Source organism: Roseateles aquae, from assembly GCF_032337115.1.
GTDB lineage: Bacteria > Pseudomonadota > Gammaproteobacteria > Burkholderiales > Burkholderiaceae_C > Roseateles_C > Roseateles_C aquae.
Window position 1 is genome coordinate 1 of the sequence record NZ_JAVXZY010000010.1, and the last position, 55734, is coordinate 55734.

Below are 55734 nucleotides of genomic sequence, written 5' to 3' on the forward strand. Positions count from 1 at the left end.
GGGGCCGCTCGATCACGTCCCGCCTGCCGAGTTCGAAGCCAATTACCATCGTCAACGCGCTGGTCAGGCCGCGACCGTCTGACTTAAACCAACTGGCCTCCGCGGAACCCGGGGCGTTTCACCCGTGACAAGCAGATCAAGGCTGAGATTTCCCGTTCTACCCATTAGGCACGTCTCAAGGCATACTAGGTTTTTCGACGTCACCCCATCGACGGGGACCGTTCGAGGCGGTGGTGCGTTATAACGAATCAAGCCAAGAGGATCGACAAACGCGATTGGATTCCCGCCAACATACGCATACGTGTTGATACCGCCCTGCAGTCCGATGGGGTCACTTTGAACATACCTCCCCGTCCCCGCATCGTAGTCTCTGAACCCATTGAAATGCAGCCCCAGAAACCCGTCGTACTGCTGGCCTGGCAGGCGCAGGCTGATGTTGAGATCACCCAAGCCTGAAGGGTCGGTCTCTGCAGGCGCGCTGCCAAAGGGCTCAGCCAGCCAGCGCCAGCGGGGGCGGCCCCGATCATCCACCGCAACCCGTGGCGCACCCAGGTGGTCGCTGTAGAGGTAGAACACCTCGACGCCCGCGTTGGCACTGGATGGCCCCGCAGCCCCCGCCTTGGGCCGCATCGCCGCCACCGGCATGCCATCCAGCCAGACGTACTCGATCTGCGTGATCAACTGGCCCGTTGCATCCTGCCGATACTCGCCCAGCAACTGGCCTTCCTGGTCGTAGGCATAGAAGGTATTGCCGGCATTGGGGTTGCCGCCGGCCCCGCTGATGCTGCGCCGCACGCGCTGGCCTTGTGCGTCGTAGGCCAGTGCCAGCTTTGCGCTGCCCACCTCCAGCTGCGCCAGCCGGCCGTCCAGGCCGTAGATGGCGTTGCTGTAAGGCGCGCTGTCAGTGGTGGTGTTGCCGGCGGGGTCGTAACTGAGGGTGCAGGCCGGGTTGCTGGAGCGTTTGCAAGGCGCTTGAGCGAAGGAGCGCGTTGGTCTTGCCCTTGTTGGACGGCACGGACGCGCAGCTGATAGGTCAGCGCGGGTCATCGACCCGCCCTATGAAACTTGAAATTTGAGACCTGACCCCGTGCCAAGGCCATAGACGGCGTTGCTGTACAGCGCGCTGTCGGTGGTGGTGTTGCCAGCGGGGCACCCATGTTGGCATGGCCGGGACGCGCAATTAATGAGTCAGCGCGGGTCGTTGACACGCCCTAAAAACACCTCGCCGAGCGCGCCCGCGCCCGCGGCATCGAGATCAATCAGCTCGTCAATGAATTGCTCAAAAAGGATATCGAGCTGATCGAGGCGGCCAGGTAGGCAGCGCTGCAGCAGCTCGATTTGCTCGCAAGGGTCAGGCTTGCTTGCAGGCTAAAGAGCTGCCCCCGGGCTTAAGACTTTGCTCTTTCAAGACCTGACCCTCAGTCGCTTTCCTCAGCCGCTTTCGAGTTGACGGGCTTCGCACGGCCGACTACTCCCGCCGTCGGTTCCTATCGTTCCTTCTAGCGGCCAACCAGCTAACGCCCGTTGCTAGGCAGAGCATGACACCCGTCACCGTTACCAGTTCGGCTGCATATCTGCCACCAATGACCGTCAGCAGTCCTTGAATTAGGCGAGGACCAGCAGCCTTGACACCATCAGCTTTTGTTGGCGCCACCTCAGGCATTCCTAAGCCTAGCCCCACAAGGCAAAGACCAAGCCAGAACAGCAGGGATCGCATCAGTACCGCCTAAATATTGAGGTTCCTCGCTTCCAGTTGCTCATCACGTCTCTTGCATTGGCGTAGGGGTCGATGTTTGGGTCGAATGGACGCTGCCATGCAGGATCACGGCCAGGCCTGACACATCGGCATCCATCCGGAGCGTCTGCCGTAGATGTCGCCGGAGGTAAGAAGTCACTTGATTTCATGTAGTCTCTACGACTGCACATTGAAGCGGACTGCGGGCAGTACCACTCAAGGCAAGGCATATCAAGGGGGTCACCAGGAAACGATGGGTTGGGTGTCGCGCCCATCGACGCAGCAGCTTCCTGCGCAGTCCTGCCAGGCAAATCACTTCGCGAAGGTGGTCTGGGCATTGAACCACGTGGGTAATAGGTACCCGGCGCCGCCGGACCTTTCTGTAGGCCCTCCGGATCAACGTAACTAACGGGATTCCCCTCAACGTACGCATACGTATTGACGCCGCCCGCGAGCCCAATCGGATCCGATTGCACATACCTCCCCGTGCCCGCATCGTAGTCCCTGAACCCATTGAAATGCAGCCCCAGAAACCCGTCGTACTGCTGGCCTGGCAGGCGCAGGCTGATGTTGAGATCACCCAAGCCTGAAGGGTCGGTCTCTGCAGGCGCGCTGCCAAAGGGCTCGGCCAGCCAGCGCCAGCGGGTGCGGCCCTGATCATCCACCGCGACCCTTGGCGCACCCAGGTGGTCGCTGTAGAGGTAGAACACCTCGACACCCGCGTTGGCACTGGATGCCCCCGCAGCCACGGCCATGGGCCGCATCGCCGCCACCGGCTGTCCATCCAGCCAGACGTACTCGATCAGCGTGATCAGCTGGCCCGCTGCATCCTGCCGGTACTCGCCCAGCAACTGCCCTTCCTGGTCGTAGGCATAGAAGGTATTGCCGGCATTGGGGTTGCCGCCGGCCCCGCTGATGCTGCGCCGCACGCGCTGGCCTTGTGCGTCGTAGGCCAGTGCCAGCTTTGCGCTGCCCACCTCCAGCTGCGCCAGCCGGCCGTCCAGGCCGTAGATGGCGTTGCTGTACAGCGCGCTGTCGGTGGTGGTGTTGCCGGCAGGGTCGTGGTTGAAGCTGCGGGCCGGGTTGCTCAGGGCCAGCAGGCGGTTGCTGGTGGCGGCGGTGGTGTAGTTGCGGGTCTGGCCGTTGAGCGTGACGCTGCTGCGGTTGCCATTGGCGTCGTAGGCGATGCTCCAACTGCTGTTGCTGCCGCTGAGGAAGACGCTGGCCAGGCGGCCCAAGGCATCGTAGGCAAAGCTCTGGTCCAGCGCCGGCTGCGCGGCACCGCTGGCGATGGCGTAGTGCTTGTAGCTGATCAGGCGGTCGGCGGCGTCGTAGTCGAGATCGCGCATCAGATCGCCGAGCCGGTAGCGCAGCAGCCGGCCGCTGCTGTCGAACCACCGTTCATTGAGTTGCGCGCCGGTGCTGAAGGGCCAGACCCAGCTTTGCAGCGGGCCAAACGGAGCGTAGCGAATCTGACTGAGCAGGGGCTGGGTCGCACCGAGCTGGATGGACGTCAGCAGGCCGTCCTGGTAGCTGAGCGTGAGTTGCGCGCCGCTGGGGTAGCTGATGCTGCTGATGTGGCCGGCGGCGTCGTAGCCATAGCCGCTCACCAGCACGACGTCGGGCGCGCCGGTGCTGGCGCCTGTACTGGCGCCTGTGGTGATGCGCTGCGTTTGCTGGGTGATGCGGCCCCAGGGGTCGTGGCGGTATTGGCTGCTGCCAGCGGGCGAGCGGGCCGTGGTCAGGCGGCCAATGCCGTTGCTGAAATTGCTACCGGTTTCGTCGTAGGTCCAGCTGTAGCTTTGGCTCGCTTGGCCGGCCTGGCTGTAGACGACGCTGTTGGTCCGCCCGAGGGCGTCGTATTGGTAGCTGGCTTGCACACCACGGCTGTCGGTGCGGCTGCTGAGCCGCCCGGCTGCATCCAGGACCTGCTGGCTGGTGCCGGTATCGGGGCTGTCGAGCTGGCGCAGCCCGCCCAGGCCATCGCGGCTGTAGCGGGTGACGAGGCGGCGTGGGTCGGTGACTTGGGTGAGTTGATCCTGGCCGTCGTAGGCAAAGGCGGTCTGGCCGTTCAAGGGATCGGTGCTGTTGATGCGCCGGCTCAGCGCGTCATAGCGGTGTTGCGTCGAGAAGGCGGCCGACTCTGGCGCCAGCGTTGTGCGGGTGGGATTACCCAGGGCGTCGTATTCAAAGGCCTGGACGGGTGCGGCCGGCGCGGGCAACGGCGGCAGCGCGGCCGAGGCCTGCACCTGCTCGACGAGGTAGGGTGATTGGCTGGCCTGGTGGGCGGCATCACCCGCGTAGCTGGCCATCAGATTGTGCTGGCCCAGGGTGCCCAGAGTGCGGATGACGCTGGCCTGGCCGGCGCTCAGGGGCGCCGTGCCCAGTGATTGGGCGCCATCCCAAAAGCTCACGTTGCCGCTGGCCGTGGCCGGGCTGACCCGGGCCGTCAGCGTCAGGGGCTGGAAGAGCCCGACGGGGTTGGCCGAGCTGCTGAGCGCGGTGCTCGTAGCCTGCGGGGCAGCCAGCACCACAAGCGTTGGTAAGACGCCAGAAAGGCTGGCGGCACCATAAACGCCTTCTGGATCGAGAAACGAAGCCGACAGCGTGTACCTGCCTGGTGACAAGCTGCCTGCAGCGATGGTGAGCTGGGCCTGGGCCCTGGACGGCGTGCAGCCGGCCTGCGACAGTTGTGCTTGAATGCCACCAACCGGGCTGCTGGCCGCTTGGGCCAACGAGGCCGTGGACATGGGATCCACACAGGGTCGAGCCACCATTTGCGCTAGGCTGACAGCCACCACGCCCAAGACATCGGCTCCGGCCTTGAAGGTGACATTGCCGCTGGCCACGGGCGTCACCGTTGCCGTCAGCGTTACGGCCTGGCTCACATTCACCGGACTGGCCGGTTGCGCGAGGGTAATGCTGGTGCGGTAGACGGCCTGCGCCGAGGCTGACAACGCGTTGAGCAGGCACAGCGGCAGCAGGAGTTGACGGGCATAGCGTCCTTCGAAGAGATGACGCATGTTTAGTCCCTCCCGATCTGCTGTTGCACTCGGTTCAGCGCATCAAAGCTGCGCGTCAGCTGGCGAGCCAGCTGACCCTTGGGGTCAGTCACTTTTTCTGCGGTTAGATTGCCGGCACTGTCCAGGATGTACTCGATGCGGTTGCCGAGACTGTCGGCGACGGCGGTTAGGCGGTGGGCGTCGTCGTACTCGTAGCTAACGCTGCTGGCATCGGGCAAGGTGGTGCGCTTGAGCAGGCCAGTGGGCCAGTAGGCGTAGCCGATTGTGGCACCGCCGGTGCTGGTGCTGATGAGCCGTTGGCGGGCGTCGAAGGTGCGGGTGGTTGCCGTGCCGTTGGGGTCGGTCATGCTCAACCAGTTGCCCAGGGGCTCATACTGGGCGAAGCTAGTGACCTGCCCCAAGCTATTGGTAACGGTGGCGAGGTCACCCGCGGTGTGGTCGGCTGTGGTGCTGGGGTAATAGGTATATGTGGTCTTGTTGTTCAGCGTGTCAGTGGCGGTGAGCACCTGGCCGTGTTGGTTGTATGTCCATTGCTGGACACGCGCCGGGACGGTAGCGTCCAGCGGGGCGGCAAAGCCCTTGGAGCCGTCGGCATCCAACGTGGCTTGGTCTACTTGCTTGCACAGCACAACGATGGGGCTGGCATTCAGCAGTGTGGCGCTGCCCGGGGCGCAATACAAAGTCGCGCCGCTGTTGAAGGGGTCAGGCTGGCCGTTATAAACGCTGGTGGTAAGCCGGCGGGGTTCGGCGAGTCTTACGACGTCGTTCCAGTCCGGGTGGTACCGGGTGCTGATTTTGCGGCTGCCAGAAGGCAAGGTAGCGCCGGCGCTCAATGGAATCCCACATGCTGAGTCAGCTGGCAGGCCTTCAACACGGGCAATCTCCAGCTTACGGTTCTGGTCATATGCAAAGCAGCGCCTGTAGCCGTTGAAGTCCTGCTGCCAACTCAAGTTGCCATTGATGTCGTATTCTTGAGCGCTTGTACTCGCCGAGCATCCAGAACCGGCTGGCTGAGATTTGCCAGTCGGCATCGGTTGATTGGCGACCATTTTTGCCGCAAGCGATATCGATGCCCCAGAGGGGGCTGTGACCATTGGCGCTTCTGGCTCAATCCAGGAAAGCGATATATAAGTGATCGCCCATTCCAAGTCTTCATCAATATCGGCGAGGATACCGGGTTCCTTTTGGTATGCAACCGTAAACCTATTTACTCCCCCAGCGAGCTCAGTACCGGTGGCCAACCCGTTTGAGCTGTAACTGTACGTGGCGTATCGCGCATTATTCTGATCCCTGTAGCCAGTGAGGGCCCAAGGAAGATCTTCGCGCTCATATAGCAGCTTGGTATTTGTCGAGTCCGGCCAATCTATTTTTATCAAGTTATCAGAAGCCCCCCATGAGAAAGTTATTTCGGATTCGGGAGTCGATCTTATAGCCTTCAAACGAAGGCCTACCTGATCGGACGTCACGCCCTCGTAGCTGAAATCTACGCCGCGCCCAAAGCTGTCTGTCAATCGCTGTATATATTGAGCAGACTTGCCATTGTAAAGTCCGGTCTCGGTCCCGTAGTGGAATAATAATGATTGGCCTGTTTTCTGGTCGATCCTGATTATTCTGCCCGTAGAATCGTATAACTCCAGATTGCCGCTGTTCTGATCTTTAAGTATGTAGCCGCCCTCAACCGGAGACAATATCTCATGCACATCGACATCTGGTTCAAAATTGTTGAACATCAAGACGCTACCGTCGCCGCGCATCGCCAAAACTTTAGCGTCGCTGGAAAATAGCAGAGCCTTGTGAGTTGAAAGAAACCAAGGCGGACTCACCCCTGAGATAGTGAGCGTTGGTAGGGCTATTGACGAAGTGGTTGCCTGCCTATGAGCGCTGTCAAATGTCAAAGTCAATAGATTTGCGAAGCCATTCACACCCAGTTCAAATCTTGATGTTTTTGATCCCGTTAACGCATGAATGGGATTTCCAAACTGGCCGCCACATGGTTTCTTTTTTTTGGTTTTGTCGTCTATAAAATATAACTTTTCACACAAATCAGTATATTGCTGCTGCCCTAGGCTATATTGCAAGATCTGGCCAGAATCGCAGTAGACCCCGATGGCGGCAGCATCAGGCTCGGGGCCAGTAGTTGTCCAAAATCTAATGAATGGCCTGACGCAGATTCCAAATCCTCTCTGAACTCGAATGCATTGGGTCGGGCCAGTGAAGTCGGAGCACAAAAAACCCTCACAATAGCCCTCCTTATTTTCAATGATTGCCGCCTCAATACTTTCGCTTGATGCAACAGGGGCACCGGGAAAATCAAGTTTTGATGAGGTCAGGATTGATATTGCAGAGGAGGCATTTACGCATGCAAGTAGGGCTCCAATAATTAGCGCACCCTTAAAAGGCATTAGAAGATCCGTGCAAATAAAAATAGACTTCATAAACACATCGCTCCACAAGTTTCCTTGAAAATTATTGTGTGCTCTTCGAAATCGGCATCGATGAAAATCGACCTTGAGATGGGCAAAATGCAATCAGAGATATAGATATTTCCGGGTCTTCTATCGGAGCCGTATTTTTTGGGAAGACCGGTCTGAAATCTGCCTGATCAGCCTGTGTGTCGGCCAGCGCCCTCTTCCTCAGTGAAGCACCCCGTCACGCGTCGTTGTGGGTGACATAGCCCAGCGAGCAAAGTGCCCCGAATACGCACAGCACAGGACGCACGGTCACTCATTTGCTTTGAGCACCTGCGTTCATAGGATCCCGCCAGTCGACAAAGTCTTTTTTGCATTCGCGTCCGCTGCGGCCTGACCAAATCGGTCGCTCACGTCTTGCTTCTAAAGCGAGCCGCACTCCACCCGAAATGTGTTTAATACGGCGCTCATCTAGCACATTAGTTGTTGCTTCATGATTCGCCTGATGTAAACCCTTACAGGGTAGCCGCGTGGCGGCCGCGGATGAACGCCCAGCAGGGCGGCTCACATTCAACGGAAAATCGCGCCAACGTATACGCAGCTCTCACCATGTCGTACCCCACATCTCAAGTCACGTTTGCGCTTGCCGCTTTCTTGTCCATCACCAGCGGCTCCGCCCACGCCTTCGGCGCCGTCGGCCATTCGGCCATCGGCGATGCCGCAGCGGCGCTGATCAAGGGCAGCCGGGCGGAACAGCAGGTGCAGCGAATTCTGGGCAGCGTCTCGCTGCACGACATCGCCGTCTGGGCCGACTGCGTCAAGGGCATCGATCCGGCCAGCGAATTCAAGTACACGGTAACCGGCCGTTATCCCGAGTGCGCGGTGTTCGAGAACAACCCGGATGAAGAAGCGCGGATGCGTGACTATGTGCAGCGCAATCACGAGGCTTGTGCGCCCAAGCCCGGTGAGGAGAGCTGCCACAAGCAGTACCACTACACCAACCCGGCCTTGCAGCGCGGGCGCTATGTGCAGGGCGCGCTGGGCACCAGCGAGCATGATCTGGTCGGCGCCATCGGCGCGGCCGTCACCGTACTCAAGGGCGGCAAGGCGCCGGCGCCCTTCAATCTGGCCAATGAGCGTGAGGCGCTGGCACTGCTGGTGCACATCGTTGGCGATGTCCATCAGCCGCTGCATGTGGGCTCGGTCTATCTGGATGAAGCGGGCCATGCGATCGACCCGGAAGACGGCGTCGACCGCGGCCCCACCCATACCGTCGGCGGCAATGCGCTCACCCTGCCAGCTAGCAATCTGCACGCCTACTGGGACAACGCGCCGGGCAAGCTCAGCGCCGAAGACCTGGCGGCACTACCGGCGGCTGCCCGCAAGATAGCGGCCAGCAGCGGCGACGTGTCGCAATGGCCGGCGCAGTGGGCCAGCGAGTCGCTGCAGCTGGCCGGGCAGGCGCTGCAAGGGGTGACATTCGGGCTGCGCCAGCAAAGCCTGCGCGGCCCACGCTGGGCGGCCGAACTGCCGGCTGACTACGAGCCCCGCGCGCTGGCGATCACCCGCCAGCAGCTGGCCCGCGGTGGTGCGCGGCTGGCCGCCTTGCTGAAGGCGATCTGGCCCTGAACGCCGGACGCTGAATTCAGGCGCTGCGCTTGCGGCGCGTCGGCTTGGCCGCCGGCGCTGCCGGCATCTCGGCCTGCAGATACAAGCAACGCCCCTCGGGCCACTCGTTCTGCAGGTGCTGGATCAGGGCCTCGGTATCCTGGCGCTGCTGCTTCAGCTCGCGCTGCATGGTGTCGATCTCCTGCAGCCGTTCCTGCAGGCTTTGCATGACCAAGTCGTGTGGCACGGTCGACTGGCCTTCCATCACCTTGCGCAGCTTGTCCAGCGAGAAGCCCAGGCGCTGGGCCAGCTGGATGGCCAGCAGGCGCTGCAAGGCCGCGTCGTCGTAGTTGCGGTAGCCGTTGGGGCCGCGACTGGCGGCGGGCAGCAAGCCGCTGGCCTCATAAAAGCGAATCGCCGAGGCCGCCAGGCCGGTGCGCGCTGCCAGTTCACCAATCTTCATCGCCACTCCTGATCGACATCCGCAAAAGTCACTTGACCTTCAAGTTGACTTGAAGCTTAGCATGCCGGCCATGAAGACCGATGCCCTGTTCGACCCGCTGCGCCTGCCCAACGGCCGCCAGCTGCCCAACCGCCTCGCCAAGGCCGCCATGGAGGAGGGCCTGGCCGAAGCCGGCCAGCTGCCTGGCCCCGCCATCGCCAGTCTCTACCAACGCTGGGCCGAGGGAGGTGCTGGCCTCTTGATCACCGGCAATGTGATGGTCGACGGTGCCGCGATGACCGGCCCGGCCGGCATTGCGCTGGAAGCGCAGACGCCGCTGGACGGCTTCAAGCACTGGGCCGCGGCGGTGCACCGCCATGCGCCGGCCGGCACCCAGCTGTGGATGCAGATCAATCACCCCGGCCGCCAGGTCTTTGCCGCCATGGGCGAGACGGCCTGGGCGCCCTCGGCCGTGGCGCTGCAAATGGGCAAGCATTCCAAGCTCTTCGCCCAGCCGCAGGCGCTCGGCGAGGCGCAGATCGCCGGCGTGATCGAGCGCTTTGTGCAGACCGCGCTGCAGGCCCAGGCGGCCGGTTTCGACGGCGTGCAGATCCACGCGGCCCATGGCTATCTGCTGTCGCAATTCCTGTCGCCGCTGGCCAATCAGCGGACCGACCGCTGGGGCGGGCCGATAGAGCACCGCGCCCGGCTGCTGCTGGACATCGTCGATGCGGTACGCGCCGCCGTGCGGCCGGACTTCGGCGTCGGCGTCAAGCTGAACTCGGCCGATTTCCAGCGCGGTGGCTTCAGCGAGGCCGATGCACGCCAGGTCGTCGAGCTGCTCAATGGCCGCGGCCTCGATCTCTTGGAACTCTCCGGCGGCAGCTACGAAAGCCCGGCCATGCAGGGCCGCACCGCCGATGGCCGCACGCTGGCCCGCGAGGCCTATTTCCTTGAGTTCGCCCGCGAGCTGGCCTCCGTGGCCCAGATGCCGGTGATGACCACCGGCGGCATCGCCCGGCCCGAGATTGCCCGCCAGGTGCTGGCCAGCGGCGTGGCCCTGGTCGGCCTCGGCACCGCGCTGGCCATGGCGCCCGATCTGCCGCGGCGCTGGCGCGAGGGATCGCCACTGACGGCGCCGCGCCCCCAGGTCGGCTGGAAGGACAAGACCCTGGCCAGCATCGCCACCATGGCCCTGGTGCGCCGCCAGCTGCACCGGATGAGTGCCGGCGGCCTGCCCAGCGCGGCAGATTCGCCGCTCTTCACCCTCTTGCTGGACCAATGGCGCAACAAACGCCAGACTGCACGCTACCGCCGCTGGCGGGCCGCGCTGTGATCAGAATCGGAGCCCCGGGATGACATTGAACATCGCCAATTCGCTGACGCTGACGATCAACGGCCAGCGGCGCTCACTGGACGTCGAGCCGGACACCCCCTTGCTGTGGGTGCTGCGCGATGAGCTGGGCCTGACCGGCACGAAGTTCGGCTGCGGCGTCGCCAGCTGCGGCGCCTGCACCGTGCATATCGACGGCCAGGCCACCCGCTCCTGCGTGATGCCAGTCTCGGCGCTGGCCGGGCGGCAGATCCGCACCATCGAGGCCGAGCCGGACCGCATCGTCCAGGCCCTGCAGGCCGCCTGGCTGCACCACCAGGTGCCGCAGTGCGGCTATTGCCAGAGCGGCATGATCATGGCCGCCGCCGCGCTGCTGGCCGAGAAGCCGCGGCCCAGCGATGCCGAGATCGAAGGCGCCGTCAGCAATCTGTGCCGCTGCGGCACCTACCAGCGCATCAGAGCAGCCATCCACGAGGCGGCCGCCCACTTGCTGGGAGGCCAGGCATGAGCGCGCCATCGCCTTCACAAAAAGGCGGCAGCAAGCTCAAGCGGCGCAGCTTTCTGATTGCCGGCGGCCTGCTCGGCGGCGGCGTGCTCTTGGGCGTGGGCCTGAAGCCGCCCACGGCACGCGAACGCCTCGGCGAGGCCAGGCTGTTCCAGCATGAAGGCCAGGTGGCGCTGAACGCCTGGGTGCGCATCACGCCGCAGAACGAGGTCGTGGTGGCGCTGCCGCGGTCCGAAATGGGCCAGGGCGTGCACACCGCGCTGGCCATGCTGGTGGCCGAGGAGCTCGATGCCGATTGGAGCCAGGTGCGTGTCGAGCAGGCGGCCGTGGCCAAGGTCTATGCCAATGCCGCCTTGCTGCTCAACGTCGTGCCGATGATGAGCGACGACGAGAGCTGGGCGGCAAGGCTGACGCGCTCGGCGCTGCAGGGCCTGGGCTATGCCTTGCAGCTGCAGGTCACCGGCGGCTCGAGCAGCGTGCGCGACGCCTGGGAGCCGATGCGCCTGGCCGGCGCTACCGCGCGCGCGATGCTGGTCGATGCAGCCGCGGCCATGTGGCAGCTGAAGGCCGAGGAGCTGACGGTGGCCAAGGGTCAGGTCTTGCATGCGGCCAGCGGGCGCAGCGCCAGCTTCGGCGCGCTCGCCGATGCGGCAGCCAAGATGGCGCCCCGGCGCGATATCGCGATGAAGGACCCGCAGCACTACCAGCTTATCGGCAAGCCGGTGCCACGGCTTGATGTGGCGGCCAAGAGCAATGGCAGCGCGCAGTTCGGCATCGATGTGCGGCCCGAGGGGCTGGTCTATGCCGCGATCCGCCAATCACCGGTGTTCGGCGGCACGCTGAAATCCTTTGACGCCAAAGCCATCGGCCAGCAGCGCGGCATCATCGACGTGCTGCCGGTGGGCAGCAATGCCGTGGCGGTGCTGGCCGACCGCTACTGGCGGGCCGCCCAGGCGCTGCAGCAGCTGCCCGTTGTGTTCGATGAAGGCCCGCATGCGGCGCTGGATTCGGCGCAGATCCGCCAGCAGCTGCTCGATGCCTTGCCGCAAAGCGGTAGCGGCTTTCGCAGCGAGGGCGATGCCGCGCAACAACTGGCCCAGGCCGGAAAGAGCATCGAAGCGCTGTACGAGGCGCCCTTCCTCGCCCACTCGGCGATGGAGCCGATCAACTGCACGGCACAGTTCAAGGATGGCAGGCTCACCGTCTGGTGCGGCACCCAGGTGCCCGATATCGCACGCTGGCGCGCCGCCGCCGTGGCCGGCATCGCCAGCGATCATGTCGATCTGCATGTGCCGCTGCTGGGCGGTGGCTTTGGCCGTCGGCTGGAGGTGGACATGGTGGAGCAGGCCGTGGAGCTGGCGCTGAAGACCAAGGGCCGGCCGGTCAAGCTGCTGTGGAGCCGCGAGGAAGACATCCAGCACGATATGTACCGCCCGGTGGCGCTGGCCAGCTTCAAGGCGGCGCTGGACGATCAGGGCCGGCCGCTGGCCTGGCTCAACCATGTCGCCGCGCCCTCGATCGGCCTGGCCACGATGGAGCGCCTGCTGCCCAAGGTGGCCGCCGATGCGCCGGACAAGAACCAGGTCGAAGGCGCTTTCGACCTGCCCTATGCGGTGCCCAATCTGAGCGTGCGCCAGCATCGCGTCAAGACGCCGGTGCCGATCGGCTCCTGGCGCAGCGTCGGCCATTCCTACAACGCCTTCTTCACCGAGGGCTTCATCGACGAGTTGGCGCACGCCGCCGGCAAAGATCCCTTCGAATACCGGCGCAGCCTGCTGGCGGCCAAGCCGCGCCACACGGGCGTGCTGGAACTGGTCGCGGCCAAGGCCGGTTGGGGTCAGGTCTTGCCTGCGGGCCGGGCGCGTGGCATTGCGCTGCACGAGAGCTTTGGCTCATGGTGCGCGCAGGTGGCCGAGGTCTCGCTGGAGAATGGCCAGCCCCGGGTCCACCGCGTCGTCTGCGCAATCGACTGCGGCCTGGTCGTCAACCCGGACACGGTCGAGGCCCAGATGCAGAGCGCCATCGTCTATGGTTTGAGCGCGGCGCTGTTCGGCGAGATCACCATCAAGGCCGGCCGCGTCGAGCAGAGCAACTTCCCCAGCTACGAGGCCGTGCGGATGGCGCAGATGCCGCAAATCGAGGTGCATATCGTGCCCAGCCGCGCCGCGCCCGGTGGCGTGGGCGAGCCGGGCACACCGCCGATCGCACCGGCGGTAGCCAATGCGCTGTTTGCCCTGACCGGGCAGCGGCTCAGAAAGCTGCCGCTGCGCCTGGCCTGATCAGCTGACCATCACCTCGATCTCGCGTTCCTGGGCCAGCGTCGTTTCCCAACGGCGCTTGAGCACGAAATGCAGTTGCAGCGGGCCGGGCTGATCGGCCTGCAGCTCGAACACCTGGGTACCGCCATCGCCGATGGCGGCATCCGGCGCGATCAGAAAACGCATGCCCAGCAGCTTGACGCCGCTGGGCGGCGCGGCCAGCTCCCACATATAGCCGGTGCTGGGCGCCGAACCCAGCTCCAGCGTGAAGGGCTGGCCGGCCTTGGCTTCAATGCTCATGGTGTGCCTCGTGCGCGGCGCACCATGCGCCAAGGCTCAAACGTACCACTTGTGATACATCGCCGAGTCCGTGCCTTCGACGAAGCAGTCGAGCCGGCCGGCCGCCCAGGAACTGACGCCCACGCCGCTGGACAGCACACCGCCCAGGTCTTCCTCGCCGCTCCAGGCCGAGCCGTTCCACCACTTGTGCATCATGTGGAAGCTGACGCCCGGGTAGAACACGTCGATGCGGTTCGGGCCCCAGCTGACCGCACCGGGCTCGGCCGCCACATAGCCGCCCAGGTTTTCCCAGCCGCTCCAGGCCGCGCCGTTCCACCACTTGTGATAGAGCTTGCTGTCCGTGCCCTTGACGAAGCAGTCCAGGCGGTTGGCGCTCCAGGACGACACCGCCGGCCCAGAATCGAGCACGCCGCCGAGGTTCTCCCAACCGCCCCAGTGAGCGCCATCCCACCACAGGTGATACATCGCCGAGTCCATGCCCCGGGCAAACACATCGATGCGGTTCGGGCCCCAGGACACGGCGCAAGGCTCGGATGAGAACTGCCCGCCGAGACTCTCCCAGCCGCTCCAGCCGCCCTGGTACCACTTGTGATACATCTTGTGGTCGGTGCCCACGGCAAAGATGTCCAAGCGGCCATTGCCCCAGGAGCAGATCGCCGGTGCGCCCTGGATGATGCCGCCCAGGCTCTCCCAGCCCAACCAGCTGCTGCCGTTCCACCAACGGTGGTAGACGGCCGAATCGGTACCGCGCGCCACCACATCGATGCGATTGGCCGCCCAGGAGGTCGCACTGGGCTTGGAGGTGATGATGCCGCCCAGGCCTTCGTAACCGTGCCAGCCATGGGCCGGTGCCGGCAGCTTGACGCCTCTTGCCGTCTCGAAAGGGTAGGTGTCGAAATTGCATTGGCCGTAGCCAATCTTGAAGAAGCCGCCAACACCAAAGGTGGTATCCCAGGAGTTCTTGCAGATCCAGCACTGCTCGGCTTCGGAATAGCCAATCACCTCGACGCAGTGGCCACCCACATAGGGGCCACTGACGTGGTGATAGACACCGCCGCCATAGCTGAAGAAGTCGTCGTAGACGTCAAACGACGCCGCGCAGGGGCCGATATTGCTGAGGTAGTTCTTGCGATCAGTGATGTTGCTCAGGCTGCCATGGCTGGTGATCTTGATCGCCTGTGCATCGCGGTTCGGGATCGGGCCGGCGTGTGGAATCCAGTAATGTGGCGGATTCGGATCGACATGCGGCGGGTTCTCGAACGCCGACATATAGGGGAAGAGGGCATCTGGAACCACGCCGCGCGCCTGGATCTGGGCCAGGCAGGCATTGGCATTCCAGCCGCCACAGCTGGGGCCGTGCGAAGACGCGAAATGCGAGTCGGCCTCGGACAGATCGAGCAGCTGCCCGAGCTCGATCGACGCCATCGACTCCACCAGGGCCGTGCAGCAGAAGCTGACGCAGGAGCCGCATTGCTTCTGGTTCTTCACCGAGGTGACGTGGTTGCCATTGCGATTGCGCCAATCAACTGCAGGCGCAAAGGCAGCCGTCACGGCAGCGGCTGCAGCCATCGGCGCCTTGCTCGCTGCGGCCGTGACGGCATCCTTGTAAGACTGCGGGAAGTCGCCGCCGAGCAGCGCTCGCTTTTCATGATCGCTGAGCAGCGAATGCGGCGTCTGCCGCGCCGTCCAGCTGGCCTTGGCCTGGCTCAGCTGTGTGCTGAGGGTGTTGATGTCTAACGTCGCCATGATGCGTCACTCCCTGAATCAATGTTGACCGTGGCCATCGCGATGGACGGGCACCTTTTGACCTTAGAGCCCGCTTCGAGCGAATTCAACGCGGCACCCCTAGCTTGTCTGCTCGCTCCCCCTAGCTTCGTAGTGCGGTGGATGAACTAGGGGAGCTAGCGGCAAGGCCTTATGCTTTCGCCCATCGACAATGCCCGGCCGCTCCCCATGACTGATCGTTCGCTCCGCCACACCGTCCGTGCCTTGCTGCTCGGCAGCGCGATGCTGCTGGGCGGTCTTGCCAGCGCTTCATCGCTGGTTTCGGCGATCGACAGCCTGTCGACCTCGCTGGGCAGCGCCTCGGATTCCATCCAGAGCAGCAGCCAGTCCTCGACCGGCGGGCGCCGTGTGGCGGCCGGTGACTACCGCATTATTGAAGTGGCTCAGCTGCCATCTCAGGCCGATGGTGCCCAGTTCGCTCGGCTGCAGCTGCAGGGCAGCGAAGGCCAGACCTTCTATCTGCGCCTGCCGCTGGCCACGCTGCAGCAGGCGGCTTTGGCCGCGGGCACAGGCGTGAGCGCCAGCGAACGGCCCTATGGCCTGGCCTTCAGCCGCCAGGGCGAGGCGGCGCCGTTCTATCTGGTGCTGGACGATGACTGGTATCAGGAATTGCGCAGCCGGCCCGTGCGGCTGTGAAGCGGCTTGCCTGGGCCCTCGCGCTGCTGCTGGCCGGGCCGCTGGCCCAGGCCGACAGCCTGACGGGCTGTCAGGTCGAGCCTCAGCCCAGCGCCGCCGAGCAGGACCGGCTGCTGCGCCTCGCCGCCGTCATCAAGACCGAGCTGCAGGCATCCGGCCAGGCGCTGGCGCTGATTTCGCGCGCCGGGCTCAATCTGCGTCTGATCGGCCAGCGCTATTCGCATGCCGGACTGAGCCTCAGGCAGAACAGCCACTCGCCCTGGGCGGTACGCCAGCTCTACTACGCCTGCGACGAGCAGGCGCCGCGGATTTTTGACCAGGGCTTGTCCGGCTTTGTGCTGGGCAGCGGGCGGCACAGCTTTGTCTCGGTGCTGCTGCTGCCTGACGAGGCCGCCGAGGCGCTGACGCAAAGCGCCCTGGACGACCGCCAGGCCTTGCAGCTGCTGGGCGCCCACTACAGCGCCAACGCCTACGCCTTTGGCCTGCGCTACCAGAACTGCAATCAATGGCTGGTCGAGCTGTTGGCGGCGGCGTGGTCCGGCACCTCAGCCGACACAGTGATTGAGCGTGCCGAGGCCCAGGCCTGGTTGCGCGAGGCCGGCTATCAGCCCAGCAGCATCGAGTTGGGCCTGCGGCCGTTGTACTGGCTCAGCGGCCTGCTGCCCTGGCTGCACCAGGACGATCACCCGGCCGAGGACCGCGCGGCGGCCCGCTACCGGCTCAGCCTGCCCGCCGGCATCGAGGCCTTCATCCAGCGGCGGCTGCCCGAGACCCGCCGAATCGAGTTCTGTGCCGACGATCAGCACATCGTCGTTCACGCTGGCTGGACGCCGCTGGGCGCCGACTGCCAGGCCGGGCCAGACGACCGGCGCATCGCCTTACAAGGCTGAGCGCCAGGCCGCCTGCCAAGGCCAGCGTCTACACTGGCGGCGCGCGAACTGCTCGCGCTTCCCCGTCTTGCCTCACGCTCATGCTTTCCGGATTGGTGCCAACACGCCCGAGCCGGCTTCATCACTGTGCCGCATCGCGCCCTCGATGAAATCAAGCCGGCCCCGGGGCTGGCGCGGAGCCGCCCATGCCGGGTTATCAGGTCAAACAGGAGTCGGTGCCCATCACCGGTGTGGCCGCGCTGCTGATACGCAGCCTGCTCGACAAGCAGCAATTCAGTGACCCGCTCGGCGAGGCCGAGGCCCTGGGCATCTCCTCGGCCGCCTGGCCGCTGTTCGGCCTGCTCTGGCCCTCGGGCCAGCAGCTGGCGCAGGCCATGGCGGCACGTGCCCCGGTCGAGGGCGAGAGCATTCTGGAAATCGGCTGCGGCCTGGCGCTGGCCAGCCTGGTTTGCCACCGGCGCGGCAGCATGGTCACGGCCAGCGACTGCCACCCGCTGGCCGCCGCCTTCTTGCTGGAGAACCTGCGCCTCAATGGCCTGGCGCCGATGCGCTACTGCCATGGCGACTGGTCGGCCGCACCCAGCCAGGCGGGCACAGCGCCGGCCGTGCAGGGGCGCTTCGATCTGATCATGGGCAGCGACGTGCTCTACGAGCGCGACGACGGCGGCAGCCTGCCTCTGTTCATCGAACGCCATGCCAGTGCGGCGGGGGAGGTGATGATCGTCGACCCGGACCGCGGCAACCGCAGCGCCTTCAACCGCCGCATGCAGGTACTGGGCTACCGTCTTGAGGAAACGCGGCTGCGCCAGGATCTGCCCTCCGCGCAGGCCTATCGCGGCCGCTTGCTGCACTACCGCCGCGGCTGATCCTGGCCACGCCGGCGCGGGATAAGGCTGTGGGCAAGTTTCTGACAAGCCGGCGCTTGTCCACAGCCGCTCGTTTCGGCGCCAAGTTGTTCATGCTTGTGCACCGCTGCTTCCCGGCTTCCGCACACAGCCTTGTTGAAGCCGCAAGTGATTGATGCCGCTCGACTTATCGCGCTTATCCACAGCCCAGGCACGCCTCTACTAAGACTACCAAGAAGACATATTGAAATACCGTTGAAGAAAGAAGAGCACGCAAGACCTGGCCCCGGTCTGGCTGGATGCGCCGCTCTTTGCCAGCACAGGCCCTGCCGTGTCACACTGCCGTGCTGCGCCTCCCTTGCCTGTTTCCATGAGTACCTCCACGCTGTTTGCCGCCTCTGCCGGCTTTGAATCCGCCTGCCAGATCGCGGCCCTGCCGGTCGGCCATCGCAGCCGTGGCCTGCACGGCCACAGCTATTTCGCCACTGTGCGGTCGCAGCTGCCGCCGGGCTGGGCTGATTTCCCCGGCGCCGAGGTCGAGACGCTGCGCCAGCGCCTGCTGGCCTGCATCGCGCCGCTGGACCATGCGCTGCTGAACGAGCAGATCGACCAGCCCACCGACGAGAACATTGCCCGCTGGATTCGCCGCCGTCTCGAAACCGAGTTCGGCGTGCCCGGCATCCAGCAGATCGGCATCCAGAGCACCCAGCACTCGGGCGTCGATCTCGATGTCGATGGCCGCGCCCATGTCTGGCGCCGCTACCGCTTCCAGGCCGCGCACAAGCTGCCCAATGTGCCGCTGGGCCACAAATGCGGGCGCATGCACGGTCATGGCTTCGAGGTCATCCTCCATGCCAACCAGGACCTCGGTGAGCGCGACCTGAGCATCGACTACGACCACCTCGACGAGATCTGGGCGCCGCTGCATGCGCAGCTGAACTACCAGTGCCTGAACGAGATCGAAGGGCTGGAGAACCCGACCAGCGAGATCGCCTCCTCCTGGCTGTGGGCACGCATCAAGCCGCAGCTGCCCGAGCTGAGCTGGGTCACCGTCTACGAAACCGGCTCCTGCGGCGCCAACTTCGACGGCCAGCAGTACCGCATCTGGAAGGAGCTGACGCTGGACAGCGCCATCCAGCTCAAGCGCGCGCCCGCGGGCAGCCCGCTGCGCGCCATCCACGGCCACACCTATACGCTGCGCCTGCATCTGAGCGCGGCGCTTGATGCGCTGATGGGGTGGACCGTCGATTTCGGCGATGTGAAGACCCAGTTTGATCCCATCTTCAAGGCCATCGACCACCGGCCGCTGTACGAGATTGCCGATCTGCCCGATGGCGACACCGCCTCGCTCGCCGCCTGGGTGCTGGCCAAGGCCCGCGAGCGGCTGCCCGCGCTGGACCGGGTCGATTTCTATGAGACCCGCGGCTGCGGCGCCATCGTCAGCGCGCCCGGTGCCGACGATCTGATTCCGGTATGAGGCGGCTTCAGCGGCTGAACGCCCCCCACGGACTTCCATTCGACGAAGAGCTGTCATGACCTACGCCGTCAAGGAAATGTTCTACACGCTGCAGGGCGAGGGCGCACAGGCCGGCCGGGCGGCCGTGTTCTGCCGCTTTGCCGGCTGCAATCTGTGGAGTGGCCGCGAGCAGGACCGCGCCAGCGCCGTCTGCAATTTCTGCGATACCGATTTCGTCGGCACCGATGGCCAGGGCGGCGGCAAGTTCGCCACGGCGGACAGCTTGGCCGACGCGGTGGCGGCGCTCTGGCCCCAGGCGGCTGGGGGCAACCTGCCGGGGCGGCCCTACGTCGTCTGCACCGGCGGCGAACCGCTGCTGCAGCTGGACGCGCCGCTGATCGAGGCCCTGCATGCGCGCGGCTTCGAGATTGCCGTGGAAACCAACGGCACCCAGCCGGCGCCCGCAGGCCTGGACTGGATCTGCGTCAGCCCCAAGGCCGATGCCGAGATCGTGCTGACCCGTGGCAACGAGCTGAAACTGGTCTTCCCGCAGCCGCTGGCGCGGCCGGAGCGCTTTGCCGCACTCGACTTCCAACATTTCTTCCTGCAGCCGCTGGACTCGTTGCTGCAGAAGCAGCACACCCGCGAGGCCGTGGCCTACTGCATGGCTCATCCGCAGTGGCGGCTGTCGGTGCAGATGCACAAGGTGGTCGGGATAGATTGATCCCCCCTACGCGCTTCGCGCGCCCCCAGTCCTGGGGGCAGGCCCGGCGGACCGGCGGAGCCGATCCGCGGGCCTTGCTGGGCCTTTACTGAGGACTTAGACGGATTGCTTCGCGGCCATGTGCGCGCGTGGCGATCCAGGATCTGCTCAGGCGCTTCGGCTTCCAGCGCTGTTCCGCCGTCCAGGCGGGCTTGCAGTCGGTCCATGTCCAGATCGCCGGTCCGTTTGGCGACGACCAGGGTGGCCACACCGTTGCCGATCAGATTGGTCAGCGCGCGGGCTTCGCTCATGAAGCGATCGATGCCAAGGATCAAGGCCGGGCCCCGATCGGCATGCCGCCCACCGCCAATAGCGTGGTGGCCAGCACGATGAAGAGCAGGCAGGTCAGTGCCCAGCTGTACCAGTGAACCGAGACCGTACTTGCCAGTGGTGAAGGCCATCGCGCTAAACGCGCCGATAGGTGCCAGCTTCATGATGTAGCCGACGATCCCAAAGTGCACGTGGAAATGCAGACCATGCCCAAGCACGTTTGGTCAAAGCTTGTCCAGGGACAAGGCTGTGGACAAGTCTTGCGCAGCAGGCGGCTTGTCCACAGCGCTCGCGCCAGCGGCCGACTTGTTGTCTGTTCACGCGCCTGCAAAAGAGCCTTCGACCCACAGCCTTTTTGAGCAGGCAAGTGCTTGATCGGAAAAGAGATTTCAGCCTTGTCCACAGAACCGGGGCGGCTCTACTAAGACTACCAATCAGAAAGATTGAAATACTGTTGTTGAAAACCGGAGCCGCAAAAATTCGGCGCTGTGGCGTGTCTGCCCTGGGCCACGCCTGAGCCGCTTGGCTTCAGGCCGCCGCCCATGCACACTCGCGGCCCATGAACATTGCCGAGTTGCAGACCCGGCTGCGCGACTTTGCTGCGCAGCGTCAGTGGGAGCCCTATCAAACACCCAAGAACCTGGCCATGGCCATGGTGGTTGAGGCGGCCGAACTGGTCGAAATCTTTCAGTGGAAAACGGCCGAGGAGTCGCAAGCGCTTGACGAGGCCACACGCACCCATCTCGGTGAGGAAATTGCCGATGTGCTGCTCTACCTGCTGCAGATTGCCGACCACGGAGGCGTCGATATCGAGGCGGCCGTCGAACGCAAGCTGGGCATGAACGCGCAGAAGTACCCGCCGGTTTCACGCTGATGGCTCAGGCGGAGACGATTGCGGTCATCGACTTCGAGACCAGCGGCATGAGCCCGGCCTCGGGTGGCCGGGCCACCGAGATTGCGGCGGTGCTGGTGCGCGAGGGCGAGATCGTTGGCGAGTACCAAAGCCTGATGAATGCTGGCGTCTGGGTGCCCCCCTTCATCGAACAGCTGACCGGCATCAGCAATGCGATGCTGGCCAAGGCGCCCCCCGCAGCGGTGGTGATGGCCGAGGTCGACGCCTTTACCCGGGGCTGCCCACTGATCGCTCACAACGCCAGCTTCGATCGTGGCTTCTGGCAGTACGAGTTGGCGCAGGCCGGCTGCATGCCCGACCCGGCCCATGAGTTCGCCTGCACCGTGCTGCTGGCCCGGCGGCTGTACCCCGAAGCGCCGAGCTGCAAGCTGGGCGCCTTGGCGCGCCACCACCAGCTGCCCGATATGGGCCGGGCTCACCGCGCGCTGGCCGATGCCAAGACAACGGCCCATCTGCTGCTGCGCATGCAAGCCGATCTGCTTGATCGCTATCGGGCTGAACTGCTTGGGCTGCCGGCCTCACACGCGCTGCTGGCGCGCCTGCAGCGGACGGCCAAGACGCAGCTCAAACGGGCGGTGAGCGAGCACGTGAAGCAGGCTAGGCAGGCTCAGCAGCTGCGGCTTGCGCAGTTCTGAGGGCCGAAAAAATCGCCTTGTCAAGCGCTGAGATTCGGTCTTTTGGCAGGGAAAATCCTGCCCTTCGTTTTCGCTAATCTCACTGGTTTCTTCGTATGCCGAGTATTCAGGTTCGTCCGGCCACCTTGCGTGATGCCAAAGCCATTGCCGAGATTCATGTTGCAGCCTGGCAGGACGCCTACAAGGGTTTGTTGCCCGATTCCGCACTCGACGCGCTGTCGGTGCAGAAGCGTCAGGCCTTCTGGCGCGAGGCCATCGATCTGTGCGAGCCGCAGGTGGTCGTCGCTCATATCGACAACGAGATGATGGGCTTCGTTGGCTTCGACCGTTCGCGCGACAAGGGCACGCCCTCGAGCACCGGCGAGATCTGGGCCATGTATGTGGCACCCCAGCACTGGGACAAGGGCGTTGGCCTGGCCCTGTGGGATGCGGCCCGCGATGGCCTGCAGGAAGAGGGTTGCACCAAGGTCACGCTGTGGACCTATCTGCGCAACGAGCGCGCCCTGCGCTTCTTCGAGCTGGCCGGCTTCAAGCGCGAGCTCAACACGACCAAGACCACCGAGGTCAACGGCGTGCGTTTGGAAGAACTGCGCCTGCATCGCTCGCTGGTCTGAGACGCTTCTCAGCCTGCAAATGAAAAGCCCGGCACTGCCGGGCTTTGTCGTTCAGGGCTCTTGCTTCAAGGCTTTTGCTCGGCATGCGTTGCCGTGCCCCCTGAAGCCTCTGCTTCGGTCACTACCAGGGCCTGGCCATCCCAATGGGCAAAGCGGTAGCCGCGTGCCCTCAGCTGCTTGATCAGCAGCGGCAGGGCCTCGGCGCTGCGCTGGTGGATGTCGTGCATCAGCACGATGCCGCGGCCGGCATGGTCCAGCTCCTCGAGCACCCGCTGGACGATGGATGCCGGTGAGGGATCGGCCCAATCCATCGAATCGATATTCCACAGCACCAGGCGCAGGTGGCGCTGCTCCAGCTCGGCCAGCACCTGTTCGTTCAAGGCGCCATAAGGGGCGCGGAACATGCCGGTGCGCGCCGGGCCGGCGGGCACCAGCTGGTCGAGCAGCTGCTGGGTCAGATCGATCTCTTCGTCGATCGCGGCCTCGCCCAGCTTGGACATCTGCGGATGGCTGTAGCTGTGATTGCCGATGGCATGCCCGCCGGCAATGACCTGAGCAACGATCTCCTGGTTGTGCTTGACGATGGCCTGGCCGTTTTCTCGCTCGCCCAGATTGCGGCCGACCTGGAAGAACATGGCCTTCAGCCCATGCTCGCCCAGCGTCTTCAGGATGGCCGGCGTGTGCACCGGATGCGGGCCATCGTCAAAGCTCAGCAGCACCGTGCGCGCGGGCAGTTCCAGGCCGTGCCATTCACGCTCGCGGGCTGCGCGTGCCAGATGCAGATCCTCGATGCTCAACGGCGTGTTGCCGAGATGGCGTGACAGCCGCTGCTCGATATCCTGTTGCTGTTCCAAGCCCTGTAGCCAGCGCTGCCGCTCGTCGCCATCCGCTGCAACTCGCAGCTGCTGGAACAGCACCAGCAGCTGCTCGTGCAAGCTGCCGTGCCAGGCCGTCTGCAAGCGCAGCTCGGAGAGCAGCGGCCGCAGCGCGGGCAGCTCCGTCCTGCTCACGGCGCCGGCGACAGCCATCAATTCCTGCAAAGGCTCTATCTGTCCGGCATGGGCCGCCGCCGTCAGCGACGCGACCAATTTTTGTGTCTGCGCCTGCTGGTCTTTTCTGATCCGGTAGAGGGCGGCTTGGGCCTGGGCATGACGCGGATCCTGCGGGCTGACCTGCGCCAGCAACTGCTCATCGCGATAAAGAGACAGCAGTTCATCAAGGCGTGCCTTTAGCTTGTTAGGCAAATGTTGAGTCGCTGCTGCTGTGCTGGCTTCCGCGCCCGATATGGGGTGGCCCTGCGCGATGCCAAGCCATGCGATCAGGCAGGTGGCAAATAGAGATTGCTTCGTGTTCATCATGGCTGGCGCGCATCTTAGCTTTGGCATCCAGGGGCCTGAATTCTTGCCCGCGCAGCAGAAAAATCACTGCAAGGAGAGGGTAAAGTAATGTCCCCTTACTTTCCGAACTTCCTCCAAGTGCTCGCCAAGATAACGTCCAAGAATCAGTTGACCCTGCCAAAAAGCGTGACAGAGAGTCTGGGTCCGGTGCAGTACTTCGACGTGCAAACTAGGGCCGGGCAAATCGTGCTGACGCCGGTACGCATCCAGCGCGGCGACGCGGTCAGGGCCAAATTGGCAGAGCTGGCCATCGACGAAAAAACGCTCGAAAAAGCATTGAGCTGGGCCAAGGCCGGCACGGCGGCCAAGAAATCATCGAGTGGCAAAAAAACGCCGGCCGCCGCGGCGCCAAAAAAGCCGGCAAAACCATTGAGTGGTGCTCGGGCGCGGGTCGCTGCTAAGTCCGCCATCGACGGCAAAACCATTGAGACCGTAACAAACGGTAGCGCTCGCCGCACCGCGGGCACGGCAAAACCATCGAGTGCGAAAAAGCCGGCCCGTCCAGCCACCGCGCTCAAGACGGGGCGCAAAACAGCGGCCAAGCCGGCCGCGAAAGTGCCTGCCAAGACAGTGAAAGCGAGTGCTGCGGTCGTGCCGAAGCTGGCGGCCAAGCGCGCCCGCGGCGCAGCCAAGCCCGCGGCTCGTCGCGCATGAGCCGGCGTCCCTCTCGTTCGGCCAGCCGGGCGGCGGTGCCGCGCCTGGTGATTGACCATGCCTTGCTGCTGCGCGCGCTCCTGCTCAGCGATGAGCGCAGCCGCGCCCTGCGCCAGAGTTGGCAACAGGGGCGCTGCCGGCCCTTGATCAGCGCCGATCTGGCCCAGACCCTGATGCGGGCGCTTGCGTTTCCGGGCCTGCGCTTAAGGCCGGGTCAGCAGCATGAGTTGCTGGCTGATTTCTTGCCCTATGCCGAGGCCTGCACGGCAGCGACGCCTGCCTTGGGTAGCCGTTTGCCGCGTGAGGAAGCGGCGGCGCTGGAGCTTGCCGTGGCCGCCTCGGCCGATGTGCTGCTGACCGAGGGTCAGGCCTTGCGTGCGCATCTCGCCCGTTGGGGCGAGCAGCGCTACGGCCGATTGCGCGCCGAGTCGCTGGACGAGTTCCTGGCGCGTTTCTGAGCTTTTTTCGCCGCGAGGGCAGCCACGAATCTGTTAGATTCCCGCCCCGTCATGGGCAGTTTCGATCAGTCAATTTCCAAGAGCATGTGGCGCGTCGTGTTCTACGAACGACGCAATAACCGGGTGCAACTGGACAAGACCGGCCCCTGGCTGCCGCAGCGACAACTCGCGATGGATTGGGCGCAGTGGTTCTCCGCCCAGGGCTATTTCGTGGCCTTGCAGCACCAGAGTGGTGAGCTGGAGCGGCTTTGCGAGGGGCTGCCCGGCTGAACTTCAGCGGGTCTCACGCGGCAGCCCGATAGCCGCCGCGTTCCAGCGCCCAGCCTTCGGTGGCCAGTTGCTGGCCATGTTGCTGCACATGGACCGGGCTGAGCCGCTTGGCGGCGGCGCGCTGCACCAGCGCTTCGGCCTGAGCGGCCGTCAGTTGCAAGGCGAACTTGGCCCAGCGCTTTTGCACCAGCTCGTGGCCCCAGGCGTCTTCCAGCGCCCAGCGGATTTCATGCATCTTGATCAGTTGCTGGGCCTGCAGCACCCGCGGCGCCAGCGCCAGCACGAAGCGGTTGAAATCGGCGCGCAGTGCATCGCTGGGCAGCAGCGCTTCCAGGCGAGCCAGGCGGGCGCTCCAGCCCGGCGTGGCCAGCTGACGCGTCACCAGTGCCTGCAAGGCCTGGATGGGGTTGAACAGGCGCAGGCGGTTGGGCGGCAGCACATGCAGCGGAATCGTGGCCGCTTCCTCATGAGGCAGCTCGGTGACAAAGCTGCACAGCACGGCAATGCGCTGCCAGGGCGCGGCCCCCAGGCCACCGATCTGGCGGAACGGCCCTTGCTCGACGCTGCGCGCGATCTCGCTGGCAGCGGCCCAGCCGTGGCCGGCCTTGACGGCATTGGCCTGCTGGCTCATCACGGCTAGGTTGCCGGCGGCATAGCCGGCGTCATTGCGCACCCTATCGATCGAATAGGCGTTGGGGTTCTGACGGTCCTGGCTCAGCGCCACACGGGTGATCGGGCAGTGCTCGGTGTCGAGCTGCTGCAGGTAGTTGGGCGTCAGCAAGGTGGTTTCAAAGCTGCGGCCGCGGGCCCAGGCATGGGTGCGCAGTTGCAGCCACAGCTGGGTGTGGCGGTGCGCTTTCAAGGTGCGGCGACCAAAGGTGGCCTGGCCCGCCTGCCAGCCCTGGCGCAGCGGCGAGGTGCTGAACAGATGCTCGACCGGGGGCGTCAGGCCATGGTGGGCATGATCCCAGCCCAGTTCGAAGCCGAGCGCGCTGTGGCCTGCGCCTTGCCCGGTGGACGGGCTGCTGTCGTCCATGCCGAGTTCAAGCTGGGCGGGGGCGAGCTGTTGAATTGCTGTTGCTGCGATCTGTGCCATGGTCGTGCTCCTGGATTGCGTCGGGAGGCCGCCATCAATTTGTCAGCGACCTTGTGGCACAGTGTCTGGCGCCAGTGGCTCAAGGGATGAGCCAGCTGGATCATTGGTGAAACCACGGGGGTGAGGCATGGACCGGACCGAGCGCTTCTACAAGATCGAAATGCTGATTCGCAGCCGCGAATGTGTCAGTTTTGCGACGCTGCTGGAGACGCTGGAGGTGTCGCCAGCCACCTTGAAGCGCGATCTGCAATACCTGCGCGAGCGCATGGATGCGCCGATCGAGTACGACGCCATGGCCAATGGCTATCGCTTCGGCCAGCAATGGAAGGGCCAGCGCCATGAGCTGCCCGGCGTCTGGTTCAACGAGAAGGAGCTGCATGCGCTGCTGACGATGAACCAGCTGATGTCCAGCCTCGACGAGAACGGCATCCTGACCCGCCATCTGCAGCCGATGATGGACAAGCTCAGCGGCATGCTGGGCTCCGACGAGGCCGAGAGCCGCGAGCTGACCCGGCGCGTCAAGCTGATCTCGACCGCCCGGCGCCGCGTACCCAGCGAGCATTTCGAGACGGTGGGCAGTGCCCTGGTCAAGCGCCAGCGCCTGCGTCTGCATTACCGCAAGCGTGCCCGCAACGGCTCTGCTGGCAGCTTGAGTGAGCGCCTGCTCTCACCGCAACGCCTGGTGCACTACCGCAATACCTGGTATCTCGATGCCTGGTGCCATCAGAGCGAGGGTCTGCGCCGCTTTGCGCTGGACGCGGTCGAGCAGGCCGAACTGCTCAATGAGAAGGCCAAGCCGGTGGCGGTGAAGCAGCTGGAGGCCGAGCTGGACCAGGGCTATGGCATCTTTGCCGGCGGCCAGGCGCAATGGGCGACGCTGGTGTTCAGCGCCGAGGCGGCCCAGTGGGTGTCGCGCGAGGAATGGCATGCCAGCCAGCGCAGCGAATGGCTGGACGATGGCCGTTGGCAGCTCGAAGTGCCCTTTGTCGACGCCACCGAGCTGTTGATGGATTTGCTGCGCCACGCCGGCGAGGTGCAGGTGCTTGCGCCGGCGGCCCTGCGCCGGGCCTATCAGCAGAAGCTGGAAAAGGCCTTGGCGCAGGCCTGAGGCGGGTGGGTACCCCGGTCAGGAGGCGTCGTCGTCGCTCTCATTGCGCTTCAAGCGCTCGCTGTGCCAATAGACGTCGTCGCCGCCCAGGCCGTCAAGATTGGCGCGGTTCAGCACGCGGGCCAGCACGAAGAGCAGGTCGGACAAGCGGTTCAGGTACTGGCGCGGCGCCGCATTGATGCTCTCGTGTGCCGCCAGCGTGACGACGGCGCGCTCGGCCCGCCGCGCCACCGTGCGGCAGACATGGGCGATGGCCGCGCTGCGCGTGCCGGCCGGCAGGATGAATTCCTTCAGCCGTGGCAGCTCGGCGTTATGGTCGGCCAGCGCCTGGTCCAGGCGCAGCACGGCGTCCATCTTCAGCAATTCGTAGCCGGGCATGCAGAGTTCGCCGCCGAGATTGAACAGCTCGTGCTGGATGGTGATCAGCAACTCGCGCACCGCCTCGGGCAGCGGTTCGGCCAGCAGCACGCCGAGGTTGGAATTCAGCTCATCGACGTCGCCCATGGCCTGCACGCGCAGGTGGTCCTTGGGCACGCGGCTGCCGTCACCGAGGCCGGTCGTGCCGTCGTCGCCGGTGCGGGTTGCGATTTGTGAGAGTCGGTTGGCCATCAGGCGCTCTGTGCAGGTGCTGGGAAGGCCCGCATCTTGCCTCAGAACGGAAGGCCCGCAGCGCAGCCCGGATGTTCCTCAGCAGACTTCAGCCACGCCGGCCACTGCGATGAAAGGGCGGCTTGTGGTTGGCTTGTTCCTTGGCATGCAGGGTGGCATCGCCCTTGCCGTGGCCATGTTCATGCCAGACCGGCGCACCTTTGTCGCTCGGGGGCTGGCTGAAAAGGCCGCGGAAGAACAGCTTGACCAAATCGAAGCGCAGCGCACCCAGCACGGCCAGCGCGAGGGCCAGCACCAGCAGCACGGTGGCGAGATCAGACATGGCACCCTCCTTGGCGTCTTGGTGATGGCTATGCTGGCACCGTGCGCCAGTCGATGCAAGGGGGAGGGGCGACCGATCCGCGCGGCATTTGCGCTGGCGCAGCTTCAGGCATCATTCACGCCAAACAGATCGCGACCAGGAGCCCGCCATGAATGCGCCAGACCCGCTGAATTTCGCAGCCCGGCGAGCCCTGCCCGAGGCCATGCTCGAGGCGCTGCGCCAGCGCTTCGGTGATCGCTGCTCGACGGCGCTGGCGGTGCGCGAGCAGCATGGGCGCGATGAGTCGCCGATCGACATGCCGCCGCCCGATGCGGTGCTGTTTGCCGAGAGCGAGGACGAGGTCTGCTTCGTGCTGGCGCTGGCCAGCGAGCATCGTGTGCCGGTGATTCCCTATGGTGTGGGCAGCTCGCTGGAAGGCCATCTGCTGGCGGTGCAGGGCGGGCTGAGCCTGGATGTCTCGCGGCTCAATCGCATTCTCAGCATCAATGCCGAGGACCTGACGGTAACGGTGCAGCCCGGCGTCACACGCCAGCAGCTGAACAACGAGATCCGCCACCAGGGCCTGTTCTTCCCCATCGATCCGGGAGCCGATGCCAGCCTGGGTGGCATGGCGGCCACCCGGGCCAGCGGTACCAATGCGGTTCGTTACGGCACCATGCGCGAGAACGTGCTGGGGCTCGCGGTGGTGACGGCCTGCGGCGAACGTGTGCGCACCGGCTCGCGGGCGAGGAAGAGCAGCGCCGGCTACGACCTGACACGGCTTTTCGTTGGCAGCGAGGGCACGCTGGGCGTGATCACTGAACTGACGCTGCGGCTGTATCCGCTGCCCGAGGCGGTGTCGGCCGCGGTCTGCTTCTTCCCCAGCATCGATGCGGCGGTGCAGGCGACGATACAGATCATCCAGATGGGCGTGCCGATCGCGCGCTGCGAACTGCTGGATGCTCATGCGATCCGCGCCGTCAACGCCCACGACAAGTTGGGTCTGCGCGAGGCGCCGATGCTGCTGATGGAATTCCACGGCTCGCCGGCCGGTGTGGCGGAGCAGGCGCAGACGGTGCAGGAGATTGCCCGCGACTGTGGCGGTGAGGATTTCGATTGGGCGACCACGCCCGAGGCCCGCAGCCGGCTCTGGACGGCGCGCCACCATGCCTATCTGTCGGCGCTGCAGACGAGGCCTGGCTGCCGCTGTGTCACCACCGACACCTGCGTGCCCATCTCACGGCTGGCGCAGAGCATCAATGAATCGGTGTGCGAGGTGGAGGAGGCCGGCATCCCCTACTTCATCGTTGGACATGTCGGTGACGGCAATTTCCACCTCGGCTACCTGATCGACCCACTGCAGCCGGCCGAACGCGAGACCGCCGAGCGGCTGAGCGCCCAGATGGTCGCCCGCGCCATTCGCCTGGGCGGCACCTGCACTGGCGAGCACGGTATCGGCCTGCACAAGCAGGCCTTTCTGATCGAGGAAGCAGGCGAGCCCGCCGTGGCGATGATGCGCAGCCTGAAGGCCGCGCTGGACCCGCTGAACATCATGAATCCGGGGAAGATCTTCAGCGGTCCGCGCTGAGGCAAGGCCGCCCGGCCTTGCCTGAGGCTCAGTTGGCGCTGTAGCTGACGTTGCTGCCGCTGTAGTTGGCGGTGACGGTGTAGTGCTTGCTCACGCCACCCTTGGCAAGCAGCACGTCATAGACCACGACGCTGCTGCTGCTGCTGAGCACCCTGATGGTGACGCTGTCAGCACCAGCGCTCAAGCTACCGCTGGAATTCAGCAGGGGTTTGCCGGTGCTTACTTGCCAGTTGCTGAAGCCGTAGTCGACATAGGACTTGCTGTCGGCCCAGTGAGCCGTGCGCACGCGGCTGCTGCTGATGCGGAAATTACTGCTGTCTGCGGCAGAGACGCCTTGCATGCCGAAATACTGGCTGCCATTGAAGGTCATGCTCAGCTGACCTTGCGCGTCGATCTCGAACAAGGCGATTGCCGTGATCGGTCCAATGGACTCCCCATTGGCGCTACCGCTGAGCTTGTCGAAGCTGAGCTGCAGCCGTGTGTTCGGACTGAGCAGCTGCGGATTGCTTACGGCGGTGAGAAAGTCCATCCGCATGCTGCCGTTGAGGCTGAAGGCCTCGCTGCCAACGCTGCCAACAAGATTGTTGAAGCTCATCTTGATGTAGCTGCCTGCCGGCAGGCTGCTGGCGTTGTTGTCGACATTGCTGTCGACCGTGATGCTGCCGGTGCAGCGCATGCCGGTGCTGGGCGGCAGGTCGGCACACTTGACCTCCTGGACAGCCAGGGCGTGGGCATTCGGGCTGGTGCCCGTGGGGCGGGTAAAGCTGTGGCCCCAGGGATTTCCAAACGGCAGGAAGGCGCTGCTGGGATCGTTGCTGCGCCGTGCCAGATCGGTGGCTGCGCTGCCGAGCGCCTTGACGCTGTCGATCGCATCACCACTGCTCTGCGCCAGGCTGGCAGCCTGCGAGGGGGGCGCTTGCAAAACCAAGGGTGCTGGTGTGGGGGGCAGCTCGGCCGTGGAGCCGCCGCCCCCTCCGCCGCAAGCGACGAGCGCAGCGCAGCTGCTCAACGCCATCAGTGAACGGGTTGTACGCATGGGGGTCCTCCTCCCAAAACACGGAGCCGCCATCTTAGGCAGTAGATGAGCCCCCTGTCGTACACCCAGATGGGGGAAACGGCAGTGATCAGCGCCAGTCAATGCACCGGTGCCGGCACATTCCACCGCTGCGTGATATCGCCTTTGGCGTTGACGCTTTCCAGGTGCACGCCAAAACCCCAGAGCCGGGCGACATGCTTGAGTACCTCTTGTGCGCTGTCGTGCAAGGGGCGGTCCTGGTGTTGGGTGTGGCGCAGGGTCAGCGAGCGGTCGCCGCGCAGATTGACGTTCCAGACCTGGATATTGGGTTCGCGGGTCGACAGATCGTACTGGCGCGACAAGGCCTCGCGCACATGCTGGTAGCCGGCCTCGTCGTGGATGGCCGAGATCAGGTAGTCCTTCTGCTTCTCGTCGTCGACGATGGAGAAGAGCCGGAACTCGCGCATCAGCCGTGGGCTCAGGTACTGGCCGATGAAGCTCTCATCCTTGAAGTTACGCATTGCATGGTTCAGCGTCGGCAGCCAGTCGGCGCCGGCGATCTCGGGGAACCAGCGCCGGTCTTCGTCGGTCGGGGCTTCGCAGATGCGCTTGATGTCGGTGTACATCGCAAAGCCCAGCGCATAGGGGTTCAGATTGGCCATAGGCTGCTGGGCGACGACATTGGTGTGCGACTTCAGCCACTCGATCATCATGCCGTCGGTCAGATAGCCGTCGTCATACATCTGGTTGAGCAGCCGGTGGTGCCAGAAGGTGGCCCAGCCCTCGTTCATCACCTGGGTCTGGCGCTGCGGATAGAAGTACTGGGCGATCTTGCGCACGATGCGAACGATCTCGCGCTGCCAGGGCTCCAACAGCGGCGCGTTCTTCTCGATGAAGTAGAGCAGGTTCTCCTGCGGCTCGTCGGGGAAGCGGCGGGCCTCGGCGGCCTCGGCCTCCTTGTCGGCGCGGCGGGGCAGGGTGCGCCAGAGGTCGTTGATCTGCTGCTGGGCGTAGTGCTCGCGATCCTTGTGGCGGGCCTTCTCTTCCGCCAGCGAGAGCTTGGCGGGGCGGCGGTAGCGGTCGACGCCGTGATTCATCAGTGCATGGCAGGAATCGAGCAGATGCTCGACCGCTTCCAGGCCATGGCGCTCCTCGCATTCAGCCACGTAGTTCTTGGCATAGACCAGGTAGTCGATGATGGACGAGGCGTCGGTCCACATCCGGAACAGGTAGTTGCCTTTGAAGAAGCTGTTGTGGCCGTAGCAGGCATGGGCGATCACCAGGGCCTGCATGGCCATGGTGTTTTCTTCCATCAGGTAGGCGATGCAGGGGTCGGAGTTGATGACGATCTCGTAGGCCAGCCCCATCTGGCCGCGCTTGTAGTTGCGCTCGGTGGCGATGAATTCCTTGCCATAGCTCCAGTGCCGGTAATTGACCGGCATGCCGACTGAGGCATAGGCGTCCATCATCTGCTCGGCGGTGATGATCTCGAGCTGGTTGGGGTAGGTGTCCAGGCCATAGCGTTCGGCGGTGGCGCGAATCACCTCGTGGTACTGGTCGATCAGCTCGAAGGTCCAGTCGCTGGGCGCGGGCAGTGGTGATGATGGGCGCTCTAGCAGCGGCTTCATCTGGCGCAGCGGCTCCGGCGTGCGGCGGCCGCCGTACTCCTGCTGATCGGGCGCACGGCCGATGTGGCGGCGGTTTTCGGGAGCGCTCATGTCTTGGCTCCTTCCTTCTTGAACAAATCGCGGAAGACCGGATAGATCTGCGACACCTCGATGGCCTTGCGCATCGCGAAGCGTGGCTCCTCGTCGGCCAGCTTGGCGTATTCCTCCCAGAGGTTCTGTTCCTGCTCGGCCACCTGTACATAGGCGAAGTAGCGGCACAGCGGCAGGATCTTGTCAGCCAGCAACTCGCGGCAGCGGCCGCTGTCGTGGTGCCAGTTGTCGCCATCGCTGGCCTGGGCGCCGTAGATGTTCCACTCGGTCGGCGAGTAGCGCTCGCGGATGATCTGCTCCATCAGCACCAGGGCTGAGGACACAACGGTGCCGCCCGTTTCGGTGGCGTGGAAGAAGTTCTGTTCGTCGACCTCCTGCGCCTGCGTGTGGTGGCGGATGAAGACGACCTCGATCTTCTCGTAGTGCCGGGTCAGGAACAGATAGAGCAGGATGAAAAAGCGCTTGGACAGGTCCTTGCGGCTCTCGTCCATCGAGCCCGACACATCCATCAGGCAGAACATCACCGCGCGCGTCGTCGGCACCGGGACCTTGACGCGGCTGCGGAAGCGCAGATCGATGGGGTCGAGAAAGGGGATGGCGCCGATGCGCTGCTTGAGCAGCAGGATGCGCGCCTCGGTCTCGGCCAGCATGGCCTTGACGTCGGGCTGGCTCTGATCCTCGCGGCGCAGCACGGCCAGGCGTTCCTCCAACTCGTGCAACTCACGCCGCTTGTCCATGCCCAGCGCGATGCGCCGGGCCAGTGCGCCGCGCATCGAGCGCACCACATGCAGATTGGTGGGCGTGCCGTCGCTGGTGTAGCCGGCCCGGTGGCTTTTCCACTCGGGCGTCTCGGCCAGCGTGGTGCGGGCCAGATTGGGCAGGGCCAGATCCTCGAAGAAGACCTCCATGAACTCTTCCTTGCTGAGGTGGAAGACGAAATCGTCCTCACCCTCGCCGGAATCGCTGGCCTGGCCGCCGCCGCCACCCTTGCCGCCGCCCTGCGGCGGCTTGGCGACGCGATCGCCCTTGACGTGCTCGGTATTGCCGGGGCGCACCACCTCACGCACACCGCCGTCGCCATGGCCGAAGACGGGCTCGTTCAAGTCCTTCTTGGGGATGTGCACATCCTCGCCGCGCTCCATATCGCGGATGCCGCGGCCATCCACCGCCCGCCGCACCGCCTCGCGGATCTGATCCTTGTGGCGGCGCAGAAAGCGCTCACGATTGCCAATCGACTTGTTCTTGCCCGAAAGCCGCCTGTCGATGATCTGCTGCAGCATGTACTGTCCTTCAGAAGCGACGCGCCACCTGGTCTTCCCGAGTGGAGTCCGAGGGTCCGGTTTGGCCGGCCCTACGGACGCGCCCCCTTCGAGGGGGCGCGCGCAGCGCGTAGGGGGTGGGCCATCAACTTGACTTGCGAACGCGCAGGTACCACTCGCACAGCAGGCGAACCTGCTTGGCCGTGTAGCCCTTGTCGACCATGCGCTGCACGAAGTTCTCGTGCTTCTTGGCCTCGTCGGCGCTGGCCTTGGCGTTGAAGCTGATCACTGGCAGCAATTCCTCGGTGTTGGAGAACATCTTCTTCTCGATCACCGTGCGCAGCTTCTCGTAACTCGTCCAGGCCGGGTTCTTGCCAGCGTTGTTGGCGCGGGCGCGCAGCACGAAGTTGACGATCTCGTTGCGGAAGTCCTTGGGGTTGCTGATGCCAGCCGGCTTCTCGATCTTCTCCAGCTCGGCATTCAGCGCCGAGCGGTCGAAGACCTCGCCGGTGTCGGTGTCGCGGTATTCCTGGTCCTGGATCCAGTAGTCGGCATAGGTGACGTAGCGGTCGAAGATGTTCTGGCCGTACTCGCTATAACTTTCCAGGTACGCGGTCTGGATTTCCTTGCCGATGAACTCGGCATAGCGCGGAGCCAGCGACTCCTTGATGAAGCCGATGTACTTTTCCTCGACCTCCTTGGGGAACTGCTCGCGCTCGATCTGCTGCTCCAGCACATACATCAGGTGCACCGGGTTGGCCGCCACCTCGCTGGAATCGAAGTTGAAGACCTTGGACAGGATCTTGTAGGCGAAGCGCGTGGAGATGCCACTCATGCCTTCGTCGACGCCGGCGTAGTCGCGGTACTCCTGGTAGCTCTTGGCGCGCGGATCGGTGTCCTTCAGGTTCTCGCCGTCGTAGATCTGCATCTTGGAATACAGCGAGGAGTTCTCGGGTTCCTTCAACCGCGTCAGCACGGCGAACTGGCTCATCATCTTCAGCGTGCCGGGGGCGCACTTGGCCTCGGCCAGCGAGGAGCCGCGGATCAGCTTCTCGTAGATCTTGACCTCCTCGCTGACGCGCAGGCAGTAGGGCACCTTGACGATGTAGATGCGGTCCAGGAAGGCCTCGTTGTTCTTGTTGTTGCGGAAGCTCTTCCACTCACTCTCGTTGCTATGCGCCAGCACGATGCCGTCAAACGGAATCGCGCCAAAGCCTTCGGTGCCCTTGAAATTGCCTTCCTGCGTGGCGGTCAGCAGCGGGTGCAGCACCTTGATCGGGGCCTTGAACATCTCGACGAACTCGAGCAGCCCTTGGTTGGCCAGACAGAGGCCGCCGGAGTAGCTGTAGGCATCGGGGTCGTCCTGGGCGTAGGTCTCGAGCTTGCGGATGTCGACCTTGCCGACCAGGCTGGAGATGTCCTGGTTGTTTTCGTCACCCGGCTCGGTCTTGGCCACGCCGATCTGCTTGAGCACGCTGGGGTAGCGCTTGACGACCTTGAACTTGCGAATGTCGCCGCCGAACTCGTCCAGCCGCTTGACCGCCCAGGGGCTGAGGATGCGGTTCAGGTATCGGCGCGGGATGCCGTATTCCTTCTCCAGCAGCGGTCCGTCTTCGAGTGGATCGAACAGGCCCAGCGGCGATTCATTGACCGGTGAGCCGGCCAACGCGTAGAAGGGCACCTGCTCCATCAGCAGCTTGAGGCGTTCGGCGATCGAGCTCTTGCCGCCGCCGACCGGGCCCAGCAGGTAGAGGATCTGCTTCTTTTCCTCCAGCCCTTGCGCGGCATGGCGGAAATAGCTGACCACCTGCTCGATCGCATCCTCCATGCCGTAGAACTCGGCGAAGGCGGGATAGATCTTGATCGTCTTGTTGGCGAACAGGCGCGACAGCCGGCTGTCATTGCGGGTGTCGACCGATTGCGGCTCGCCGATGGCCTTCAGCATCCGCTCCGCCGCGGTGGCGTAGGCAAGCGGGTTGCGCTTGCACTCGGCCAGATAGTCTTCGAGCGAAAGTTCCTCGACGCGGGTGCGTTCGTAGCGAGCGGCAAAGTTGCTGATCACGTCCATGCTGACCTCCTGTACAGGGTAGAGGCGCTGCCGGGCGCAAGCCATTCCGGCAACGACTGGGAAGTTCTGGCGACGTCCGCTTTGCGTCAGGCGCCATCAGAGCTTTCCGAGTTCAGTCCGCAATCCAAGCTTCGTTGATCGAGGGTGGGGCGATGACTTGAATAGCACCCCTCTAGCCCGCCAACAACTGCAATGCTTTGAGGCGATGCTACGCCTGTTGGCGAGGCCGTGCGAGGAGGCAAGAACTGACCCCGTGCAAGCGTGTGGAACTTGGCACAGATGCCGCCAAACACCCCCCGAATGAGCTAGTCTTACAGCTTGGCTGTCAGATGTGAGAAGACCACCGCGAGGGTGGTCTTCTTGTTTGGTGGGCGACGGATGGGACCGTGCTGGTCTTATTGCGGACCGCGCAGCTTGTCGATCAAGCCATTGAGCTCGTCCAGCGAACTGAACTGAATGCTCAGCTCGCCTTGTTCACCGCGCTTGGTGCGTTTCTTGACGCGGATCTCGACCTCGGCGGTCAGCAGGTCCGACAGCTCTTCTTCCAGCCGCAGCACATCGCGGCTCTTGTCGTTCTTGACGCGCAACAGCGGCGTTTGGCGGCCGGCGCCCTGGCGCTGCACCAGCTTCTCGGCATCGCGGACGCTGAGCTTCTTGGCAGCGATCTCGGTCGCGCAGGTGATCTGATGGGCGCCATCGAGCGACAGCAGCGCGCGCGCATGGCCCATGTCCAGATCGCCGGCCATCAGCATGTTCTGCACCGGGCTGGCCAGATTGAGCAGGCGCAGCAGATTGCTGGCGGCGCTGCGCGAACGACCCACTGCCTGCGCGGCCTGTTCGTGGGTCAGGCCGAACTCGTCGGTCAGGCGTTTCAGGCCCTGCGCTTCCTCGAGCGGGTTGAGATCTTCGCGCTGGATGTTCTCGATCAGCGCCATCGCGGCCGCGGCCTCGTCGGGCACGGCCTTGACCAGCACCGGCACCTCGCGCAGGCCGGCCAGCTTGGCGGCGCGGAAGCGGCGCTCGCCGGCGATGATTTCATAGCGTGCCTCGCCGTCCAGCGAGGCCTCGGGCTTGATTGGCCGCACCAGGATGGGCTGCATGATGCCCTGGCCCTTGATGCTCTCGGCCAGCTCGTACAGCGAGCCTTCGTCCATCCGTGTGCGCGGCTGGTACTTGCCGGCCTGCATCAGGCCCAGGCGCAGGGTGCTGGGTTCGCCATCGCGTTCGCTGGCGGGAGATTCGCTGACTTTGGGGCCGAGCAGGGCTTCGAGGCCCATGCCGAGACCCTTGGGTTTTTTCGTGACCATAGGGGCGCGATTGTCGCTGATCAGCTCAATTCGGCCAGCAGGGCCTGTCCCTCGGGCCAGCTGCCTAGGCCGGACGCGGTATTGAGATGGCCGCGTGGCCCGGCCAACACCAGCTGGGCGCCCCAGTCGGCGGCCATCTGGGCGGCTCGTTCGGGGGCACAAAAGGGGTCGTCACTGGAGACCACGGCAATGGCCGGGAAGGGCAGGCGGCTGCGCCGTATTGGGCGCCAGTTGTGCAGCTGCGGCGGCATGTCCTCGCGCTCGGTGTCGGGCGGGGCCACCAGCAGCGCGCCGGCCACGCGGGCGGTGTGGCGGCTGTGCTCGGCCCAGCTGGCCACCAGCTGGCAGCCCAGGCTGTGGGCGACCAGCAGCGCCGGGGTCTGCAGCAGCCGCGCATCGTTGAGCAAGACCTCGTCAAGCCGGGCCATCCAGTCGCCGCGGCGCGGCCAGTCCCAGTCGGATTGTTCGATGCGGCAATGACCGAGCTCGCGTTCCCAGCGGCTTTGCCAGTGTTCAGGATCGGAGTTCTGCCAACCTGGCAGCAGATAGACCGGGGGCGATGCAGGGGTGGAGGCGGGGCGGCTCATGCTTTGGCTTTATGCTTTCAGTCTTTGCGGATTTTGCTGGAGTTGAGATGAGCTACGCGGTATTTGTGGATGGCCAGGAAGGCACGACGGGGCTGCGCATTCATGAGTACCTGGCCGCGCGCCCCGATATCGAGGTGCTGCGCATCGATGCCGACAAGCGCAAGGACGCGGCCGAACGCGCCCGCCTGCTCAATGCGGCCGATGTGGCCTTTCTCTGCCTGCCCGACGCGGCTTCACGTGAAGCGGCGGCGATGATCAGCAATCCCAAGACCTGTCTGATCGATGCCAGCACCGCACACCGTACCGTGCCGGGCTGGACCTTCGGCCTGCCCGAGTTGTGCAAGGGTCAGCGCGAGGCGATCCGCGCGTCCAAGCGCATCGCCAATCCCGGCTGCCATGCCAGCGCCTTCATCCTGGCGCTGCGGCCGCTGGTCGATGCCGGTCTGCTGGGCGCCGACGCGCTGGTCACGGCCACCTCGATCACCGGTTATTCCGGCGGCGGCAAGAGCATGATTGCCCAGTACCAGGCCGGCGGCGACGCGCGCCTGGAGTCGCCGCGGCCCTATGCGCTGGGCCTGGCCCACAAGCACCTGCCCGAGATGATGGCGCACACCGGGCTGAAAAACGCACCGGTGTTCATGCCCATCGTTGGCAACTTCTACAAGGGCCTGGCGGTGACCGTGCCGCTGCCCCTGGCGCTGCTGCGCGCCGGCACCACGCCGGCGCAGGTGCGCGAGGCGCTGGCGGCGCACTACGAGGGTGAGCGCTTCATCCGCGTGATGCCGCTGCGCGATCCGGCCACGCTGGAAGAGGGCTTCTTCGATGTGCAGGCCTGCAACGACAGCAACCGGGTCGACCTGTTCGTGTTCGGCAGCGAGACACAGATCCTGGTGATGGCACGTCTGGACAACCTCGGCAAGGGCGCCAGCGGTGCCGCCGTGCAGGCGATGAATGTGCACCTGGGCGTTGAGGAAAGCCTGGGGTTGATTTGACCCACCCCCTACGCGCTACGCCGACCTTGCAGGCCGCGCCAAGCCAGAGGCTTGGCCCTTCGGCAGGCACAAACGGCTCGCCGTTTTTGTCCGGCCTCAGCCCCTCAAGGGGGCAACACCGGCCGCCCGGCAAAGCCGGATCGGCGGTGTTCGCGCGATCAGCCATGGAGTGCTGATGCAGGAGTGGAAACGGGATCAGGAGCTGGGCCCGGTAGACCTGGATGCCATCCGCGATGGCGTCCTTCTGCATGGCCGCCAGCAGGCCCAGGGCAGCGATGCTCAGGACATCGCCTGCGGCCTCTACGAAAACGGGCGGCTGATCGCCGGCGGCTGGGGCCGTACCGAGTTCCAGCGCCTCTACATCAGCTATTTGTGGGTGCGGCCCGAGCGCCGCGGTGAAGGGCTCGGTGGCGCCACGCTGCGCCAGCTGGAGGCACAGGCGCTCAGGCGCGGCTGTGTCGATGCCTTGATCGAGACCTTGCTGGACGATGCCGCGGCCCTTTATGAGCACCTCGGCTACGCCTGCATCGCCCATCTGCACGACTTTGTGCCGGGATTCACCCGCCACACCCTGCTGAAGGTCTGGAAGCCGCGCGACTGATTTGCGCTTGTCGTCGCTCGCCTGCTAAAGGGCAGATTCAGGCCAGTTCGGGCGTCGGGCTGCGGTAGTGGTAGCGGTAGGCCGTCTGGAAGCCCAGGCGGCGGTACAGGCGCAGCGCCGGCTCGTTGTTGACGCCCACCTGCAGATAGGCCTCTTGCGCGCCCTCAAGATGCGCCTGGGCCAAGAGGGCGCGGCACAGCGTCGTGGCATGGCCCTGGCCACGGAAGGCTGGCGGCGTGTTGATGTCGTAGAGGCCGACGATGTGGCCTTCGCGGGCGATCTGGCCGCAGGCCAGCAACTCCCAGCCGCGGATGGTGTTGCGATGCAGCAGAAAGCCTTGGTAGGGCACCGGCGAGGCACGCAGGCGCTCGGCATGGGCGGCGATCTCGCTGTCGCTGGCACCGCGCAGGGCCCCGGCGATGGCGGCGTAGTCCTCGGCCTCGGCCGCATGCAAGACCTGACCCCCGGGCATCGCCACGCTGTCGAAGCTGTCCAGCGAGGCCAGCACCATCACGTCTGCGGCATCGAAAGCGGGCCAGCCCAGGGCGGCCAGGCGCTCATCCAGATCGGCCGGCTGGCTGAAGGGGGTGAGGCGCACGACCAGCGGCAGACCGGCGGCGGCAAAGCTCTGGGCGCAGCGCTGCAGCAGTTCGGGCAGCGGCAATCGGCCCTCGGCCAGCGCATTGACGCAGCGCGAGCGCTTGGCCTGGCCGGGCGAGAGGCGGATCTGCCAGCCCTCGATGTCGGCCAGTTGGGGTGGGGCGGTGGCGTTCAGGCCGGCCGCTTCTGCACGGCGGGCCAGCGCTTGCAATGCAGGATCAAGCGGCAGGGTGCCGCTGGCCAGGCCATCAGGGGCTGCTGTGCTGCTCATGCTGGTTTGAGCCCCTGGTGCATTGCTCAGCCCATGCTGGCGATGCGCTTGACCATCTCGCGGGCGAATTCGACGAAGGACTGCGCGCCTTTTGACGACGGGTCGAAGACCACACCCGGCAGGCCATAGCTGGGCGCCTCGGCCAGGCGCACATTGCGCGGAATCACCGAGTCGAACACCTTGTCGCCGAAGTGCGCCTTCAGCTGTTCGCTGACCTGCTGCTGCAGCGTGATGCGCGGGTCGAACATCACACGCAGCAGGCCGATGATCTGCAGATCGGGGTTCAGATTGGCGTGCACCTGCTTGATCGTATTGACCAGGTCGGACAGGCCTTCCAGCGCGAAGTACTCGCACTGCATGGGCACGACCACGCCATGGGCGCTGCACAGGCCGTTCAGCGTCAGCATCGACAGCGAGGGCGGGCAGTCGATCAGCACGAAGTCGTACTCGTCGCGGACCTTGGCCAGCGCGGCTTTCAGGCGGCGTTCACGCCGCTCCAGCTCGACCAGTTCGACCTCGGCGCCCGCCAGCTCGCGGTTGGCGCCCAGCACGTCGTAGCCGACCTTTTCATTGCGCTGGCGCGCTTCGGCGACGCTGGCGGATTCCAGCAGCACGTCATAGACGCTCAGCTCCAAGGCGCGCTTGTCGATGCCCGAGCCCATGGTGGCATTGCCCTGCGGGTCCAGGTCGACCACCAGCACGCGTTGGCCGACCTTGGCCAGGCCGGCGGCGAGATTGACGGTGGTGGTGGTCTTGCCGACCCCGCCTTTTTGATTGGCAACGCAGAAGATCTTGGACATTTTGGCTCCCCCCCTACGCGCTGCGCGCGCCCCCTCAGGGGGCGAACTCGACAGCCCGGCAGAGCCGGTTCTGTGAGTTCCGCTGGGCTGGTGGTGTGTTCAGCAGAGCTTGTGTACTCGGGACGGTATCGTACTTGGGATGCCGTCCCGGCTTTAGCTTAATCGGCGGTTTTGATCCAGATGAGACAGCGCTGTGCGTCCAGGCCGGGCACCTGAAGTTGTTCCACGTGAAACACGGTGAGGTCCTGGGGCAGGGCGGCGATTTCCTCGTCGGGGTGCTGGCCCTTCATCGCCAACCAGATGGCTCCCGGCTTCAGGTGCTGGCGGGTCAGCGAGGTGAAGTCCAGCAGCGAGGCAAAGGCGCGCGAGGTGATCAGATCAAAGGGCGGCACCTGCAGTTCCTCAACGCGGGAGTGCAGGCCCTGCAGATTGGCGAGCCCCAACTCGGCGGCCACCTGCTTGATGAAGCTGGCCTTCTTGGCCACGGCATCGACACAGCTGACGCTGATGCCTGGCTCGCAAATCGCGACCACCACCCCGGGCAGGCCACCACCGCTGCCGACGTCCATCAGGCGGAATCCGGTGGCCTGGGCGCCCAGGCCGGCGTTATGACTGGCGATGTGCCGACGCAGCGCCGGCAGCAGGCTGAGGCTGTCGATCAGGTGCTGCACCAGCATGGCCTGCGGGTCGCGAACGGCGGTCAGGTTGTAGACCTTGTTCCATTTCTGGATCAGGCCTTGGTAGGCCAGCAGCTTGTCCAGTTGCTCGTCGCTCAGGGTCGGGCCCAGTTCGTTGGCCGCGGCGGCGAGGGTGGGGCGCAGGGAGGGGAGGTCGCTCATGGGTGGGGATTGTCGGGCCTGTGGCTTGAGGCAAGTGGTGATCGGGCTCAGGCTGCGGCGCCGCTGTCATCGTTGGCGGCGGCTTTGGTGGCGTGTTCGCCACCAAAGCCCTTGAAGCGGCCCTTCTTCAGGTGAACCAGCAGCAGCGAAATGGCCGCCGGGGTGACACCGGAGATCCGTGAGGCCTGGCCCAGGGTCTCGGGCTGGTGCTTGGCCAGCTTCTGCCGCACCTCGAAGGACAGTGCCTGCACCTGGCTGTAGTCCAGCTCGGCGGGCAGACGCAGGTTCTCAAAATGGGCGGCGCGGGCGACGTCTTCGCTTTGCTTGCTGATGTAGCCGGAGTATTTGATGGCGGTTTCGATCTGCTCGATGACCGCGCTGGCCAGGTCCTCACCCAGCTCCGCGTTCAAGGTTTCACGTGAAACACCGGACTCGGGGCGGGCGAGGCTGGCAACTTCGACCAAGGTGTCGAACTGCACGCCCGGGCGGCGCAGCAGGTCGATCAGCTTGTACTCCCGTTCCAGGGCCTTGCCGACCAGGCGTTCGGCGTCCACGGCGGCCAGGATGCCGGGATGCACCCAGGTCGACTTCAGCTTCTCTGTTTCACGTGAAACAGCGTCGCGCTTGCGGTTGAAGGCGGCCCAACGTTCATCGTCGACCAGACCCAGCTCGCGGCCCTTCTCGGTCAGGCGCATATCGGCGTTGTCTTCGCGCAGCTGCAGGCGGAACTCGGCGCGGCTGGTGAACATCCGATACGGCTCGGTCACGCCCTTGGTGATCAGGTCGTCAACCAGCACGCCAAGGTAGGCCTGGTCACGCGCCGGCAGCCAGGGCTCGCGTCCTTGCACCTGCAGCGCCGCATTCATGCCGGCAAACAGGCCTTGGGCGGCGGCCTCTTCATAGCCGGTCGTGCCATTGATCTGGCCGGCGAAGAACAGGCCGCCGATGGCGCGCGTTTCAAAGCTGGACTTCAGCTCGCGCGGGTCGAAGTAGTCGTACTCGATCGCATAGCCGGGGCGCAGGATGTGGGCATTCTCCAGGCCAGGGATGGAGCGCACGGCGGCCAGCTGGATGTCGAAGGGCAGCGAGGTCGAGATGCCGTTGGGGTAGAACTCGTGGGTCGTCAGACCCTCGGGTTCGAGAAAGATCTGGTGGCTGTCCTTGTCGGCAAAGCGGTTCACCTTGTCTTCGATGCTGGGGCAGTAGCGCGGCCCCACGCCTTCGATGACGCCGGTGAACATCGGGCTGCGGTCAAAGCCCGAGCGGATGATCTCGTGGGTGCGTGCCGAGGTGTGGGTGATCCAGCAGGGCAGCTGGCGCGGGTGCATGGCCGCCGAGCCGATGAAGCTGAACACCGGCACCGGCGACAGATCGCCCGGCTGTTCCTCGCAGCGCGAGAAGTCGATCGAGCGGCCATCGATGCGTGGCGGCGTGCCGGTCTTCAGCCGGCCCTGCGGCAGCTTCAGCTCCTTCAGCCGGGCCGACAGGCTGACGGCCGGCGGATCACCGGCGCGGCCGGCGCTGTAGTTCTGCAGGCCGATATGGATGCGGCCATCGAGGAAGGTGCCGGCGGTCAGCACGACGGCGCGGGCACGGAACTGCAGGCCGGACTGGGTGACCGCACCAATGACGCGATCGCCCTCAACCATCAGATCGTCCACCGCCTGCTGGAACAGCCAGAGATTGGGTTGGTTCTCCAAGCGATGGCGGATCGCCGCCTTGTAGAGCACGCGGTCGGCCTGGGCGCGGGTGGCGCGCACGGCCGGGCCCTTGGAGCCGTTGAGGATGCGGAACTGGATGCCGGCCTCGTCGGTGGCCAGTGCCATGGCGCCACCCAGCGCGTCGACCTCCTTGACCAGATGGCCCTTGCCAATGCCACCGATCGAGGGGTTGCAGCTCATCTGGCCCAGGGTCTCGATATTGTGGGTCAGCAGCAGCGTGGTCGCGCCCATGCGGGCGGCGGCGAGGGCGGCTTCGGTGCCGGCGTGGCCGCCACCGACGACGATGACATCGAATTCTTTGGGGTAGAGCATGGGTTTCACCCTGGATTGGAGGCGCCGTTCATCGCGCCGTTGGGCGCGGGGGCAAACCTTCGATTTTAAGTCTCGCCTGTGGATAAGTCACTGGCGGTCCTGGCTGGCCACGCGACAATTGGCGCATGAATTGCCGACCGCATTGCGCCGCCTGTTGCATCGCCCCTTCGATCAGCTCACCCATTCCGGGCATGCCGCTGATCAACGGGGTGTCCAAGCCGGCCGGTGTGCGCTGCATCCAGCTGGACGAGCAGGACCGCTGCAAGATCTTCGGCCAGCCCGAGCGCCCGGCCGTCTGCGGCTCGCTGCAGCCTTCGGAGCTGATGTGTGGTGAGAGCCGCGAGCAGGCGATGCGCTGGCTGGGCTGGATGGAGCGGGAGACGGCGCCTGAGCCGCCGGCCTCAAGCTTGTGACGACGACGGAGCCGGGGTCGGCGCTGGTGATGCCGGCACACTTCTCAGATCCTGTGCCACCCGCCCGCCTTGCAGCGTGATGACGCGCTGCGCCGATGCAATCGTCTCGGGCCGGTGGGCGATGACGATGCGGGTCAGCGGCAGCTGGCGCAGGCTGGCGTTGACCTGGCGCTCGCGCTCCACATCGAGCGCGCTGGTCGCCTCGTCGAGGAACAGGAACTGCGGTTTCTTGTAGAGCGCGCGCGCCAGCAGGATGCGCTGGCGCTGGCCGCCGGACAGGCTGCCACCCATATCGCCAACCAGGCTCTGGTAGCCCATGGGCATGGCGATGATGTCCTCGTGCACGCAGGCCAGCCGGGCGCATTCGGCCACCCAGTCGGCATCGGCCTCGGGGTCGAAGAAGCTGATGTTGTCGGCCAGGCTGCCGGCAAAGAGCTGGTCCTCCTGCATCACCGTGCCGATGCGATCGCGCCAGGCCTGCAGGCCCAGCTGGGGCAGGGGAATGCCGCCGATACGGATCTCGCCGGACTGCGGCTGCTGCACGCCCAGCATCAGCTTCAGCAGGGTGGTCTTGCCGCAGCCTGATGGCCCGACGATGGCGACCGATTCACCGGCCTCGACGCGCAGGCTGCAGCCGGCAATCACCTCGGGCTCGCCATCGGCGTAGCGGAAGTGCAGCTGGTCGAGTTCCAGGGCGTTGTCTGCCGGCGGCTTGCTGGCCTGTGGCGCGGCCAGCGGCTCGGGGGCGGTGCAGACGATGTCGGCCAGGCGCTCGCCCTGCAGGCGCAGCATGCGCAGCTCGATGCCCTTGTCGATCAGCGCGCTGATGCGTTGGCTGAACTGATCCTTGTAGGCCAGGAACGCGAACAGCATGCCGACGGAGAGTTCGCGGTCCAGCACCAGCGTGGCGCCCAGCCAGACGATGGCCACCCGCTCCAGGCCGAACAACAGCTTGTTGGCCACGCCCATGCCCAGCTCCAGGCGACGGCCGACCAGGCTGGCATTCATCTGCTCGACGACCAGATTGGCGTAACGGGCGCTGCGCAGGCCCTGGGCATTGAACAGCTTGATCGCCTGCGCACCACGTAACGATTCAAGGAAGTGGCTGTTCTGCTGCGCCTCGTGGACCAGCGCCTCTTCCTGCGCGGCCTTCAGCGGCTTGAAAAAGCCCCAGCGCAGGCCGCCGTAGGCCGCGACGGCCAGCAGCGCGACGGCCGCCAGCCGCGGGCTGTAGACCAGCATCATCGCCAGCGTGATCAGCACCATCACGCCATCAAGCAAGGCCTCGAGGAAGCTGGTGGTCAGTGAGCGCTGGATCAGCTGCACGCTGTTGAAGCGTGACCAGACGTCACCGATATGGCGCTTCTCGAACCAGGCCAGCGGCAGGCGCAGCAGATGGGTGAAGACGTGGCTCAGCCACTGCAGGTTCAGCGAGGCCGACAGCACCAGCAGGCTCCAGGAGCGCAGCGCGCCGATGGCCGCCGACAGCAGCACCAGCAGGCCGAAACCAAGGCCCAGGGTGACGAGCAGGTCGCGGTCAGCGCTGACGATGACGCCGTCCACCACCCACTGCAGCAGGAAGGGCGAGAGCAGGGCCAGCAGCTCCAGGCACAGCGCCAGCGCGAGGATCTGCGTCATCGAACGCTTGAGCCCGCGCACCGGGCCGAGCAGCTGGCGCCAGCGCAGCGGCGCGGCCTCGGCCTTGGGCAGGAAGTCGGCACCGGGGCGCATCTCCAGCGCCACGCCGGTGAAGTGGCGCGAGAGCTCGGCCAGCGGCAGCTCGCGAGCGCCATGGGCCGGGTCGTGAATCAAGGCCCGCTGGCCACGCACCTCACAGAGCACGACGAAGTGATTGAAGTCCCAGTGCAACACGCAGGGCAGTTCCATGCCGGCGAGGTGGGCTGGCTCGGCCCGCAAGGCGCGGCTGTGCAGGCCCAGCTGCGTGCCCATGCGCACCAGCTCGGCCATCGTCGCGCCCTTCAGCGACACCGAGAAGCGGCTGCGCAGCTCGGCCAGGCCGTGGCGTTGGCCATGGCTGCCGGCGATCATGGCCAGGCAGGCGAGGGCGCACTCGGCGGCCTCGGTCTGCAGCACCAGCGGCACGCGCGGGCGGGCTCGCCAGTGCAGATGCAGGCCTTGCAACAGCGAGGACGCAGAGGAGGGCTCAGACACGATGGGCCAGGCTCAGCAGCGGTTCAAAAATCCACTCGATCAACCGACGCCGCTCCAGCAGCACATCGGCCTCCAGCTGCATGCCGGGTGTGAGCGCCTGCTCTTGACCGTAGGCCTGCACCGTTTGCTTTTGCAGCGCCACGGTGATTCGATACAGGGGCTCGCTGCCGGCGCCCTGACTCAGTGCGGCAGGCAGACTCAACCCGGCCAGTTCGGTGGCTGGCAGCGGCGTGCGCGTGACCTGCAGCACCTCGCCGAACTGGTGGCCGAACTTTTGATAGGGGAAGGCCTGGTAGCGCAGCTGCACCTGCTGCTGCGCATGGACGAAGCCGATGGCGCTGGACGGCGCGTAAAGATGGGCCAGCATCCGGGTCTCGGCCGGCAGCAGATTGGCCAGCACCATGCCGGCGGGCACCGTCTGGCCGGGCTCGGCGAGCACGGTGCTGATCTGGCCATCGCTGGGCGCACGCAGCACCAGGCGGCGGCGCGACTCGGTCTCCAGGCCCAGCGCCTGCAGCGCGGCCAGATCTCGAGCCAGCTCGCCCTGCTGCACCTCGGCGCGCAGCGGCAACTCCGTGTATTGGGCTTGCAGGGCCAGCCACTCCCTGTGCAGCGTCTCGCGTTGTCGCGAAAGCGCCTGCAGCTGGGCCTGTAAACCCAACACCTCCTCCCGTTTGGTCTGTACCTGGGCGCTGGACACGAATTGATCGCGGGCCAACGCCTCCAAACGTTGCAAGGCCTGCTCAGTCAACGCCAAGCGTTCGGCCTGCAGGCGCGCTTCCTGTTGGAGCTGCGCCTCTTCTTCTTTCAATCCGGCCATCCGCCGCAGCAGGCCCTGAGCTTCCTGCTGCGTCAGCCGCTGTTGCTGTTGGACCGAATGGCCCAGGCTGCGCTCACGCTCGGCCAGATTGCGCTTCAGCCCTTCACCCAGCTGCTCAGCACTGCTGTCCAGCGCCAAGACAAACAGGATGTCGCCGGCCTTGACGCTCTGGCCTTCGCTGACCTGGCGCAGCAGCACCGTGCCACCCTGTGGCGGCGCAACACGAAGCACGCCACGATCCGGCACCAGATGCCCACTGACCCTGGCTTTGCGCGTGTACTGCGCCGTCGACAGAAAAGCCGCGACGCCCAGCACTGCACAGACGGCAGCCACCGTCAACAGCCGTGTCGATAGCGGCTGCAGCAAATGGATAGGCCCCAGCCACGCCTGACGGCGAGCGGCTAAGGCCTCGGGGCGGAATAGCATCAGTCAAACAGCGCATCGGCGCTGCGGCATAGGGCCGGCAGCGGGCGCTGTCCGATCAGCTTACCAAGTGCCCTTGGGCAACGTGATCGGATCGGCGGTTTGATTGAGTTGAGCAGGCGTGCCGTCTCCGCCGCCGACGAGCTTGAGTAGTTCGAGCGGCAGCGCTTGCGGACCAGCGAGCTGCTCAGCTTGTTCGGCAATGCTCTGAGTGAGGTTCTTGGTTGCGTCCATGGGATGCTCCGGTGAAGACAGTACCGATACACGGCGTTGGAGAAATTGGAGCAGGCGCCGTCACTTTTGCACACTGTCAGGTCTTACAGGGCGGGTTTCAGCGAATAAGACCCAGGCGCAGGGCCTTGAGCACTGCCTGATGCTTGTTATTGCATTCCAGCTTATGCATGGCGTTGTTCAAATGCAGAACGGCGGTACGTTCGCTGATGCTCAGGATCGTGCCAACCTCCCAAGCTGTCTTACCTTCCATCGTCCAGCGAAGGCACTCAAGCTCGCGAGGTGTCAGGCGTGCCCCGAACTGAGCCGCAGGCGACCCTTGGGGCGTGAACACATGCCAAGCAGATTCCTGTGCGTGAACCGCGAACAGCTGCAACTCAGCAACGATTTGAGTCAGGGAAGCTGGATCGCTTGGCAAGGCTTGGTCTCGGTCGACCCCCAAACAGAAGTGACGGCCTTCCGGTAGATGCAAAGCCAATGCGATGCCGGCACACAAACCAAACTTGGCCTGCTCCTCCCACAGTTCGCCCTGGCCGCAATCGACATAGGTTCGCTGGTTCCAAATGATGGGGAGGCTGTGTCGCTTGCAGTGCTGCATCACGGGGTCGACGCGCCCCATGCTCAGGTTCTTAAAGGTCTCGTGAAAATTGGACGGGGCGTTGTCGATCGAAATGAACTCCGAATCACCCAAGGCATGGTCAAACACGAGCATTGCAGTGACGGTACCAAAGCCCAAGCCATTGGCAAACCGAATGATCTCCTCCCGGAAATCACTCTGGTCTTGCACCCGCAGCACTGATTCGTAAGCCCCTTGCAGCATCGTCTTCATTCCATGGGCGTTTCATACGGCCGACGGGCTGTCGGCTCCATGTGATATCCCTGACAAACTTTACAGCTGGCGGCAGCAGTTGGCTGCAGCACACTCCGTTACCAGGCGCTTGACGGCGACCTGCCCTCCCACTTTGTACTTTTAATTGATGACCCCTGCCTGGATTGTCTACGCATGGCCTCGCGTTTTGTGTCAGGCCGAACGCTTATCTGGGCTTCATTTTGCCCATTTGAGCACGCGAGTGTTGGCAACAGGTGACGATCAGCGTCCTTTTGTCGGGCAAACCCTATGGTCTGGCGAGAGTGAGCAGGGCGCAGCGGGGCTGGCCTGGGACTGGGTTTTTCTGCCCTATGGTGTGGTTGCCCTGGTCGACCCCCTGTCCTTGGTGACGAATCTGCAATTCCTCAGCGCTGACGGAGAAGTGCTAGCGCCGATGGAGTCGGTGCGCCAGCTCAATGAGATCGTTCACAGCCTGCCCTGGCAGCATGAGGTGCAGCGCCGGCTGAGTTCGCATTGAAGCGCTTCATCAGCGCGAATGCAAAAAGGGCCAAGGCGGTCAGCCTCGGCCCTTTTGCTTTTTCTTTTGACGACTGCTTAGCGTGCCACGGCGCTGCGCATGGAGCGCGCCACATAGATCAATGCCAGCACAGTCAGTGTGCTGCCGACCAGCACCGAGGGCAGCAGCTTGGCTGTGGTCAAGGCCTCACCCTTGAGTACCAGCATCATCAGCGTGTTCTGGGCAAGACCTGGCACCCACAGGTACCAATTGGCCTCGCCGCCAGGATTCAGCATGCTGACCATGGGCGCCAGGCTGACCAGCGTCATGATGATGGTGCTGCTGGCCTGTGCCTCCTTGAAGGTCTTGCTGCGAATCGCCACGGCCATCAGCAAGGCGCTCATGCTGGCTGCTAGGGGCAATTGCAATAGCAGGCAGCGAATCACTTCGCCCCACCCGAACTGGAACATGGCCTGCAGGCTGTCGCTCCTGATCATCAGCTGGGCCGGGATGAAGCTGAGGTTGGCCAGCAGTGCGACTGCCATGCCCAGCAGTGCCACCGCGCCCCACTTGCCTATCACCACGGCCATATGCGGCGCCGGATTGAGCAGCAGCGGCTCCAGCGAGCCACGTTCGCGCTCGCCGGCGGTGCTGTCCAGCGCCGCAGTCAGCGCGCCATAAAGCACCGCCATGATGATGAACATCGGCACGATGCCGGTCAGCCGGGTCGCTCGGGCCTGGGCGCTGGCCAGATCGCGCTCTTCGATCATCACCGGCTGCAGCAGATTGGCGTCGACGCCGCGTAGCGCCAAGCCCAACCTCGAGCGCTCGCTGGAGAAGCCCTGCAGAAGGCGATTCAGCGTGCCGACGCCGGCCGCGGCACGCTGGTTGGCGCTGTCCGAGACCAGCTCCAGCGTCGGCTGTTCGCCTTGCTGCAACTCGCGCTCGAAGTCCTTGCCAATCACCAGCACCGGCTCAAGCAGGCGGGTGGCGCGCAGCTGGGCTTCGAAGTCGGCTGGCGCCGCCTTGATCGTGTAGGTCTGGCGCTCAAGGTAGTTGCGTAGCGTGGGTGCATGCTCGATGCCAACGATATGGATTTCGCGCTTGTCGGCACGGTCTTCCAGCGATGCGATCAGGCCCGACAAGGCGCTGAGCAGGAAGGGGCCCATCAGCACGGCGGGAATCAGCAGGCGCAGCAGCGTGCGCCGGTCGCGCAGCGCGTCGACGATTTCCTTGCCGAGAACGACCAGCAGCTGGCGCATGAAGGAGGGGGTGTTCAAGGCGTTCATGCCAGTGCCTCCGCAGTGGCGGGGATGGATGGCTTGAAGGCCAGGCGGACAAAGGCATCCTCGAAGCGCGACTCACCGGCCTGGGCCAGCAACTCTGGCACGGAGCCGCGGGCCGCCGCGCGACCAGCGGCGACGACGACGACCTGATCACACAACAGCTCAACCTCCTGCATGATGTGCGTGGACAGCACGATGCACTTGCTGCCGCCAGCGGGTGAGCGCAAATGGCGCAAGGCCTCGCGCAGGCCGCGGGTGGCCAGCACGTCGAGGCCGTTGGTCGGCTCATCGAGCACGATATTGGCCGGATCGTGGACCAGTGCGCGGGCCAATGCTGTCTTCATCCGTTCGCCCTGGCTGAAACCATCACAGCGGCGGTCGAGGATGGACTTCATGTCGAGCAGCTCGGCCAGCAGCTCGGCGCGGGCATTGGCGACCTCGCGCTCCATGCCTTGCAAGCGGCCGAAATAGATGATGTTCTCGCGCGCGGACAAGCGCGGGTAGAGCCCATGCGCGTCGCCCAGGATGCCCATCCGCGCCAGCGCAGCGCCTGGCTGCTTGAGCACGTCGATGTCGTCGACCCTGATGCTGCCGTGATCGGGTTGCAGCAGGCCGCCCAGCATGCGCAGCGTGGTGGTCTTGCCGGCGCCATTGGCACCAAGCAGGCCGGTGATCATGCCGTTGCCGGCCTGAAAGCTGATCCCGTCCACGGCTTGCACGACGCGTTCGGCAGCGCGCTTGAGCAGTGTGCCGCCGCTGCGGCTGACGAAACGCTTGGAGAGTTGTTCGATGGCGATCATGGCTGAACCTCGGAAAGCTGTTGCGGCAGGTAGGCCCCAGGGCGGGGCATCTGGGCGGCGCAGCCGGCATCGACCTTGAGCGCTTCGGCGTCCTCGCGGGCATCGATGAAGCGGAACATCTGATCGCGCATACAGCCCAGCGTCAGCACGCCATGGCCGGAGGCGGGCACGACCAGATGCTTGGCCAGCGCGCCCAGGGCGGCTTTTGCGCGCTCGCCATGGCGCGGTGGCGTGACCGGGTCGGCGCCGCCGCTGAGTAGCAACACCGGCGTCCGGGCCGGCGGCATCGTGTAGAAGGCTGGCTGCACCTCACCGCGGGGCCAGGTCTTGCACACCTCGGTGTAGAGCTCGATATCGTTGCGGCCGATGTCGGCGCCGGGTAGGTCCCGGCTCTGCGACAGGCGCGGCATGTCCTCGGCGCAGACGACCGAGAAATGCATGCCGGTGGCCATGCGGCTACCGCGCCCGCTGGCCAGCACACCGGACAGGCCCAGCAGCCCTTCGAAGCGGCCGGCGCTGGCCGCCTGGATGGCGGCGGGCAAGCCCGAGGCGATTACCGGCATGTACAGCGGCGAGCGCACCGCATTGAGCACGGCGCTGCGGTGCAGCGTCAGCTGCTGCGGTTCACCGGTGCTGGGGTGCGCAAGGCTGATCTGTCGCGGCAGGCTGGCCAGCAGGGCACGCCACTGCTCGCGCAGCCGTGGGTAGCGGGCCTGGCAAGCGCTCTCCTTCTCGCAGGCTGCAAACACCGCGTCGAGTGCGGCCTGAATGTCGCTCGAAGTGCTGGCCGGCAAGACCATGTCCGGCGGGGCCACGCCATCGATCACATTGCGTCGCACATGCTCGGGGAACTGACGCTGGTACTCCAGCGCCGCCCGGGTGCCATAGGAGGCGCCGTAGAGGTTCCATTGCGCAACGCCCAACTGGTCGCGCACGGCGTCGAAATCCTGCATCGCGATGCTGGTCGTGAAGAAGCGTAGATCACCATAGGGCAGCTTCTCCAGGCTCTCGCGGCATTGTTGCAAGCGCTGCAGCTGCAGCTGCTGATTGAGGCCTTCGGCCAGCGGCAGCTTGCTTTCGTCAGGGCACATCAATGGCGCCGATTTGCCGGTGCCGCGCTGGTCGATCAGCACGATATCGCGCCGGTTGTTCAGTCGCGACAGCCGCGGCAACACGCTACCGGCCAGCGAGATCGCACTCTGGCCGGGGCCACCAGCCAGCACCAGCACCGGGTCGGGCTGCTTGTTGCGCGCCATCGCTGGCGCGATGACGTAGTGCACATCGATTTGCGTGCCCTGTGGCCTGGCCGGATCCAGTGCGCGCTTGAGTACGCCGCATTGCAGCTCGGTCGGCACGCCGTCGATGCGACAGGGCGTTGTCGATGCTGGGACCGTTGCTGCCGCCGCAGCGGCCTGGCCGGTGATCATGGCGACCATGGCGAAGGCCAGCAGCCGGGTCGGCTGTCGCCTGCTTGCTCTGAACATATCCGTCTTCCTTGAACGCTGGTGCGGGCGGATTATGGTCAGGGCGCGGGCGTGCGCGCCCGGGCAATGTCCCGAATGGTGGCGCAGGGCGCTGGACGGCGGAATCAGCCGGGCGGATGGCGCAAGCCGAACATGCCCCATCCCTCCATCGTCATCACCGTCTCGCCATGTTGATTGCCAACCTCCCAGCGCGAACGCACCAGGCCGATCTGCGGCCGACTCTGGCTTTGCCTCGTCTCAAGGATGTGCATGCGCACGCTCAGGGTGTCGCCGGGGCGCACCGGCTTGAGCCAGCGGATGTTGTCGAGGCCGGGCGAACCCTGGCTGGTCGAGTCCAGCAGGTAGGCGTCGCACATCATCCGCATCGTCATCGCGCAGGTGTGCCAGCCGCTGACCGATAGCCCGCCCAGCACCGAGGCCTCGGCGGCGGCCTCGTCCAGGTGCAGCGGCTGCGGGTCATAGGCAGCGGCGAAGGCCAGGGCCTCCTCGCGGTCGACCAGGCGCGAGCCGAAACTCAGCACCTGGCCAACCTCAAAATCTTCAAAGGCTTTCTTGCTCATGGCGGAGGTTCTAGCACAGCCGTTGGCGCGGCGCCGCTGCAAGCTTTCTCGTTCCGGCGTATCGTTTTGGCTTCCGCGCGGCCAGCCGCCGCAATCTCGCTCTCATGTTCAAGGGATATCAAGATGAAGCTCTACTACAGCCCTGGCGCCTGCTCACTGTCGCCGCATATCGTGCTGCATGAGTCCGGCCTGAAGTTTGAAACCGTGCTGGCCAGCACCAAGACGCACAAGCTGCAGGACGGCACCGATTACTACACGATCAACGCCAAGGGCTATGTGCCGCTGCTGGAACTGGCCAATGGCGACCGCTTGTCCGAAGGCCCCGTGATCGTCCAGTACATCGCCGATCTGGTGCCCGAGAAGCAACTGGCGCCGGCCAATGGCAGCTGGCCGCGTTACCGCTTGCAGGAGTGGCTGAACTTCATCACCACCGAGTTGCACAAGGGCTTCTCGCCGCTGTTCAATCCGGCCATGCCTGAGGAAGCCAAGGCGCTGTTCCGCGCCAAGCTGCTGGAGCGTTTCAAGTGGGTGGACGCCGAGCTGGAAGGCCGCAGCTATCTGATGGGCGAGCAGTTTACGGTCGCCGATGCCTATCTGTTCACCGTCAGCAACTGGGGCCAGCACGTCGGGGTCGACATCTCCGGCTTCGCCCATCTGGCCGCCTACCGCGGCCGTGTGGCGGCCCGTCCGGCGGTGCAGGCGGCGATGAAGGCCGAAGGCCTGCTGAAGTAAGAAAGGCCGCCCCAGGGCGGCCTTTTTCATGCTCAGCCAGGCGTGGCCTCAGGCCTTCTTGGCCGGCGCCTTGACCAGGCTTTCGCAGGTCTCGCGCTGCTTGTCGGCCGTGTCGACCTTGGCGCAGATGCCGTCGAGCTGGGTCTTCAGCCGGGCCAGCACGGCGTCGTGCTGGCCCTTGTCATTCCACTTGGCCAGGCTGCTGCCCACCTTTTGCAACGAACGCGCACTGCGCTCGTAGAAGGAACCCTTGTCCTGCGCGGCCTCGTTGAACAGCTGCGCGGCAATCTTTTCGATCTTGGCACTGTCCTGCGGTGCCAGCTCGACCAGGGCGCCGAAATAGCCCGAGCCCCACTGCAGCCGGGTGGCCGGACCTTCGCTCTTGTTGAAGGCCTCTTCGTACCACTTCAGCGCCTCGTCCTTGCGGCCCTGCTTCTTGGCATTGCCGCCCAACTGGCTCATCAGGTAGTAGGGCGAATGGCTTTTGGACAGGCTGGCCTTGAGCAGCTCGTCGCTGTCCTTCCACTGGCCGGCATGACCGAGCAGATAGGCGACCTGGGTGATGACGGCCTGGCGCTCGTAGCCATCGGTGATCTCCTTGTCCAGCCTCACAGAGGTGTCCTTGACCTCCTTCAGCAGCGCCGCATTCAGCTTGGGCTGGGTGCTGTCCTTGGGCTGGTCGACGCGGGCCAGGTCCACGCGAGCGACCAGGGCCGACAGGCGATCGGCGCGCGACAGCGTGGCATCGGCCTCGAAGCGCTTCAGCGCGGTCTCATACAGCGCGATCAACGCGTTGCGTTCGGCGCCGGCGGTGGGCGCCAGGCTGCGCACGATGTCGCTGGCGCCGTAGTTCAGCGAGTCGACCTGGGCACGGGCGTCGGCCGCGTTGCCCAGCAGTGCACGGACACGGGTCTGCAGCGCGGCGTCGACCTTCAGGCTCTTGCCATCGGCGTTGGCCGCCAGGGCCTTCAACCACAGCCGGGTGCCGGTTTCGGCGTCGGCACCCTGGCTGGCCGCAGCCAGCTGGGCCAGCAGGCCGGGGCGCTCGGCGGCGGGCACCAGCTGTTGCTCATCGGTGTCCCAGGAGTAGAAGCCCAGCAGCTTCCACTCATTGGCGCTCAGCTTCTTGCCGGCGCGGGCGTCGGCCAGCACGTTCTTGATCGGGCGGCCGCCGGCCAGGCCCAGCTGCAGCACCTTCAGTACCTGCGGCGCATCGGCCTCGCCGGGCAGCCGGGTCAGCTCCTGGCCTTCGGGGCTGAACAGAATCATTGTCGGGTAGCCACGCACCTTGAAGCGGGTGCCCAGCTTCTGGGCGCCGGGCAGGTCGCCATCGATATGCACGGCGACGAAGGCGCGCGACTGCTCGATGAAGTCCTGCCGGTTGAACAGCGTGGCCTTGAGCTGGTTGCACGGCGGGCACCACTTCGCACCCCAGTACAGCAGCACCGGCTTCTTCTCGCTGCGCGCCTGCGCAAAGGCCTTTTCCACATCGCTGTCG

51 protein-coding genes and 1 pseudogene (1 of these 52 only partly in view) are annotated in these 55734 nt (G+C 65.0%); 22 read left to right on the top strand and 30 right to left on the bottom strand.

Going from position 1 to position 55734, the window contains the following annotated elements:
• Window positions 1–63: 63 nt before the first annotated feature.
• The 3 genes from RQP53_RS20000 to RQP53_RS20010 form a co-directional block, all read right to left on the bottom strand.
• Window positions 64–1047 carry an RHS repeat-associated core domain-containing protein gene (locus RQP53_RS20000; RefSeq protein WP_315652459.1) on the bottom strand — a complete coding sequence of 328 codons (984 nt, stop codon included), beginning with the start codon at window positions 1045–1047 and terminating at the stop codon, window positions 64–66.
• Window positions 1048–1716: 669 nt separating this feature from the next.
• Window positions 1717–4758 (bottom strand): RHS repeat domain-containing protein, encoded by a 3042-nt coding sequence (locus tag RQP53_RS20005; RefSeq protein WP_315652460.1) that lies wholly within the window; start codon window positions 4756–4758, stop codon window positions 1717–1719.
• Between the two features lie 2 nt (window positions 4759–4760).
• Complete coding sequence (locus RQP53_RS20010) at window positions 4761–7193, bottom strand: RHS repeat domain-containing protein (RefSeq protein ID WP_315652461.1); 2433 nt, start codon at window positions 7191–7193, stop codon at window positions 4761–4763.
• Between the two features lie 582 nt (window positions 7194–7775).
• On the opposite strand from RQP53_RS20010, the gene RQP53_RS20015 reads away from it, so the two are divergent.
• The gene (locus RQP53_RS20015; RefSeq protein ID WP_315652462.1) at window positions 7776–8795 is read left to right on the top strand and encodes a S1/P1 nuclease; all 1020 of its coding nucleotides are present in this window, start codon (window positions 7776–7778) and stop codon (window positions 8793–8795) included.
• Between the two features lie 16 nt (window positions 8796–8811).
• Here RQP53_RS20015 and RQP53_RS20020 read toward each other — a convergent pair whose 3' ends face one another.
• Window positions 8812–9237 carry a MerR family transcriptional regulator gene (locus RQP53_RS20020; protein WP_315652463.1) on the bottom strand — a complete coding sequence of 142 codons (426 nt, stop codon included), beginning with the start codon at window positions 9235–9237 and terminating at the stop codon, window positions 8812–8814.
• Between the two features lie 70 nt (window positions 9238–9307).
• On the opposite strand from RQP53_RS20020, the gene RQP53_RS20025 reads away from it, so the two are divergent.
• From RQP53_RS20025 to RQP53_RS20035, 3 genes are read left to right on the top strand one after another with little or no spacing between them, the layout of a single operon-like run.
• Window positions 9308–10552: an NADH:flavin oxidoreductase/NADH oxidase family protein gene (locus RQP53_RS20025; protein ID WP_315652464.1), complete on the top strand. Its 1245-nt coding sequence runs from the start codon at window positions 9308–9310 to the stop codon at window positions 10550–10552.
• A gap of 43 nt (window positions 10553–10595) precedes the next feature.
• On the top strand, window positions 10596–11057 hold the full coding sequence (locus tag RQP53_RS20030) for a (2Fe-2S)-binding protein (protein ID WP_315652633.1): 462 nt from the start codon (window positions 10596–10598) through the stop codon (window positions 11055–11057).
• The gene (locus RQP53_RS20035) at window positions 11054–13333 is read left to right on the top strand and encodes a xanthine dehydrogenase family protein molybdopterin-binding subunit (protein ID WP_315652465.1); all 2280 of its coding nucleotides are present in this window, start codon (window positions 11054–11056) and stop codon (window positions 13331–13333) included. The genes RQP53_RS20030 and RQP53_RS20035 overlap by 4 nt, the downstream gene beginning before the upstream one ends.
• Here RQP53_RS20035 and RQP53_RS20040 read toward each other — a convergent pair whose 3' ends face one another.
• On the bottom strand, window positions 13334–13612 hold the full coding sequence (locus tag RQP53_RS20040; RefSeq protein WP_315652466.1) for a protease inhibitor I42 family protein: 279 nt from the start codon (window positions 13610–13612) through the stop codon (window positions 13334–13336). It lies immediately after the preceding gene.
• Window positions 13613–13648: 36 nt separating this feature from the next.
• Entirely contained in the window at window positions 13649–15358 is a 1710-nt protein-coding gene (locus RQP53_RS20045) for a DUF8189 domain-containing protein (protein ID WP_315652467.1), read from the bottom strand.
• A 207-nt stretch (window positions 15359–15565) separates the two neighbouring features.
• On the opposite strand from RQP53_RS20045, the gene RQP53_RS20050 reads away from it, so the two are divergent.
• From RQP53_RS20050 to queE, 5 genes are all read left to right on the top strand, one after another.
• The gene (locus tag RQP53_RS20050) at window positions 15566–16033 is read left to right on the top strand and encodes a hypothetical protein (protein WP_315652468.1); all 468 of its coding nucleotides are present in this window, start codon (window positions 15566–15568) and stop codon (window positions 16031–16033) included.
• Window positions 16030–16923 (top strand): DUF2145 domain-containing protein, encoded by an 894-nt coding sequence (locus RQP53_RS20055; RefSeq protein ID WP_315652469.1) that lies wholly within the window; start codon window positions 16030–16032, stop codon window positions 16921–16923. Before RQP53_RS20050 ends, RQP53_RS20055 begins: the two co-directional genes overlap by 4 nt.
• 185 nt (window positions 16924–17108) lie before the next feature.
• Window positions 17109–17789: a class I SAM-dependent methyltransferase gene (locus tag RQP53_RS20060; RefSeq protein ID WP_315652470.1), complete on the top strand. Its 681-nt coding sequence runs from the start codon at window positions 17109–17111 to the stop codon at window positions 17787–17789.
• Between the two features lie 349 nt (window positions 17790–18138).
• The gene (locus RQP53_RS20065) at window positions 18139–19245 is read left to right on the top strand and encodes a 6-carboxytetrahydropterin synthase (protein WP_315652471.1); all 1107 of its coding nucleotides are present in this window, start codon (window positions 18139–18141) and stop codon (window positions 19243–19245) included.
• Between the two features lie 55 nt (window positions 19246–19300).
• On the top strand, window positions 19301–19948 hold the full coding sequence (queE, locus tag RQP53_RS20070; protein WP_315652472.1) for a 7-carboxy-7-deazaguanine synthase: 648 nt from the start codon (window positions 19301–19303) through the stop codon (window positions 19946–19948).
• A gap of 131 nt (window positions 19949–20079) precedes the next feature.
• Here the strand turns inward: queE and RQP53_RS24775 are convergent.
• Window positions 20080–20451 (bottom strand): annotated as a pseudogene (locus RQP53_RS24775) (cation:dicarboxylate symporter family transporter); the annotation flags it as partial.
• A gap of 365 nt (window positions 20452–20816) precedes the next feature.
• Between RQP53_RS24775 and RQP53_RS20080 the strand changes: the two are divergent.
• From RQP53_RS20080 to RQP53_RS20090, 3 genes are all read left to right on the top strand, one after another.
• Window positions 20817–21131: a nucleotide pyrophosphohydrolase gene (locus tag RQP53_RS20080; RefSeq protein WP_315652473.1), complete on the top strand. Its 315-nt coding sequence runs from the start codon at window positions 20817–20819 to the stop codon at window positions 21129–21131.
• Window positions 21131–21805, top strand: a complete 675-nt coding sequence (locus tag RQP53_RS20085) for a 3'-5' exonuclease (RefSeq protein ID WP_315652474.1) — start codon at window positions 21131–21133, stop codon at window positions 21803–21805. Before RQP53_RS20080 ends, RQP53_RS20085 begins: the two co-directional genes overlap by 1 nt.
• Window positions 21806–21900: 95 nt before the next feature.
• Window positions 21901–22419 (top strand): GNAT family N-acetyltransferase, encoded by a 519-nt coding sequence (locus tag RQP53_RS20090; RefSeq protein WP_315652475.1) that lies wholly within the window; start codon window positions 21901–21903, stop codon window positions 22417–22419.
• A 65-nt stretch (window positions 22420–22484) separates the two neighbouring features.
• Here RQP53_RS20090 and RQP53_RS20095 read toward each other — a convergent pair whose 3' ends face one another.
• A complete protein-coding gene (locus RQP53_RS20095) occupies window positions 22485–23663 on the bottom strand; it encodes a polysaccharide deacetylase family protein (RefSeq protein ID WP_315652476.1) in 1179 nt (392 codons plus the stop codon).
• 201 nt (window positions 23664–23864) lie between these two features.
• Between RQP53_RS20095 and RQP53_RS20100 the strand changes: the two genes are divergently transcribed.
• The 3 genes from RQP53_RS20100 to RQP53_RS20110 all read left to right on the top strand — a co-directional run bounded on the left by RQP53_RS20100 (window position 23865) and on the right by RQP53_RS20110 (window position 25198).
• On the top strand, window positions 23865–24470 hold the full coding sequence (locus tag RQP53_RS20100) for an AbrB/MazE/SpoVT family DNA-binding domain-containing protein (RefSeq protein WP_315652477.1): 606 nt from the start codon (window positions 23865–23867) through the stop codon (window positions 24468–24470).
• Window positions 24467–24928 (top strand): PIN domain-containing protein, encoded by a 462-nt coding sequence (locus RQP53_RS20105; RefSeq protein ID WP_315652478.1) that lies wholly within the window; start codon window positions 24467–24469, stop codon window positions 24926–24928. Before RQP53_RS20100 ends, RQP53_RS20105 begins: the two co-directional genes overlap by 4 nt.
• A gap of 84 nt (window positions 24929–25012) precedes the next feature.
• The gene (locus tag RQP53_RS20110) at window positions 25013–25198 is read left to right on the top strand and encodes a hypothetical protein (RefSeq protein ID WP_315652479.1); all 186 of its coding nucleotides are present in this window, start codon (window positions 25013–25015) and stop codon (window positions 25196–25198) included.
• A gap of 13 nt (window positions 25199–25211) precedes the next feature.
• On the opposite strand, the gene RQP53_RS20115 is transcribed toward RQP53_RS20110, so the two are convergent.
• Window positions 25212–26294 carry a hypothetical protein gene (locus RQP53_RS20115; RefSeq protein WP_315652480.1) on the bottom strand — a complete coding sequence of 361 codons (1083 nt, stop codon included), beginning with the start codon at window positions 26292–26294 and terminating at the stop codon, window positions 25212–25214.
• 127 nt (window positions 26295–26421) lie between these two features.
• Here RQP53_RS20115 and RQP53_RS20120 point away from each other — a divergent pair, with 127 nt between their 5' ends.
• Complete coding sequence (locus RQP53_RS20120; protein ID WP_315652481.1) at window positions 26422–27402, top strand: helix-turn-helix transcriptional regulator; 981 nt, start codon at window positions 26422–26424, stop codon at window positions 27400–27402.
• 18 nt (window positions 27403–27420) lie between these two features.
• On the opposite strand, the gene RQP53_RS20125 is transcribed toward RQP53_RS20120, so the two are convergent.
• Together RQP53_RS20125 and RQP53_RS20130 are read right to left on the bottom strand one after the other, a co-directional pair.
• A complete protein-coding gene (locus tag RQP53_RS20125) occupies window positions 27421–28011 on the bottom strand; it encodes a cob(I)yrinic acid a,c-diamide adenosyltransferase (RefSeq protein ID WP_315652482.1) in 591 nt (196 codons plus the stop codon).
• 88 nt (window positions 28012–28099) lie between these two features.
• Window positions 28100–28333 carry a hypothetical protein gene (locus RQP53_RS20130; protein ID WP_315652483.1) on the bottom strand — a complete coding sequence of 78 codons (234 nt, stop codon included), beginning with the start codon at window positions 28331–28333 and terminating at the stop codon, window positions 28100–28102.
• A 148-nt stretch (window positions 28334–28481) separates the two neighbouring features.
• On the opposite strand from RQP53_RS20130, the gene RQP53_RS20135 reads away from it, so the two are divergent.
• The gene (locus RQP53_RS20135) at window positions 28482–29900 is read left to right on the top strand and encodes an FAD-binding oxidoreductase (RefSeq protein ID WP_315652484.1); all 1419 of its coding nucleotides are present in this window, start codon (window positions 28482–28484) and stop codon (window positions 29898–29900) included.
• Window positions 29901–29928: 28 nt separating this feature from the next.
• Here the strand turns inward: RQP53_RS20135 and RQP53_RS20140 are convergent, their stop codons facing one another.
• From RQP53_RS20140 to RQP53_RS20165, 6 genes are all read right to left on the bottom strand, one after another.
• Window positions 29929–30936: a hypothetical protein gene (locus tag RQP53_RS20140; RefSeq protein ID WP_315652485.1), complete on the bottom strand. Its 1008-nt coding sequence runs from the start codon at window positions 30934–30936 to the stop codon at window positions 29929–29931.
• Between the two features lie 98 nt (window positions 30937–31034).
• A complete protein-coding gene (locus tag RQP53_RS20145) occupies window positions 31035–32633 on the bottom strand; it encodes a SpoVR family protein (RefSeq protein WP_434064131.1) in 1599 nt (532 codons plus the stop codon).
• Entirely contained in the window at window positions 32630–33913 is a 1284-nt protein-coding gene (locus RQP53_RS20150; protein ID WP_315652486.1) for a YeaH/YhbH family protein, read from the bottom strand. The genes RQP53_RS20145 and RQP53_RS20150 overlap by 4 nt, the downstream gene beginning before the upstream one ends.
• 124 nt (window positions 33914–34037) lie before the next feature.
• Window positions 34038–35960, bottom strand: a complete 1923-nt coding sequence (locus tag RQP53_RS20155) for a PrkA family serine protein kinase (RefSeq protein ID WP_315652487.1) — start codon at window positions 35958–35960, stop codon at window positions 34038–34040.
• Between the two features lie 395 nt (window positions 35961–36355).
• Window positions 36356–37267 carry a ParB/RepB/Spo0J family partition protein gene (locus RQP53_RS20160; protein WP_315652488.1) on the bottom strand — a complete coding sequence of 304 codons (912 nt, stop codon included), beginning with the start codon at window positions 37265–37267 and terminating at the stop codon, window positions 36356–36358.
• Window positions 37268–37287: 20 nt separating this feature from the next.
• Entirely contained in the window at window positions 37288–37854 is a 567-nt protein-coding gene (locus RQP53_RS20165) for an RBBP9/YdeN family alpha/beta hydrolase (protein WP_315652489.1), read from the bottom strand.
• A gap of 47 nt (window positions 37855–37901) precedes the next feature.
• On the opposite strand from RQP53_RS20165, the gene argC reads away from it, so the two are divergent.
• Both argC and RQP53_RS20175 read left to right on the top strand, forming a co-directional pair.
• The gene (gene argC / locus RQP53_RS20170) at window positions 37902–38846 is read left to right on the top strand and encodes an N-acetyl-gamma-glutamyl-phosphate reductase (RefSeq protein WP_315652490.1); all 945 of its coding nucleotides are present in this window, start codon (window positions 37902–37904) and stop codon (window positions 38844–38846) included.
• A gap of 175 nt (window positions 38847–39021) precedes the next feature.
• On the top strand, window positions 39022–39447 hold the full coding sequence (locus RQP53_RS20175) for a GNAT family N-acetyltransferase (protein WP_315652491.1): 426 nt from the start codon (window positions 39022–39024) through the stop codon (window positions 39445–39447).
• A 37-nt stretch (window positions 39448–39484) separates the two neighbouring features.
• Here the strand turns inward: RQP53_RS20175 and RQP53_RS20180 are convergent, their stop codons facing one another.
• The 4 genes from RQP53_RS20180 to mnmG all read right to left on the bottom strand — a co-directional run bounded on the left by RQP53_RS20180 (window position 39485) and on the right by mnmG (window position 43990).
• A complete protein-coding gene (locus tag RQP53_RS20180) occupies window positions 39485–40318 on the bottom strand; it encodes a GNAT family N-acetyltransferase (protein ID WP_315652492.1) in 834 nt (277 codons plus the stop codon).
• 26 nt (window positions 40319–40344) lie between these two features.
• Window positions 40345–41118, bottom strand: a complete 774-nt coding sequence (locus tag RQP53_RS20185; RefSeq protein ID WP_315652493.1) for a ParA family protein — start codon at window positions 41116–41118, stop codon at window positions 40345–40347.
• Window positions 41119–41276: 158 nt separating this feature from the next.
• Window positions 41277–41957 (bottom strand): 16S rRNA (guanine(527)-N(7))-methyltransferase RsmG, encoded by a 681-nt coding sequence (gene rsmG / locus RQP53_RS20190; RefSeq protein ID WP_315652494.1) that lies wholly within the window; start codon window positions 41955–41957, stop codon window positions 41277–41279.
• A 47-nt stretch (window positions 41958–42004) separates the two neighbouring features.
• On the bottom strand, window positions 42005–43990 hold the full coding sequence (gene mnmG, locus RQP53_RS20195) for a tRNA uridine-5-carboxymethylaminomethyl(34) synthesis enzyme MnmG (RefSeq protein WP_315652495.1): 1986 nt from the start codon (window positions 43988–43990) through the stop codon (window positions 42005–42007).
• A 125-nt stretch (window positions 43991–44115) separates the two neighbouring features.
• On the opposite strand from mnmG, the gene RQP53_RS20200 reads away from it, so the two are divergent.
• Complete coding sequence (locus RQP53_RS20200; protein WP_315652496.1) at window positions 44116–44403, top strand: YkgJ family cysteine cluster protein; 288 nt, start codon at window positions 44116–44118, stop codon at window positions 44401–44403.
• On the opposite strand, the gene RQP53_RS20205 is transcribed toward RQP53_RS20200, so the two are convergent.
• The 4 genes from RQP53_RS20205 to RQP53_RS20220 all read right to left on the bottom strand — a co-directional run bounded on the left by RQP53_RS20205 (window position 44392) and on the right by RQP53_RS20220 (window position 48878).
• Complete coding sequence (locus RQP53_RS20205) at window positions 44392–46575, bottom strand: peptidase domain-containing ABC transporter (protein WP_315652497.1); 2184 nt, start codon at window positions 46573–46575, stop codon at window positions 44392–44394. The two genes, RQP53_RS20200 and RQP53_RS20205, sit on opposite strands and share 12 nt — an antisense overlap.
• Window positions 46568–47728 carry an HlyD family secretion protein gene (locus tag RQP53_RS20210; protein WP_315652498.1) on the bottom strand — a complete coding sequence of 387 codons (1161 nt, stop codon included), beginning with the start codon at window positions 47726–47728 and terminating at the stop codon, window positions 46568–46570. Before RQP53_RS20210 ends, RQP53_RS20205 begins: the two co-directional genes overlap by 8 nt.
• Before the next feature lie 153 nt (window positions 47729–47881).
• Window positions 47882–48052: a hypothetical protein gene (locus tag RQP53_RS20215; RefSeq protein ID WP_315652499.1), complete on the bottom strand. Its 171-nt coding sequence runs from the start codon at window positions 48050–48052 to the stop codon at window positions 47882–47884.
• A 97-nt stretch (window positions 48053–48149) separates the two neighbouring features.
• Entirely contained in the window at window positions 48150–48878 is a 729-nt protein-coding gene (locus RQP53_RS20220; RefSeq protein ID WP_315652500.1) for a helix-turn-helix transcriptional regulator, read from the bottom strand.
• A gap of 148 nt (window positions 48879–49026) precedes the next feature.
• On the opposite strand from RQP53_RS20220, the gene RQP53_RS20225 reads away from it, so the two are divergent.
• Window positions 49027–49395, top strand: a complete 369-nt coding sequence (locus RQP53_RS20225) for a DUF4902 domain-containing protein (protein WP_491572052.1) — start codon at window positions 49027–49029, stop codon at window positions 49393–49395.
• A 77-nt stretch (window positions 49396–49472) separates the two neighbouring features.
• On the opposite strand, the gene RQP53_RS20230 is transcribed toward RQP53_RS20225, so the two are convergent.
• From RQP53_RS20230 to RQP53_RS20245, 4 genes are all read right to left on the bottom strand, one after another.
• Window positions 49473–50663: an ABC transporter permease gene (locus RQP53_RS20230; protein WP_315652502.1), complete on the bottom strand. Its 1191-nt coding sequence runs from the start codon at window positions 50661–50663 to the stop codon at window positions 49473–49475.
• The gene (locus RQP53_RS20235) at window positions 50660–51460 is read right to left on the bottom strand and encodes an ABC transporter ATP-binding protein (protein ID WP_315652503.1); all 801 of its coding nucleotides are present in this window, start codon (window positions 51458–51460) and stop codon (window positions 50660–50662) included. Before RQP53_RS20235 ends, RQP53_RS20230 begins: the two co-directional genes overlap by 4 nt.
• Window positions 51457–52944, bottom strand: a complete 1488-nt coding sequence (locus RQP53_RS20240) for an alpha/beta fold hydrolase (protein ID WP_315652504.1) — start codon at window positions 52942–52944, stop codon at window positions 51457–51459. The genes RQP53_RS20235 and RQP53_RS20240 overlap by 4 nt, the downstream gene beginning before the upstream one ends.
• A 104-nt stretch (window positions 52945–53048) precedes the next feature.
• Window positions 53049–53504 (bottom strand): MaoC family dehydratase, encoded by a 456-nt coding sequence (locus RQP53_RS20245; protein WP_315652505.1) that lies wholly within the window; start codon window positions 53502–53504, stop codon window positions 53049–53051.
• Between the two features lie 123 nt (window positions 53505–53627).
• Here RQP53_RS20245 and gstA point away from each other — a divergent pair, with 123 nt between their 5' ends.
• The gene (gstA, locus tag RQP53_RS20250) at window positions 53628–54236 is read left to right on the top strand and encodes a glutathione transferase GstA (protein WP_315652506.1); all 609 of its coding nucleotides are present in this window, start codon (window positions 53628–53630) and stop codon (window positions 54234–54236) included.
• A 48-nt stretch (window positions 54237–54284) separates the two neighbouring features.
• Here the strand turns inward: gstA and RQP53_RS20255 are convergent, their stop codons facing one another.
• Window positions 54285–55734 carry the 3' portion of a thioredoxin family protein gene (locus RQP53_RS20255; protein ID WP_315652507.1) on the bottom strand. Its footprint extends 143 nt past the window's final position, so only the last 1450 of its 1593 coding nucleotides appear in the window; the start codon falls outside the window, past its right edge; the stop codon is at window positions 54285–54287.

Coding starts and splice junctions, on each gene's coding strand:
- RQP53_RS20000 (WP_315652459.1), bottom strand. CDS start 1,047: ATGACCCGCGCTGACCTATCAGCTGCGCGTCCGTGCCGTCCAACAAGG.
- RQP53_RS20005 (WP_315652460.1), bottom strand. CDS start 4,758: ATGCGTCATCTCTTCGAAGGACGCTATGCCCGTCAACTCCTGCTGCCG.
- RQP53_RS20010 (WP_315652461.1), bottom strand. CDS start 7,193: ATGAAGTCTATTTTTATTTGCACGGATCTTCTAATGCCTTTTAAGGGT.
- RQP53_RS20015 (WP_315652462.1), top strand. CDS start 7,776: ATGTCGTACCCCACATCTCAAGTCACGTTTGCGCTTGCCGCTTTCTTG.
- RQP53_RS20020 (WP_315652463.1), bottom strand. CDS start 9,237: ATGAAGATTGGTGAACTGGCAGCGCGCACCGGCCTGGCGGCCTCGGCG.
- RQP53_RS20025 (WP_315652464.1), top strand. CDS start 9,308: ATGAAGACCGATGCCCTGTTCGACCCGCTGCGCCTGCCCAACGGCCGC.
- RQP53_RS20035 (WP_315652465.1), top strand. CDS start 11,054: ATGAGCGCGCCATCGCCTTCACAAAAAGGCGGCAGCAAGCTCAAGCGG.
- RQP53_RS20040 (WP_315652466.1), bottom strand. CDS start 13,612: ATGAGCATTGAAGCCAAGGCCGGCCAGCCCTTCACGCTGGAGCTGGGT.
- RQP53_RS20045 (WP_315652467.1), bottom strand. CDS start 15,358: ATGGCGACGTTAGACATCAACACCCTCAGCACACAGCTGAGCCAGGCC.
- RQP53_RS20050 (WP_315652468.1), top strand. CDS start 15,566: ATGACTGATCGTTCGCTCCGCCACACCGTCCGTGCCTTGCTGCTCGGC.
- RQP53_RS20060 (WP_315652470.1), top strand. CDS start 17,109: ATGCCGGGTTATCAGGTCAAACAGGAGTCGGTGCCCATCACCGGTGTG.
- RQP53_RS20065 (WP_315652471.1), top strand. CDS start 18,139: ATGAGTACCTCCACGCTGTTTGCCGCCTCTGCCGGCTTTGAATCCGCC.
- queE (WP_315652472.1), top strand. CDS start 19,301: ATGACCTACGCCGTCAAGGAAATGTTCTACACGCTGCAGGGCGAGGGC.
- RQP53_RS20080 (WP_315652473.1), top strand. CDS start 20,817: ATGAACATTGCCGAGTTGCAGACCCGGCTGCGCGACTTTGCTGCGCAG.
- RQP53_RS20085 (WP_315652474.1), top strand. CDS start 21,131: ATGGCTCAGGCGGAGACGATTGCGGTCATCGACTTCGAGACCAGCGGC.
- RQP53_RS20090 (WP_315652475.1), top strand. CDS start 21,901: ATGCCGAGTATTCAGGTTCGTCCGGCCACCTTGCGTGATGCCAAAGCC.
- RQP53_RS20100 (WP_315652477.1), top strand. CDS start 23,865: ATGTCCCCTTACTTTCCGAACTTCCTCCAAGTGCTCGCCAAGATAACG.
- RQP53_RS20105 (WP_315652478.1), top strand. CDS start 24,467: ATGAGCCGGCGTCCCTCTCGTTCGGCCAGCCGGGCGGCGGTGCCGCGC.
- RQP53_RS20110 (WP_315652479.1), top strand. CDS start 25,013: ATGTGGCGCGTCGTGTTCTACGAACGACGCAATAACCGGGTGCAACTG.
- RQP53_RS20115 (WP_315652480.1), bottom strand. CDS start 26,294: ATGGCACAGATCGCAGCAACAGCAATTCAACAGCTCGCCCCCGCCCAG.
- RQP53_RS20120 (WP_315652481.1), top strand. CDS start 26,422: ATGGACCGGACCGAGCGCTTCTACAAGATCGAAATGCTGATTCGCAGC.
- RQP53_RS20125 (WP_315652482.1), bottom strand. CDS start 28,011: ATGGCCAACCGACTCTCACAAATCGCAACCCGCACCGGCGACGACGGC.
- RQP53_RS20130 (WP_315652483.1), bottom strand. CDS start 28,333: ATGTCTGATCTCGCCACCGTGCTGCTGGTGCTGGCCCTCGCGCTGGCC.
- RQP53_RS20135 (WP_315652484.1), top strand. CDS start 28,482: ATGAATGCGCCAGACCCGCTGAATTTCGCAGCCCGGCGAGCCCTGCCC.
- RQP53_RS20140 (WP_315652485.1), bottom strand. CDS start 30,936: ATGCGTACAACCCGTTCACTGATGGCGTTGAGCAGCTGCGCTGCGCTC.
- RQP53_RS20145 (WP_434064131.1), bottom strand. CDS start 32,633: ATGAGCGCTCCCGAAAACCGCCGCCACATCGGCCGTGCGCCCGATCAG.
- RQP53_RS20150 (WP_315652486.1), bottom strand. CDS start 33,913: ATGCTGCAGCAGATCATCGACAGGCGGCTTTCGGGCAAGAACAAGTCG.
- RQP53_RS20155 (WP_315652487.1), bottom strand. CDS start 35,960: ATGGACGTGATCAGCAACTTTGCCGCTCGCTACGAACGCACCCGCGTC.
- RQP53_RS20160 (WP_315652488.1), bottom strand. CDS start 37,267: ATGGTCACGAAAAAACCCAAGGGTCTCGGCATGGGCCTCGAAGCCCTG.
- RQP53_RS20165 (WP_315652489.1), bottom strand. CDS start 37,854: ATGAGCCGCCCCGCCTCCACCCCTGCATCGCCCCCGGTCTATCTGCTG.
- argC (WP_315652490.1), top strand. CDS start 37,902: ATGAGCTACGCGGTATTTGTGGATGGCCAGGAAGGCACGACGGGGCTG.
- RQP53_RS20175 (WP_315652491.1), top strand. CDS start 39,022: ATGCAGGAGTGGAAACGGGATCAGGAGCTGGGCCCGGTAGACCTGGAT.
- RQP53_RS20180 (WP_315652492.1), bottom strand. CDS start 40,318: ATGAGCAGCACAGCAGCCCCTGATGGCCTGGCCAGCGGCACCCTGCCG.
- RQP53_RS20185 (WP_315652493.1), bottom strand. CDS start 41,118: ATGTCCAAGATCTTCTGCGTTGCCAATCAAAAAGGCGGGGTCGGCAAG.
- rsmG (WP_315652494.1), bottom strand. CDS start 41,957: ATGAGCGACCTCCCCTCCCTGCGCCCCACCCTCGCCGCCGCGGCCAAC.
- mnmG (WP_315652495.1), bottom strand. CDS start 43,990: ATGCTCTACCCCAAAGAATTCGATGTCATCGTCGTCGGTGGCGGCCAC.
- RQP53_RS20200 (WP_315652496.1), top strand. CDS start 44,116: ATGAATTGCCGACCGCATTGCGCCGCCTGTTGCATCGCCCCTTCGATC.
- RQP53_RS20215 (WP_315652499.1), bottom strand. CDS start 48,052: ATGGACGCAACCAAGAACCTCACTCAGAGCATTGCCGAACAAGCTGAG.
- RQP53_RS20220 (WP_315652500.1), bottom strand. CDS start 48,878: ATGAAGACGATGCTGCAAGGGGCTTACGAATCAGTGCTGCGGGTGCAA.
- RQP53_RS20225 (WP_491572052.1), top strand. CDS start 49,027: ATGACCCCTGCCTGGATTGTCTACGCATGGCCTCGCGTTTTGTGTCAG.
- RQP53_RS20230 (WP_315652502.1), bottom strand. CDS start 50,663: ATGAACGCCTTGAACACCCCCTCCTTCATGCGCCAGCTGCTGGTCGTT.
- RQP53_RS20235 (WP_315652503.1), bottom strand. CDS start 51,460: ATGATCGCCATCGAACAACTCTCCAAGCGTTTCGTCAGCCGCAGCGGC.
- RQP53_RS20240 (WP_315652504.1), bottom strand. CDS start 52,944: ATGTTCAGAGCAAGCAGGCGACAGCCGACCCGGCTGCTGGCCTTCGCC.
- RQP53_RS20245 (WP_315652505.1), bottom strand. CDS start 53,504: ATGAGCAAGAAAGCCTTTGAAGATTTTGAGGTTGGCCAGGTGCTGAGT.
- gstA (WP_315652506.1), top strand. CDS start 53,628: ATGAAGCTCTACTACAGCCCTGGCGCCTGCTCACTGTCGCCGCATATC.